The 56590-nt window shown below is 70.7% G+C and carries 48 protein-coding genes and 1 pseudogene (1 of these 49 cut by a window edge); 17 read left to right on the top strand and 32 right to left on the bottom strand.

All coding sequences use genetic code 11. The features are described from left to right. From HW578_RS00555 to HW578_RS00565, 3 genes are all read left to right on the top strand, one after another. Window positions 1-1018, top strand: a 1018-nt coding sequence (locus tag HW578_RS00555; protein WP_198368540.1) for an adenylate/guanylate cyclase domain-containing protein, incomplete at its 5' end; no start/stop codon positions are given. Window positions 1019-1025: 7 nt separating this feature from the next. After that, on the top strand, window positions 1026-2048 hold the full coding sequence (locus HW578_RS00560; RefSeq protein ID WP_198368541.1) for a patatin-like phospholipase family protein: 1023 nt from the start codon (window positions 1026-1028) through the stop codon (window positions 2046-2048). Window positions 2049-2054: 6 nt separating this feature from the next. Further along, on the top strand, window positions 2055-2504 hold the full coding sequence (locus HW578_RS00565) for an SAM-dependent methyltransferase (RefSeq protein WP_198368542.1): 450 nt from the start codon (window positions 2055-2057) through the stop codon (window positions 2502-2504). Here HW578_RS00565 and HW578_RS00570 read toward each other — a convergent pair. From HW578_RS00570 to HW578_RS00630, 13 genes and pseudogenes are all read right to left on the bottom strand, one after another. Then, window positions 2498-3742 (bottom strand): pyridoxal phosphate-dependent decarboxylase family protein, encoded by a 1245-nt coding sequence (locus tag HW578_RS00570; protein ID WP_198368543.1) that lies wholly within the window; start codon window positions 3740-3742, stop codon window positions 2498-2500. The genes HW578_RS00565 and HW578_RS00570 overlap by 7 nt on opposite strands. Then, on the bottom strand, window positions 3739-4404 hold the full coding sequence (locus tag HW578_RS00575) for a phosphoribosyltransferase (RefSeq protein WP_198368544.1): 666 nt from the start codon (window positions 4402-4404) through the stop codon (window positions 3739-3741). Before HW578_RS00575 ends, HW578_RS00570 begins: the two co-directional genes overlap by 4 nt. Before the next feature lie 10 nt (window positions 4405-4414). Beyond that, window positions 4415-5470, bottom strand: coding sequence for a 2-oxoacid:ferredoxin oxidoreductase subunit beta (locus HW578_RS00580; protein ID WP_198368545.1), 1056 nt, complete (start codon window positions 5468-5470; stop codon window positions 4415-4417). Next, complete coding sequence (locus HW578_RS00585) at window positions 5467-7308, bottom strand: 2-oxoacid:acceptor oxidoreductase subunit alpha (RefSeq protein ID WP_198368546.1); 1842 nt, start codon at window positions 7306-7308, stop codon at window positions 5467-5469. The genes HW578_RS00580 and HW578_RS00585 overlap by 4 nt, the downstream gene beginning before the upstream one ends. Then, on the bottom strand, window positions 7293-9086 hold the full coding sequence (locus HW578_RS00590) for an FAD-dependent oxidoreductase (protein WP_198368547.1): 1794 nt from the start codon (window positions 9084-9086) through the stop codon (window positions 7293-7295). The genes HW578_RS00585 and HW578_RS00590 overlap by 16 nt, the downstream gene beginning before the upstream one ends. 225 nt (window positions 9087-9311) lie before the next feature. After that, window positions 9312-10235: a 3-hydroxyacyl-CoA dehydrogenase NAD-binding domain-containing protein gene (locus HW578_RS00595; RefSeq protein WP_198368548.1), complete on the bottom strand. Its 924-nt coding sequence runs from the start codon at window positions 10233-10235 to the stop codon at window positions 9312-9314. After that, window positions 10232-10852 carry an urease accessory protein UreG gene (ureG, locus tag HW578_RS00600; RefSeq protein ID WP_198368549.1) on the bottom strand — a complete coding sequence of 207 codons (621 nt, stop codon included), beginning with the start codon at window positions 10850-10852 and terminating at the stop codon, window positions 10232-10234. The genes HW578_RS00595 and ureG overlap by 4 nt, the downstream gene beginning before the upstream one ends. After that, window positions 10849-11607, bottom strand: a complete 759-nt coding sequence (locus HW578_RS00605) for an urease accessory protein UreF (RefSeq protein ID WP_198368550.1) — start codon at window positions 11605-11607, stop codon at window positions 10849-10851. The genes ureG and HW578_RS00605 overlap by 4 nt, the downstream gene beginning before the upstream one ends. After that, window positions 11519-12046 (bottom strand): urease accessory protein UreE, encoded by a 528-nt coding sequence (locus HW578_RS00610; protein ID WP_198368551.1) that lies wholly within the window; start codon window positions 12044-12046, stop codon window positions 11519-11521. The genes HW578_RS00605 and HW578_RS00610 overlap by 89 nt, the downstream gene beginning before the upstream one ends. An 8-nt stretch (window positions 12047-12054) precedes the next feature. Then, window positions 12055-13770, bottom strand: a complete 1716-nt coding sequence (gene ureC, locus HW578_RS00615) for an urease subunit alpha (protein WP_198368552.1) — start codon at window positions 13768-13770, stop codon at window positions 12055-12057. Then, complete coding sequence (locus HW578_RS00620) at window positions 13770-14075, bottom strand: urease subunit beta (RefSeq protein ID WP_198368553.1); 306 nt, start codon at window positions 14073-14075, stop codon at window positions 13770-13772. The genes ureC and HW578_RS00620 overlap by 1 nt, the downstream gene beginning before the upstream one ends. Before the next feature lie 191 nt (window positions 14076-14266). Continuing rightward, window positions 14267-14566: pseudogene (locus HW578_RS00625) on the bottom strand (urease subunit gamma); the annotation flags it as partial. A 54-nt stretch (window positions 14567-14620) separates the two neighbouring features. After that, window positions 14621-15460: an urease accessory protein UreD gene (locus tag HW578_RS00630; RefSeq protein ID WP_232478400.1), complete on the bottom strand. Its 840-nt coding sequence runs from the start codon at window positions 15458-15460 to the stop codon at window positions 14621-14623. A 363-nt stretch (window positions 15461-15823) separates the two neighbouring features. Here HW578_RS00630 and urtA point away from each other — a divergent pair, with 363 nt between their 5' ends. From urtA to urtE, 5 genes are read left to right on the top strand one after another with little or no spacing between them, the layout of a single operon-like run. Then, window positions 15824-17074 carry an urea ABC transporter substrate-binding protein gene (urtA, locus tag HW578_RS00635; protein ID WP_198368554.1) on the top strand — a complete coding sequence of 417 codons (1251 nt, stop codon included), beginning with the start codon at window positions 15824-15826 and terminating at the stop codon, window positions 17072-17074. Window positions 17075-17119: 45 nt separating this feature from the next. Continuing rightward, entirely contained in the window at window positions 17120-18688 is a 1569-nt protein-coding gene (gene urtB / locus HW578_RS00640) for an urea ABC transporter permease subunit UrtB (protein ID WP_198368555.1), read from the top strand. A 23-nt stretch (window positions 18689-18711) separates the two neighbouring features. Then, window positions 18712-19779 (top strand): urea ABC transporter permease subunit UrtC, encoded by a 1068-nt coding sequence (urtC, locus tag HW578_RS00645; RefSeq protein WP_198368556.1) that lies wholly within the window; start codon window positions 18712-18714, stop codon window positions 19777-19779. Beyond that, window positions 19776-20513 (top strand): urea ABC transporter ATP-binding protein UrtD, encoded by a 738-nt coding sequence (urtD, locus tag HW578_RS00650; protein ID WP_198368557.1) that lies wholly within the window; start codon window positions 19776-19778, stop codon window positions 20511-20513. The genes urtC and urtD overlap by 4 nt, the downstream gene beginning before the upstream one ends. A 3-nt stretch (window positions 20514-20516) precedes the next feature. Beyond that, complete coding sequence (gene urtE / locus HW578_RS00655) at window positions 20517-21209, top strand: urea ABC transporter ATP-binding subunit UrtE (RefSeq protein WP_198368558.1); 693 nt, start codon at window positions 20517-20519, stop codon at window positions 21207-21209. Window positions 21210-21266: 57 nt separating this feature from the next. Here urtE and HW578_RS00660 read toward each other — a convergent pair whose 3' ends face one another. Both HW578_RS00660 and HW578_RS00665 read right to left on the bottom strand, forming a co-directional pair. Then, window positions 21267-22400, bottom strand: a complete 1134-nt coding sequence (locus tag HW578_RS00660) for an alcohol dehydrogenase catalytic domain-containing protein (protein ID WP_198368559.1) — start codon at window positions 22398-22400, stop codon at window positions 21267-21269. An 11-nt stretch (window positions 22401-22411) separates the two neighbouring features. Continuing rightward, window positions 22412-23068, bottom strand: coding sequence for a DUF1028 domain-containing protein (locus HW578_RS00665; protein ID WP_198368560.1), 657 nt, complete (start codon window positions 23066-23068; stop codon window positions 22412-22414). A 120-nt stretch (window positions 23069-23188) separates the two neighbouring features. On the opposite strand from HW578_RS00665, the gene HW578_RS00670 reads away from it, so the two are divergent. Together HW578_RS00670 and cnbZ are read left to right on the top strand one after the other, a co-directional pair. After that, the gene (locus HW578_RS00670; RefSeq protein ID WP_198368561.1) at window positions 23189-24778 is read left to right on the top strand and encodes an ABC transporter substrate-binding protein; all 1590 of its coding nucleotides are present in this window, start codon (window positions 23189-23191) and stop codon (window positions 24776-24778) included. Continuing rightward, complete coding sequence (gene cnbZ, locus HW578_RS00675; RefSeq protein WP_369407781.1) at window positions 24775-25527, top strand: 2-amino-5-chloromuconate deaminase CnbZ; 753 nt, start codon at window positions 24775-24777, stop codon at window positions 25525-25527. The genes HW578_RS00670 and cnbZ overlap by 4 nt, the downstream gene beginning before the upstream one ends. 135 nt (window positions 25528-25662) lie before the next feature. On the opposite strand, the gene HW578_RS00680 is transcribed toward cnbZ, so the two are convergent. Together HW578_RS00680 and HW578_RS00685 are read right to left on the bottom strand one after the other, a co-directional pair. After that, entirely contained in the window at window positions 25663-26436 is a 774-nt protein-coding gene (locus HW578_RS00680; RefSeq protein WP_198368562.1) for an SDR family NAD(P)-dependent oxidoreductase, read from the bottom strand. Window positions 26437-26499: 63 nt separating this feature from the next. Continuing rightward, a complete protein-coding gene (locus HW578_RS00685) occupies window positions 26500-27564 on the bottom strand; it encodes a ketopantoate reductase family protein (RefSeq protein WP_198368563.1) in 1065 nt (354 codons plus the stop codon). 115 nt (window positions 27565-27679) lie between these two features. Between HW578_RS00685 and HW578_RS00690 the strand changes: the two genes are divergently transcribed. After that, a complete protein-coding gene (locus HW578_RS00690; protein ID WP_198368564.1) occupies window positions 27680-28231 on the top strand; it encodes a DUF4347 domain-containing protein in 552 nt (183 codons plus the stop codon). 16 nt (window positions 28232-28247) lie between these two features. Here HW578_RS00690 and HW578_RS00695 read toward each other — a convergent pair whose 3' ends face one another. Further along, window positions 28248-29201 carry a Gfo/Idh/MocA family protein gene (locus HW578_RS00695; protein WP_198368565.1) on the bottom strand — a complete coding sequence of 318 codons (954 nt, stop codon included), beginning with the start codon at window positions 29199-29201 and terminating at the stop codon, window positions 28248-28250. 115 nt (window positions 29202-29316) lie between these two features. On the opposite strand from HW578_RS00695, the gene secD reads away from it, so the two are divergent. Beyond that, window positions 29317-31884: a protein translocase subunit SecD gene (secD, locus tag HW578_RS00700; RefSeq protein WP_198368566.1), complete on the top strand. Its 2568-nt coding sequence runs from the start codon at window positions 29317-29319 to the stop codon at window positions 31882-31884. A gap of 45 nt (window positions 31885-31929) precedes the next feature. On the opposite strand, the gene HW578_RS00705 is transcribed toward secD, so the two are convergent. The 13 genes from HW578_RS00705 to HW578_RS00765 all read right to left on the bottom strand — a co-directional run bounded on the left by HW578_RS00705 (window position 31930) and on the right by HW578_RS00765 (window position 50345). Next, window positions 31930-33099, bottom strand: coding sequence for an iron-containing alcohol dehydrogenase (locus HW578_RS00705; RefSeq protein ID WP_198368567.1), 1170 nt, complete (start codon window positions 33097-33099; stop codon window positions 31930-31932). Further along, a complete protein-coding gene (mmsB, locus tag HW578_RS00710) occupies window positions 33096-33983 on the bottom strand; it encodes a 3-hydroxyisobutyrate dehydrogenase (RefSeq protein ID WP_198368568.1) in 888 nt (295 codons plus the stop codon). Before mmsB ends, HW578_RS00705 begins: the two co-directional genes overlap by 4 nt. Before the next feature lie 200 nt (window positions 33984-34183). Further along, the gene (locus tag HW578_RS00715; RefSeq protein ID WP_198368569.1) at window positions 34184-35251 is read right to left on the bottom strand and encodes an ABC transporter ATP-binding protein; all 1068 of its coding nucleotides are present in this window, start codon (window positions 35249-35251) and stop codon (window positions 34184-34186) included. After that, a complete protein-coding gene (locus HW578_RS00720) occupies window positions 35248-36234 on the bottom strand; it encodes an ABC transporter ATP-binding protein (protein WP_198368570.1) in 987 nt (328 codons plus the stop codon). Before HW578_RS00720 ends, HW578_RS00715 begins: the two co-directional genes overlap by 4 nt. After that, window positions 36234-37667: an amidohydrolase family protein gene (locus HW578_RS00725; protein ID WP_198368571.1), complete on the bottom strand. Its 1434-nt coding sequence runs from the start codon at window positions 37665-37667 to the stop codon at window positions 36234-36236. The genes HW578_RS00720 and HW578_RS00725 overlap by 1 nt, the downstream gene beginning before the upstream one ends. 13 nt (window positions 37668-37680) lie before the next feature. Then, on the bottom strand, window positions 37681-39282 hold the full coding sequence (locus HW578_RS00730) for an ABC transporter substrate-binding protein (RefSeq protein WP_232478401.1): 1602 nt from the start codon (window positions 39280-39282) through the stop codon (window positions 37681-37683). Window positions 39283-39296: 14 nt separating this feature from the next. Continuing rightward, on the bottom strand, window positions 39297-40172 hold the full coding sequence (locus tag HW578_RS00735) for an ABC transporter permease (protein WP_198368573.1): 876 nt from the start codon (window positions 40170-40172) through the stop codon (window positions 39297-39299). Continuing rightward, on the bottom strand, window positions 40169-41110 hold the full coding sequence (locus HW578_RS00740; RefSeq protein WP_198368574.1) for an ABC transporter permease: 942 nt from the start codon (window positions 41108-41110) through the stop codon (window positions 40169-40171). Before HW578_RS00740 ends, HW578_RS00735 begins: the two co-directional genes overlap by 4 nt. Continuing rightward, complete coding sequence (locus HW578_RS00745) at window positions 41110-42720, bottom strand: amidohydrolase (RefSeq protein WP_198368575.1); 1611 nt, start codon at window positions 42718-42720, stop codon at window positions 41110-41112. Before HW578_RS00745 ends, HW578_RS00740 begins: the two co-directional genes overlap by 1 nt. Further along, window positions 42717-43490, bottom strand: a complete 774-nt coding sequence (locus tag HW578_RS00750; protein WP_198368576.1) for a class II aldolase/adducin family protein — start codon at window positions 43488-43490, stop codon at window positions 42717-42719. Before HW578_RS00750 ends, HW578_RS00745 begins: the two co-directional genes overlap by 4 nt. Window positions 43491-43628: 138 nt before the next feature. Further along, on the bottom strand, window positions 43629-44504 hold the full coding sequence (locus HW578_RS00755) for a transglutaminase family protein (protein ID WP_198368577.1): 876 nt from the start codon (window positions 44502-44504) through the stop codon (window positions 43629-43631). Further along, complete coding sequence (locus tag HW578_RS00760; RefSeq protein WP_198368578.1) at window positions 44501-46978, bottom strand: circularly permuted type 2 ATP-grasp protein; 2478 nt, start codon at window positions 46976-46978, stop codon at window positions 44501-44503. Before HW578_RS00760 ends, HW578_RS00755 begins: the two co-directional genes overlap by 4 nt. Next, a complete protein-coding gene (locus tag HW578_RS00765; protein ID WP_198368579.1) occupies window positions 46971-50345 on the bottom strand; it encodes a transglutaminase family protein in 3375 nt (1124 codons plus the stop codon). The genes HW578_RS00760 and HW578_RS00765 overlap by 8 nt, the downstream gene beginning before the upstream one ends. Window positions 50346-50501: 156 nt before the next feature. On the opposite strand from HW578_RS00765, the gene HW578_RS00770 reads away from it, so the two are divergent. From HW578_RS00770 to HW578_RS00780, 3 genes are all read left to right on the top strand, one after another. Further along, window positions 50502-51851, top strand: coding sequence for a ferredoxin reductase family protein (locus HW578_RS00770; RefSeq protein WP_198368580.1), 1350 nt, complete (start codon window positions 50502-50504; stop codon window positions 51849-51851). 54 nt (window positions 51852-51905) lie between these two features. Then, complete coding sequence (locus HW578_RS00775) at window positions 51906-53624, top strand: N-acyl-D-amino-acid deacylase family protein (RefSeq protein ID WP_198368581.1); 1719 nt, start codon at window positions 51906-51908, stop codon at window positions 53622-53624. 84 nt (window positions 53625-53708) lie between these two features. Next, window positions 53709-53936 carry a hypothetical protein gene (locus HW578_RS00780; RefSeq protein ID WP_198368582.1) on the top strand — a complete coding sequence of 76 codons (228 nt, stop codon included), beginning with the start codon at window positions 53709-53711 and terminating at the stop codon, window positions 53934-53936. Here HW578_RS00780 and HW578_RS00785 read toward each other — a convergent pair. Then, entirely contained in the window at window positions 53915-54853 is a 939-nt protein-coding gene (locus HW578_RS00785; protein ID WP_198368583.1) for a 3-hydroxyacyl-CoA dehydrogenase NAD-binding domain-containing protein, read from the bottom strand. The genes HW578_RS00780 and HW578_RS00785 overlap by 22 nt on opposite strands. 91 nt (window positions 54854-54944) lie before the next feature. Here HW578_RS00785 and HW578_RS00790 point away from each other — a divergent pair, with 91 nt between their 5' ends. Together HW578_RS00790 and HW578_RS00795 are read left to right on the top strand one after the other, a co-directional pair. Next, the gene (locus HW578_RS00790; protein ID WP_198368584.1) at window positions 54945-55787 is read left to right on the top strand and encodes a serine hydrolase; all 843 of its coding nucleotides are present in this window, start codon (window positions 54945-54947) and stop codon (window positions 55785-55787) included. A 1-nt stretch (window position 55788) separates the two neighbouring features. Then, window positions 55789-56590, top strand: the 5' portion of a protein-coding gene (locus HW578_RS00795; RefSeq protein ID WP_198368585.1) for a hypothetical protein. Its footprint extends 68 nt past the window's final position; only the first 802 of its 870 coding nucleotides appear in the window; its start codon is at window positions 55789-55791; its stop codon lies beyond the right edge, outside the window.

A 56590-nucleotide genomic window follows, 5' to 3' on the forward strand; every position in this document is an offset into this window, starting at 1 on the left:
GCTGCGTCGGCTGGGCCGCGAGGCCGAGGCGATCCGCCGGCTCGACCTCGCGGCGCCGCTCGCGCCCCCGGGCGGCACGGCCGAGGTGGCGGCGCTGGGCGAGACGATGGGCGCGATGAAGTCCGCGCTGCGGCTGTTCAGCGTCTATGTGCCGCGCGACTTGGTGCGCAAGCTGATGGCCGAGGGCGCGGAGGCGGAACTCGGTGGCGAGCGCCGGCGCCTGACGGTGATGTTCTCCGACGTGCAGGGCTTCACCAGCATCGCCGAGCACATGGACCCGGAGGAGCTGATGCGCATCACCTCCGCCTATTTCCAGTCGCTGACCGACGACCTGCTGGAGCACCACGCGACCATCGACAAGTATATCGGCGATGCGGTGATGGCGATCTGGAACGCGCCGAAGCGCGACCTCGCCCACGCGCTGCACGGCTGCCGCGCGGCCCTTCACGCGCGCGCGCTGACGCTGCGCCTCGAGGAGGAATTCGCCGCGCGCGGCTGGCCACGGCTGCACACGCGCTTCGGCATCCACACCGGCGATGCGGTGGTGGGCAATGTCGGGTCCTCCGACCGCATGGCCTACACGGCGATCGGGTCGATGGTGAACCTCGCCTCGCGGCTCGAGGGCATGAACAAGATGTACGGCACGCAGATCCTGGTGAGCGAGGCGACGCGCATCGGCGCGGGCAGCGGCTTCGTGTTCCGCCCGGTGGACCTGGTGCTCGCGAAGGGCACGCAGGATCCGGTCGAAGTGCATGAGCTGGTGGGCCTGTCGGTCGCCGCCGACGCGAAGGACGCGCCGCTGGTCGCCGACCGCGGGCTGGTCGTGCGCCTGCCGGCCTGGGGCGAGGCGATCCGTCGCTTCCGTGCCGGGCAGTTCGCCGCCGCGCGCGCTGCCCTGCGCGAGGCCGGCGACCCGGCGCAGGACCCGCTGGTGGCGGCCTATGCCGCGCGCCTCACGCGCTTCCCCGAGGAACCGCCGACCGGCTGGTCACCGGTGACGCGGCTCGACAGCAAGTAGGACGGCGATGGCGCAGGCGAACCGCAAGCGGATCAAGCTGGCGCTGCAGGGCGGCGGATCGCATGGCGCCTTCACCTGGGGCGTGCTGGAGCGCCTGCTGGCGGATGAGCGCATCGAGATCGAGGCCGTGGTGGGCACCAGCGCGGGGGCGATGAATGCCGCCGTGCTGGTCGACGGGCTGATCGCCGGCGGCCCGGCCGAGGCGCAGCGGCGCCTCGACGTGTTCTGGGAGGGCATCGGCAACATCGCCGCCTTCTCGCCTGTGCAGCCCACGCCGCTCGACCTGATGTTCAGCCCGGGGAACATGGATTTCTCGCCGGCCTGGCGGATCGCCGACGTGCTGCAGCGGCAGTTCTCTCCCTACGAGTTCAACCCGGCGAACGTGAACCCGCTGCACGAGCACATCGAGGCGGTGGTGGATTTCGCGCGCCTGCGCGCCGCCGCCGGCCCCGCGATGTTCGTCTGCGCGACCAACGTGCTGACCGGGCGGCTGCGCGTCTTCGACCGCGCGGAGATGAGCGCGGCGGCGGTGATGGCCTCTGCCTGCGTGCCGCTGCTGCACCAGGCGGTCGAGGTCGGCGGCGAGCACTACTGGGACGGCGGCTATTGCGGCAACCCGCCGATCTTCCCGCTGATCTACATGGGCGGCGCGCCGGACATCCTGATCGTACAGCTCAACCCGGTGAACATCCCCGAGGTGCCGCGCGACATCCGCGCCATCGTGGACCGGATGAACACGCTCGCCTTCAATTCATCCCTGATGCGCGAGATGCGGATGATCCGCTTCGTGACCGACCTGATCGACCAGGGGCAGTTGCCGAAGGAGAAGCACCTGCGCTGCTTCATCCACACCATCGACGCCGAGGCGGAGCTGGCGGCGCTGAACGCATCGTCGAAGCTGAACGCCAGCATGGGCTTCCTTCGCCACCTACGCGCGCTGGGCGCGGCGAAGGCGGAGGAGTTCCTCGATGCGCATTTCGATGCGATCGGAGCTCGTTCCTCCACCGATGTCGTCGACAAGTTCCTCTGACGCGAGATGCCGGGCGTGATCTCGAAGCGGATCGCGGATTTCGTCGAAAGGCTGCCGCTCCGGCCTGGCCTGCATGTGCTCGAGATCGGCTGCGGGCCGGGTGTCGCCGCGCGCGCCGTGGCTGATCGGATCGGCCATGGCCGCGTCCTTGCCATCGACCGTTCGGCGCGCGCGATCAGCATCGCCATGGCAGGGTCTGCGCGCGAGATCGCCAGCGGCCGGCTCGCCTTCCGTCACTGCGCCATCGAGGATTTCCGGCCCGACCCGGGCGATGCGCCCTTCGACCTCGCCTTCGCGATGCGCGTCGGCGCACTCGATGGCCGATACCCGGATGCGGGCCGGCGGGCGCTGGCGCGGCTGAAGGCCGTCCTGAAGCCGGAAGGGCTTCTGGTGATCGACGATGCCGAGCCGCTGCGCGGCGACGCAATTCCCGATGCCGGGGCGAGCGGTCAGTAGGTTCGTTCGTTGGCGCCGATACGCCCGGTCTGTCCGCCGCGCGCGGCCGACACGGCTCGCGCCACAGCCTCCACGTATTCGCCCGCCACCTCGCGATGGATCGGGTTGAGGTGCAGGTGGATGCCGTCCGGTTCCTGCTGGCGGCCGACCAGCCAGCCCTCGGCGTCCAGTGCGGCGGCGACCTTGGCGATGTCGAGCGCCGGGTCTGTCGCACGCCAGACGAAGATGCCGAGGTCGCTCGGCGCCAGGATCCCGAGGCCCGGTATGGCGGCGATGCCGGCGGTCATGATGGCCTTGGCCTCCATGATCAGACGCGCGCAGCGCAGGTAGCCCTCCTCGCCGAGGTGGTTCATCGCCGCCCAGGCCGCGGCCACCGCGCCGCCCGGGCGCGTGCCCTGCGTCGTGTAGGCGGCATAGGGCCCGCGCTGCCAGGCGCAGCTTTCGAACTTGTGCCATTCGCGATCGGCGGCATCCGCCACCAGCAGTAGCGAAGCCCCCTTTGGCGCCATGCCGTGCTTGTGGATGTCGGCCGACATCGACGTGACACCCGGCACATTCAGCTCGAAGGGCGGGATGTCGTGGCCCAGGCGGCGCACATAGGGGGCGAGGAACGCGCCCACGCAGGCATCGACATGCATCCAGGCGCCGCTTCGCGCCGCCAGCGCGGCGATGTCGGCGATCGGGTCGAAGGTGCCGAAGGGATAGTTCGGCGCGGAGCCGACCAGCGCGACGGTCTCCGCATCCATCCGCGCTTCCATCGCCGCGACATCGGCGCGCAGGTCGGCGCCGATCGGCACGCGCCGCGCCTCCATGCCGAGGGCTTCCGCCGCGCGGTCGAAGGTGAGATGCGCGGAGTTCGGCAGCACGATGTTGGGCCGCGCCACGCCGCGCTGCGTGCGCGCGCGGTTCCGCGCCGCCATCATGGCGAGGAAGATGCTCTCCGACCCGCCCGAGGTGAAGGTGCCCCCTGCCCGCTCCCCGCCGCCGAGCAGCGAGAGCGCCATGGCGATGACCTCGTCCTCAAGCGACTTCAGGCTGGGGAAGGCGCGCTGACCGAGGTTGTTCTCGGTCCAGTAGGCCAGGTAGGCCTGCTGCTGGACGCGCTCCAGCTCCTCGTCGAGCCAGTAGAAATACACGGCGAGCCGGCCGCGCCGCCAGTCGCGGTCGCCCTGCTTGCGGTCAAGCAGCGCGGCGAGGACGGCATCGGCCGGCATGCCGGTGGCGGGGATGCCGGTCATGGCGTCGCTTCCCCTCGGCCGGCTTGCAGCAGCGCCAGCACCTCGTCGTCGTCGAGTTGGTGGAAATCCTCGTAGCAGCCGCCGATGCCGCGCGGGATCGGACAGATCTCGGCGCAGACGATCCGGTCGGCCTCGGGTGCCAGTTCGTCGATGCTGTCCTGCGGGGCGACGGGGATGGCCAGCACCAGTGGCGCGGCCCCCTGCCGGCGCAGCGCGCGCAGCGCGGCGCGGGCCGAGGCGCCGGTGGCGAGCCCATCATCGACCAGGATCGCCGCGCGCCCGCGCGGATCGGGGCGCGACCGTCCGCGCAGATAGACCGCCTGGCGGCGCGCCAGCTCCTGCGCCTGTTCGGCCTGCACGCGGGTGATCGCCTCGGCGTCGAGCCCGAAGGCGCGCACGATGCCGTGGTTCAGCACGGGCTGGTCCTCGCCCTCGGCCAGCGCGCCGAAGGCGAGCTCCGGTTGCCACGGCACGCCGAGCTTGCGCACCAGGAAGGGCTGCAGCGGTGCGCGCAGCGCCTCTGCGACCGGCGCGGCCACCGCCGCCCCGCCGCGCAGCAAACCATAGACGATGGGTGCGTTCAGGCCGAGCGACCGCAGCAGGGGGACGAGGCGCTCCCCCGCCGCCCGCCGGTCGCGGAACAGGGCGATGCGCCGGGCCATGGCGCCAGGATCAGCGCAGGGAGGCGTTGATCGCCTCGAGCGCCGGTACGCCGGGACAGAGATCGGCATCGCCGAGCGCGTTCAGCGGCCCAGCCATGGTCCCCAGGTGCTCGTGCAGCGCCGAGGGCTCGGGGTCCACGTAGATCAGGCCGGTGACGATCTCTCCCGCTGCCTTGCGCTCCAGGATGTGGTGCATGGCGGAGGCGCGGTTGGTCGGGTCGTGCCCCTCGTGCAGCTTGCGCAGGCGCAGCGTGGTGCCGTCGTGCTGCGTCACCTCCGTCACCTCGCCGGGCGCGTATTGCACGGTGATCTCGTCGCGGCGGAGCATGATGTCGAGCTTGTTCAGCGCCTCGTTGTGCTCGCGCACGTAGTCGTAGGACTTCGTGCTGCCCGGGTGGTTGTTGAAGGCCACGCAGGGGCTGAGCACGTCGATGAAGGCGGCGCCGTCATGGACCAGCGCGGCCTCGATCAGCGGCACGAGCTGTTCCTTGTCGCCCGAGAAGGACCGCGCGACGAACGTCGCGCCGAGCTGCACCGCAATGGCCGCGAGGTCGATCGGCTGGTCGGTGTTGATCGCCCCCTTCTTCGCCACCGACCCCCAGTCGGAGGTGGCGGAGAACTGGCCCTTGGTGAGGCCGTACACGCCGTTGTTCTCGACGATGTAGCACATGTTCACGCCGCGCCGGATGGAATGCGCGAACTGCCCGAAGCCGATCGACGCACTGTCGCCATCGCCCGATACGCCCAGGTAGACCAGGTCGCGGTTTGCGAGATACGCCCCGGTCAACACCGATGGCATGCGCCCATGCACGGAATTGAACCCGTGCGCATTGCCGAGGAAATAGGTCGGCGTCTTGGACGAGCATCCGATGCCCGACAGCTTGGCGATGCGGTGCGGCGGCAGTGAAAGGTTGAAGCAGGCCTGGATGATAGCAGCGCTGATCGAATCATGCCCGCAGCCGGCGCAGAGCGTGCTGATCGCGCCCTCGTAGTCGCGGCGCGTCAGGCCGATCGCGTTGGTCGGCAGCTTCGGGTGATGCAGCTTGGGCTTCGGCAGGTAGCTCATGGCGTGGCCTTGCGGAAGGGCAGGATGTTGGCCGCCGCGGCGCGATTGGCGATGGCGGCGTGGATGAAGCGCGCGGTGATCGGCGTGCCGTCGAAATGCAGCACGGGAACCAGCCGCGCCGGGTCGATCTGTTCCTCGTTCACCAGCAGGGTGCGCAGCTGCGCGTCGCGGTTCTGCTCGACGACGAAGACGCGCTCATGCGCCGCGACGAAGTCGGCCACGTCCTGGTGGAAGGGGAAGGCGCGGATGCGCATCGCGTCGAGCTGGATGCCATCCGCCTCGAGCGCCGCCAGCGCCTCGCGCATCGCGGCCGAGGAGGATCCGTAGAAGATGACGCCATCGCGCGCCGGCTGCCTCGCCGGGATCATGACCGGACGCGGCACGATCGACTTCGCGGTGCCGAACTTCTTCAGCAGGCGTTCCATGTTGTCGACGTATGGCGCGCCTTCCTCGGTATAGCGCGCGTAGCGGTCGCGCGAGGTGCCGCGCGTGAAGAAGGCGCCCTTCTCCGGATGCGTGCCGGGCCAGGTGCGATACGGGATGCCGTCGCCATCCACGTCGAGATAGCGGCCGAAGGTCTTGGCTTCGTCCAGGGCCGCGGCATCGAGCACCTTGCCGCGATCCATGCGGCGGTTCGGGTCCCACTTGAACGGCTCACAGAGCCAGTCGTTCATGCCGATGTCGAGGTCGAGCATGACGAAGATCGGCGTCTGCAGCCGGTCCGCCAGGTCGAAGGCCGTGGCGCCGAACTCGAAGCACTCGGTCGGGTCCTCGGGCAGCAGCAGCACGTGCTTGGTGTCGCCGTGGCTGGCATAGGCGGCGCTGAGCAGGTCGGATTGCTGCGTGCGCGTCGGCATGCCGGTCGACGGCCCGGCGCGCTGCACGTCGAAGATCACCGCGGGGATCTCGGCGAAATAGGCGAGGCCCACGAATTCCTGCATCAGGGAGATCCCGGGGCCAGAGGTGGCGGTGAAGGCGCGCGCGCCGTTCCAGGAGGCGCCGATCACCATGCCGATGGAGGCGAGTTCATCTTCGGCCTGGACGATGGCGTAGCGCTTGGCCCCCGTCGCCGGGTCCTTGCGCAGCTTACCGCAGTATTTCTCGAAGGCCTCGGCGAGCGAAGTCGAGGGCGTAATGGGATACCAGGCGCAGACCGTCGCCCCGCCATAGACCGCGCCCAATGCCGCCGCGGCATTGCCCTCGACGAAGATCCGGTCGCCCACCGCATCCGCGCGCTTCAGCGTCAGGCCGATCGGGCAGGCGAGGTTCTCCTGTGCCCAGGCGCGGCCCTTCTCGAGTGCCGCGAAATTCGCCGGCACCAGCTTCTCCTTGCCCTTGAACTGCGCGGCGATGGCCTGCTGCACCGCCTCCACCTCCATGTCGAGCAGCGCCGACAGCGCGCCGAGATAGACGATGTTCTTGAACAGCTGCCGCTGCCGCGGGTCGGAATAGGCGGCATTGGTGATCTCGGTGAGCGGCACGCCGATGACCGTGATGTCGTCGCGGAAGCGCGACTTCGGCATGGGGCGCGTCGAATCGTAGAACAGGTAGCCGCCGGGCTCGATCTCGGCCACGTCGCGGTCCCAGGTCTGCGGGTTCATCGCGACCATCATGTCCACGCCGCCGCGCCGGCCCATTTGGCCGGCCTCGCTCACCCGCACCTCGAACCAGGTGGGCAGGCCCTGGATGTTCGAGGGGAAGATGTTGCGCGACGCGATGGGGATGCCCATCCGCAGGATGGATCTGGCGAAGAGCCCGTTGGCGGAGGCAGAACCGGACCCGTTGACGTTGGCAAACTTGACGACGAAGTCGTTCGTCGCGGTTATCGGCTGTGGCATGCGTGCGCCTTCGGCTTCGCGGTCTCGAGCAGGAACTTCTGCATGTCCCAGGCACCGGTCGGGCAGCGCTCGGCGCACATGCCGCAGTGCAGGCAGACATCCTCGTCCTTCACCATGACGCGCCCGGTCTTGAGACCGTCCTGCACGTACAGGTCCTGGTAGAGGTTGACGGCCGGCGCCTTGAGGCGCGTGCGCAGCTCGTCCTCGTCGCCATTCTCGGTGAAGGTGATGCAGTCGGTCGGGCAGATGTCCACGCAGGCGTCGCATTCGATGCAGGCCTTGGCGCTGAACACGGTCTGCACGTCGCAGTTCAGGCAGCGCTGCGTCTCGAGATAGGCCATCTCCCGGTCGAAGCCGAGCTCGACCTCCACGGTGATGTCGCGCAGCGCCTTCTCGGGCGGGATATGCGGCACCTTGTAGCGCAGGTCGGGCGAGACCGCGTTGTCATAGGCCCATTCGTGGATGCCCATCTTCTGGCTGGCGATGCGCACCTCGGGCGAGGGCCGCGTCGCCACATCGCCGCCCTGGCAGAAGATGTCGATCGACACCGCCGCCTCATGCCCATGCGCGACCGCCCAGATGATGTTCTTCGGCCCGAAGGCCGCATCGCCGCCGAAGAAGACGCGCGGATTGGTCGATTGCAGCGTGGCCTGGTCGAGCTTCGGCAGCCCCCAGCGGTCGAACTCGACGCCGGCGTCGCGCTCGATCCAGGGAAAGGCGTTCTCCTGCCCGATCGCGACCAGAACCTCGTCGCATTCGATCGTCACGTCCGGCTCGCCGGTCGGGAGCAGCTGGCGGCGACCCTTGTCGTCGAATTGCGCGGCGACCTTCTCGAAGACCATGCCGGTCAGTCGGCCATTGTCGTGCAGCACCTGCTTGGGCACGAGGAAGTTGAGGATCGGGATGCCCTCGTTCATCGCGTCCTCCTTCTCCCAGGGGGACGCCTTCATTTCCTCGAAGCCGGAGCGGACAATGACCTTCACCTCCTCGCCGCCGAGGCGACGGGCGGAGCGGCAGCAATCCATCGCGGTATTGCCGCCGCCCAGCACGATCACGCGCTTGGCGACCTCCTTCACATGGCCAAAGGAGACCGAGGCCAGCCAGTCGATGCCGAGATGGATATGCGCCGCCGCCTCCGCGCGGCCGGGCACGTCGAGCTCTCGCCCGCGCGGCGCGCCGGAGCCGACGAAGACCGCGTCGTAGCCCTCGGCCAGCAGCGCCTTCAGGCTGTCCACGCGGCGGTTCAGGTGGCTGACCACGCCGCCGCGGTCGAGGATGTAGCCGCATTCCTCGTCGATCACTTCCTCCGGCAGGCGGAAGCGCGGGATCTGCTGGCGGATGAAGCCGCCGGCCTTGGCCTGGCTGTCGAAGACATGCACCTCGTAGCCAAGCGGCGCGAGGTCGCGCGCCACCGTCAGGCTCGCAGGGCCGGCGCCCACGCAGGCGATGCGCTTGCCATTCCCCTGCGCCGGGATTGCCGGCATGCGGTGCGACACGTCGCCCTTGTTGTCGGCCGCGACGCGCTTCAGGCGGCAGATCGCGACGGGTTCTTCCTCGACGCGGCCGCGCCGGCAGGCGGGCTCGCAGGGCCGGTCGCAGGTGCGCCCGAGGATCCCCGGAAAGACGTTGGACTGCCAGTTCACCATATAGGCGTCGGCGTAGCGCCCGGCCGCGATCATGCGGATGTATTCCGGCACCGGCGTATGCGCCGGGCAGGCCCATTGGCAATCGACCACCTTGTGGAAGTAGTCCGGGGACGAGATGTCCGTCGGCTTCACGCGTGCGACCTCCCTGGGGCTGGATGCCGCAACACGGGGAGCGCGCCATCGGTCACGCGACCGAAGCCTTCTTGCATTCAGGGGACGGCGGCTGTGCCAGCGCCGGTGTCATTCCTGTTCGTCACTCCCCGCCGTCGAACGGCTTGGGAGGAAGCCTGCACCAAGGTGGCGATGGCGGCAATGCGGAGATTCGCGCCGTAACGCGGCGCAACCTTTGGTTGCGCGTCAGCCATGCTCCCGCATCATGCGCACCGTCGCGAGAAGCGCGCGCTCGTAGCGCTCGCGTTCGCGCGCGGTCACCTCGGGCGGCCAGTCGCGGAAGCCGCGGCCGGTCTTGGGGCCGAGGCGGTTCTCCGCCACCAGCCGCGCAAGAGTCGGGCTCGGATCGGGGCTGTTGCACAGCGAGGGGTAGATGGTGCGCCCGGCCTCGAGCTGCGTCTCGAGCCCCGCCAGTTCCTTCTGCAGGATCGGTCCGGCCGCGAGGTAGCGGAAGCCGAAGCAGTAGCGCACCGCGTTGTCGACATCCTCGGCGGTCGCGAGTCCCTGGTCGATCACTGCGAAGGCCTCGCGCATCAGCGCGTGCTGGATGCGGTTCGCGAGGAAGCCCGGCACGTCGCGCGCGACACGGATCACCTTGCGGCCAAGCCCGTCCATGATGGCAGCGACGGCGTCGCATACGGCGGGGTCGGTGTATTCGCCCTGCACCACCTCGACGCCGGGGACCAGGTGGGCGGGCAGGAAGAAGTGCAGGTTGGCGCAGCGCGCACGCGTGGCGATCCCGCCGGCAATGTCGGTGATGCGATAGCCCGAGGCGTTCGACACCACCGGGACATGCGCCGGCACCAGCGTATCGAGCCGCGCGAAGACCTCCTGCTTCAGCGCGAGCCTCTCGGGCACGGCCTCCACGACGATCTCGGCCGAGTCGTAGTCCGGCGCCTCCATCGCATCGAGCATTGCAAGGCGCGCGACATCGTCGGGATTGCCATCGAGCTGCCCGATCGAGGCGCGGACCCGTGCCTCGGCCTCCGGCCATCGCGCCCGGTTCGTCTCGACCGCACTGACGCGCCATCCGCCGGCGAGGAAGATCGCCGCGATGTCGCAGCCCATCAGCCCCATGCCGAGGATGACGGCATGCCGGGGCGTGCTCATGCCGCGATGCCGCCCTGGCGCAGCACGAACTCCGCGATCTCCGCCACGCCCTTGTTCTCCTTGAGGTTGGTGAAGACGAAGGGGCGCTGCCCGCGCATGCGGCGCGAATCACGGTCCATCACCGACAGGTCCGCACCCACCAGCGGCGCGAGGTCGATCTTGTTGATCACCAGCAGGTCCGACCGCGTGATGCCCGGCCCGCCCTTGCGCGGGATCTTGTCTCCCGCGCTCACGTCGATGACGTAGATCGTCAGGTCCGCGAGCTCGGGGCTGAAGGTGGCGGCCAGGTTGTCACCGCCGCTCTCGATGAACAGCACCTCGAGCCCCGGGAACTTCTCCGTCATGTCGTGCACGGCGGCGAGGTTGATCGAGGCATCCTCGCGGATCGCGGTGTGCGGGCAGCCACCGGTCTCGACACCGGCGATGCGCTCGGGCGAGAGCGCGCCAGCGCGCGTGAGGAACTCCGCATCCTCCTTGGTATAGATGTCGTTGGTGATGACGGCGATGTCGTGGCTCTCTCGCAGATGCTTGCAGAGCCGTTCGGTCAGCGCCGTCTTGCCCGAGCCGACCGGCCCGCCGATGCCCACGCGGAAAGGGCCGTTGCGCGATGTGCTCATGATCTGAACAGCCTCGTGTATTGCGTCTCATGACGCAGGGAGAACAGGTCGAGCGCGGGGCTGGAGGTGCCCAGCGTGTCGAGATCCGCGGCCAGCGCCGCCTGCGCCGCGGCCGAGACCACCGGCAGCAGCGCCGCCGTCGCCATCTGCCCATCGGTCTGCCCAAGCGGCACCAGCCGCACGCCGGCCGAGACCAGGTTCGCCGCGAAGGCGGACAGATACCCGAAGGCCGCATCGGGCAAGGCCACGCCATGCGCCGCCGCCGCCGCACCGAAAGCGACGGCATGCGCGATGCGTCGCGGATGCCGCGCGGCGAAGGCGGCGAGGCGCGGCTCCGGCCAGGCGGCGAGCGTGACATTCACGAAGGCGGTGCCCTGTGCCTCCGCTTCCAGCGCGGTCTCCGCCGTGCCGCGCCAGGCGGCGCCCAGCACCGCAACCTCGTCCAGCACCTTCGCGCGCCCCTTCGCCATGGCGCGATGCGCGGCCGCCAGCAGCGCGCCATCGACGCGCCCCGCGCCGTCACGCAAGGCTGCGGTTACGTAGGCGACCAGTTCCTCGCGGTTGCGCACCGCGCCGTCCTCGACCGCCGTCTCGAGCCCGTGGCTGTAGGTATAGGCGCCCACCGGATAGGCCGGCGAGAGCCAGGCCAGCAGCCGGTACAGCGCCTCAGTGCTGGTGGTGGTCGTGGTCGTGGTGATGGTCGTGGTCGCCGTGATGGTGGTGGTGATGGCCAGGGTGGCGATTGTGCTCGCCATAGGCGCCGCCCTCCGGGTCGAAGGGCGCGTCCACCTTGCGCAGCGTGGCACCCAGCCCTTCCAGCATGTGCACGATCACATGATCGTCGCGGATCAGCAGGCGCTCGCCCTCAATCTGCGTCGGCAAATGCCGGTTGCCGAGATGCCAGGCGAGGCGCGCCAGGTGTTCGCGCGTGGACGCCGTGATCTCCACCAGCGGTTCCGGCGCGGCGCGCACGCGCACATAGCCGCCGGTCGCCAGCGCCAGCCCGTCGCCATCGCGCAATACCGTCGCCTCCGGCAGGTCGAGCAGGAAGGCGAGCCCCCCCTGCCCCGTGTAGAGCCTGCGGCGCCGGTGCCGGTCGTCGAAATCCACCAGCACGCTGTCGCGCGCCTCCGCCTCGGGCCAGGTGCCGGCGCGCAGGACCTCGGTGGCGCGTGGGGTGCTTTCGTTGTCCATCGAGATCCTCAGAACAGGAAGTACCGCTGCGCCATGGGCAGCACCTTCGCCGGTTCGCACACCAGCAGGATACCATCGGCGCGCACCTCGTAGGTCTCGGGATCGACCTCGATGCGCGGCAGTGCGCCGTTGTGCAGCATCGCGTGCTTGCCGATCCCGCCGCGGCAGTTGCGCACGGCCGCCAGCGGGCGCGTCAGGCCGAGCCGCCCCGCGATATCCTCCTCCATCGCCGCCTGGGAGACGAAGGTGATGGCGCTGGCCCGGCGCGCCGCACCGAAGGCCCCGAACATCGGCCGGTAATGCACCGGCTGCGGCGTGGGGATGGACGCGTTCGGGTCGCCCATAAGCGACATGGCGATCGACCCGCCCTTCACCACCATGTCCGGCTTCACGCCGAAGAAGGCCGGCGTCCAGAGCACCAGGTCGGCGAGCTTGCCGACCTCGACGCTGCCGACATGCTGCGCGACACCCTGCGAGATCGCCGGGTTGATCGTGTACTTCGCGATGTAGCGCTTCGCCCGGACATTGTCGTTGTCCCCGCGCTCCTCCGGCAGCCGCCCGCGCTGCGCCTTCATCTTGTGGGCGGTCTGCCAGGTGCGGATGATCACCTCGCCCACGCGCCCCATCGCCTGGCTGTCGGAGGACATCATGCTGATGGCGCCGATGTCGTGCAGGATATCCTCGGCCGCGATGGTCTCCTTGCGGATGCGGCTCTCGGCGAAGGCCACGTCCTCGGCGATGCGCGGGTCGAGGTGATGGCAGACCATGAGCATGTCGAGATGCTCGTCCACCGTGTTCACCGTGTAGGGCATGGTGGGGTTGGTCGAGGACGGGAGGATGTTGCCCTCGCCCACCAGGCGCAGGATGTCCGGCGCGTGGCCGCCACCCGCGCCTTCCGTGTGGAAGGCCTGCAGCACGCGGCCGCGGATCGCCTTGATGGTCTCCTCGACGAAGCCGGATTCGTTCAGCGTGTCGGTGTGGATCGCGACCTGGATGTCCATGGCATCCGCCACCGACAGGCAGGTGTCGATGGCCTTGGGCGTGGTGCCCCAGTCCTCGTGCAGCTTGAGGCCGCAGGCGCCGGCGCGGATCTGTTCCTCCAGCGCGGCAGGCAGCGCGGCATTGCCCTTACCGAGGAAGCCGAGATTCATCGGGAAGGATTCGGCCGCCTGCAGCATGCGCATCATGTGCCAGGGGCCGGGCGTGCAGGTGGTTGCGAGCGTGCCATGCGCCGGCCCGGTGCCGCCGCCGAACATCGAGGTCACGCCCGAGGCCAGCGCCTCCTCGATCTGCTGCGGGCAGATGAAGTGGATATGCGGGTCGATGCCGCCGGCAGTCAGGATGCGCCCCTCGCCGGCGATGATCTCAGTGCCCGGACCGATGACGATGGTCACACCGGGCTGTGTGTCCGGGTTGCCGGCCTTGCCGATCGCGGCGATTCGCCCGTCGCGCAGCCCGACATCCGCCTTCAGCACGCCCTGCACCGCATCGAGGATCAGCGCATTGGTGATGACGGTGTCCATCGCGCCATCGGCGCGCGTCACCTGCGACTGGCCCATGCCGTCGCGGATCACCTTGCCGCCGCCGAACTTCACCTCCTCGCCATAGGTGGTGAGGTCGCGCTCCACCTCGATGACGATGTCGGTGTCCGCGAGGCGCACGCGGTCGCCCGTGGTCGGGCCGTACATGCCGGCATAGGCGGCGCGGGAGATGCGGGTGGCCATTACAGCGCTCCTTCCGTCTCGCCGCGGAAGCCGTGCACGATCCGCGCGCCGGAGAACTCCACCAGGCGCACGCGGCGCGTCTGCCCGGGTTCGAAGCGCACCGCCGTGCCGGCGGCGATGTCGAGCCGGCGCCCGCGCGCGACGGCGCGGTCGAAGCGCAGCAGCGGGTTGGTCTCGGCGAAGTGGTAGTGGCTGCCGACCTGCACGGGGCGATCGCCTGTGTTCGCGACCTCGAGCTCGATCGCGGCGCGCCCGGCGTTGAGCTCGATCTCGCCGGCGGCGGGCAGGATCTCTCCCGGGATCATCGGCGGGCTCCCTTGGCGCGGGTGGCGGGCTTGCGCTTGGCGGCCGGCTTGGGCTTCGTCCTGGCAGGTGGCTTGGCCTTGGCCGATGTCTTGGCCTTCGCGGCGGCCTTGGGTTTCGCCTTCGGCGCGGCCTTCGCCCTCGTGGCCGGCTTCGCGCGCGTCGCGCGCGCCTTCGCCACCGGATCCGCATCGCGGATCGGCTCGTGCACCGTCACGAGCTTCGTGCCGTCCGGGAAGGTCGCCTCGACCTGGATCTCGTGGATCATCTCGGCGATGCCGTCCATCACGTGGTCGCGGCTGATCACCTTGGCGCCGTCGCGCATCAGTTCGGCGACCGAGCGCCCGTCGCGCGCGCCCTCCACCACGAAGTCGGTGATCAGCGCCACCGCCTCCGGATGGTTCAGCCGCAACCCGCGCTCGAGCCGGCGGCGCGCGACGATCGCCGCCATCGCCACCAACAGCTTGTCCTTCTCCCGAGGCGTCAGGTTCATCTCGTCACGCTCCACACCCCTGCATGGCTTCCGCGCATCATGGCCGCCTCGCGCTCAACTCGTCCACAGCCGCGGCAGCCGCGCCGGCTGGCCCAGCGCCCGCGCCCGCAGCAGGCAGATCGCCGCGCCGAGCGCGTCGCGCAGCGCCACCGCATCGCCCAGCCAGCGCGCGAGCAGCAGGCCAGGGCGGATCAGGCTTGCGGCAGCGCCCGCCTCGCGCAGCGCGTCGCGCAGCGGCGTGAGCGGTTCCGGCGCGGCCAGCACCAGGCTCGCCATCGCCTCGGCCCCGCCGAAGCCGAAGCGGTCGGCGCGCCGTTCCGCCAGGTCCTCCGCCAGCGCCAGCCCATCCGCCCAGACCAGAGCGCCGCCGCGGCTGAGCCGCCAGGCGTCGCGCAGCAGGCCACCCTGCATCACCTCCCCGCGCGCGCGCCGCCCGAACACCAGCATCTCGGCGAACAGGAGCCGCGCATCGGGCGCGAGCGAGACGGCGATGCGCCGTTCCAGCCGCGCGCCGTCGAACAGGATCGTCTCCTGCGGCAGCCATTCGAGCGTGGCACCGGCGCCGACCTCCATCTCCACGTCGATGCGCGTGGCCGGGCCGAGGCTGCGATAGACCTTCTCCGCCGCCGGCGTGGACAGCGTCGCGACCGCACCGGGCCCGAGCCGCAGGTCGAAGCGCAGCGAATCCCCGCCGGCCAGACCACCCGCGGTATTGACCAGCGCCGCGAGCGGCGCCTCGCCCGGATCGGGCGTGGGAAACAGGATGCGCGCCGGCGAGGCCTGGAACAGATGCGCGATGCGGGTCGCGGCGCCGCTGCGCCGGAAATGCAGTTCGGCCCCGCCGCGGGCGCGCTGGTGTGCCGGGGCGGCTGGTCGTGAGGCGGTCATCGCCATGAGCGTCGCATGGGGCGGCGGCATTGCAAATCTGCGCAGCGACAGGGCGGGAAGAGCAGGAAGCATGCACCACCTGCACAGTGGCTGGGCGCCCCGCTCGCACGGATGACAGGCGATCCATCTCCGACCAGCACGCGCCATGCGGTTCGTGCCGTCACCCGCGCGGCCCGGGCGCTCGCAAATTGCCCCCGCGTGCGCGGCGGGCCGTGAGAGCGGCTGCCTGATCGCGTGTTGCGCCGCATGCAGCCTGCCCTTGGCACGCTTCTCGCTCACCCCCGAGGCGGATCGACCCCGGGATGGGCGTCGGCGGAGGGTCCGCCCGATGTTCCTGCCCGGGGTGCCGATCCGGTCAGGAGGATCTGCATGAGCAACACCCCCATCACCCGGATCGGCCGGCGCGTCGCCCTGCTCGGCGCCGGCGCCGCCCTCGCCGCCCCCGCGCTGCGACCGGCCTTCGGCCAGGGCGCACCGATCAAGGTGGGCGTGCTGCACTCGCTGTCGGGCACCATGGCGATCAGCGAGACCGCGCTGCGCGACACCGTGCTGATGATGGTCGAATGGATCAACGGCCGCGGCGGCCTGCTCGGCCGGCGTGTTGAAGCCGTGGTGGTCGATCCCGCCTCCAACTGGCCGCTGTTCGCCGAGAAGGCGCGCGAGCTGCTGCAGGTGCACCGCGTCGATGTGACCTTCGGCTGCTGGACCTCGGTCTCGCGCAAGTCGGTGCTGCCGGTCTTCGAGGAACTGAACGGCCTCCTGTTCTACCCCGTGCAGTACGAGGGTGAGGAACAGTCGCGCAACGTGTTCTACACGGGCGCGGCGCCGAACCAGCAGGCGATCCCGGCGGTCGAGTACCTGATGAGCGCCGATGGCGGCGAGGCCAAGCGCATCGCGCTGCTGGGCACCGACTACGTCTATCCGCGCACCACCAACCGCATCCTGCGCGCCTTCCTCAACTCCAAGGGCATCCCCGATGCCGACATCATGGAGGAATACACGCCCTTCGGCCATTCCGACTGGCAGGGGATCGTGGCGCGCGTGAAGCGCTTCGCCGGCGAAGGCAAGAAGACCGCCATCGTCTCGACCATCAACGGCGACGCCAACGTTCCCTTCTACCGCGAACTGGGCAATCAGGGCATCAAGGCGGAGGACATCCCCTCGGTCGCCTTCTCGGTCGGCGAGGAGGAACTGGCGGGCATCGACACGCGCCCACTGGTCGGCCACCTGGCGGCCTGGAACTACTTCATGTCGGTGCAGTCGCCGGCGAACACCGAGTTCCTGAACATGTGGCGCGCCTTCATCCGCAATCCGCGCCGGGTCACCAACGACCCGATGGAAGCCACCTATACGGGCTTCAAGATGTGGACCCAGGCCGTGGCCCAGGCCGGCTCCACCGCGGTCGATGCGGTGCGCGAGGCGATGTACGGCCAGAAGGTGGAAGCCCCCGCCGGCTACACCGAGGAGATGCACCGCAACCACCACCTGTCCAAGCCGGTGATGATCGGCGAGATCCAGGCGGACGGGCAGTTCAACATCGTCTGGAAGACGCCGACGGCGATCGTGGCCGAGAACTGGTCGCCCTTCATTCCCGAGAACGCCGCGCGTCGCCGCGGCTGATGGAACGCGCGGCGTCCGGGGCCCCCGGCGCCGCGCCTCCCGCCCATGAAGGTTCTTCTCGCCCTGCTCCTGGTGCTTGCCGCGGCGCTGCCGGCGCGTGCTCAGGATGCTTTCCTGGCGAACCTGCCGCGCCTCGGTGCGGGCTTCGGCGAACAGGCCGCTGCAGCCGAGGAACTGGGCGCCGCGGGGGATCCGCGTGCGCTGCCGGTGCTCCAGGCCCTTTCGGATGGGCGCCTTCTGCGTCGCGCCGACGGATCCCTGCTGATCCAGTCCGTGCCGGGCCAGGCGGTCGAGGCCGTGAGCGGCACCGCCGCCGATCCTGCCGGGGCCGAGACGGTGCGCATCAACAACCGTGTCCGCGCGGCCCTGCGGGTGGCGCTGGGGCGGCTGCAGATCGTCGCGAACGACCCCGAGGCGCGCCTCACCGCCGTGCAGGGCGTGCTGCGCAGCCGCAGCGCGTCCGACATCCCGATCCTCGAGACCGCCCTGGCGCGCGAGACGGTGCCGCGCATCCGCGCACAGATCGAACTGGCGCTGGCTGCCTCGCGCCTGGCCGCGGACAATCCGGACGTGAAGCGCGCGGCGATCGCGGGGCTGGCGGCCAATGGCAGCGACACCGCGCGCAGCATCCTGCTGGAATCGCGCGCTGCGAACCCGGCGCTCTCGGACGAGATCGCCGCCGCCGTCGCGTCCATCGACCGCACCCTGGCACTGCGCCGCGCGGCTGAAACCCTGTTCCAGGGCCTCTCGCTCGGCTCCGTGCTGCTGCTGGCGGCACTGGGCCTGGCGGTGACCTTCGGCGTCATGGGCGTGATCAACATGGCGCATGGCGAGTTCGTCATGCTCGGGGCCTACACCACCTTCCTGGTTCAGCAGGCGTGTCGTGACATCCCGTGGCTGCTGCCGTGGTCGCTGCCGCTCTCGGTGCCCGCCGCCTTCCTGGTGGCAGCCGCGGTCGGCGCCATCATGGAGCGCGGGTTGATCCGGCACCTGTATGGCCGCCCGCTCGAGACGCTGCTGATGACCTTCGGCGTCGGCATGATGATCCAGCAGGCGGTGCGCATCGCCTTCGGCGCGCAGAACCGCGAAGTGCTGAGCCCGTCCTGGATGCAGGGCACGCTGACCCTGCCGGGCGGCGTGATGGTCACCCAGAACCGGCTATGGATCATCGTCTTCGGCATCGCCGTGCTCCTGCTGGTGATGGCTGCCATCCGCTTCACCCGCTTCGGGCTCGAGATGCGCGCGGTGGTGCAGAACCGGCGCATCGCCGCCACCATGGGTATCCGCACCGGGCGCGTGGATGCGCTGACCTTTGCCTTCGGATCAGGCATTGCCGGCATGGCCGGGGTGGCGCTGTCGCAGATCGACAATGTGTCGCCCAACCTCGGCACCGGCTACATCGTGGACAGCTTCATGGTGGTGGTGTTCGGCGGCGTGGGCTCGCTGGCGGGCACGCTCGTCGGCGCCTTCACGCTCGGCATCGTCAACAAGGTGCTGGAACCCTACGCCGGGGCGGTGCTGGCGAAGGTCGCGGTGCTGGTCGGCATCATGCTGTTCATCCAGCGGCGTCCGAAGGGGCTCTTCGCCCTCAAGGGCCGGGCGGCGGATTCGTGAGCGCGGTGGCTGAGACGGCGCCCATGGCGCCACGCCGCCGGCCCTACACGACGGCGGCGCTGGGTGCGGCGCTACTGCTGCTGGCGCTGGTGCCCGTGCTCAACGGACTGCCGGATACACATGCGCTGCACGTGTCCGACTTCATCGTCTCGATCGTCGGCAAGTGGATCTGCTACGCGATCCTCGCACTCGCCATCGACATCGCCTGGGGATACGCCGGCATCCTCAGCCTCGGCCACGGCGCCTTCTTCGCGCTGGGCGGCTATGCCATGGGCATGCACCTGATGCGTCGCATCGGCGACCGCGGCGTCTATGGTCACCCCGTGCTCCCGGACTTCATGGTGTTCCTCGGCTATCCGGAACTGCCCTGGTACTGGCTCGGCTTCGACAACTTCCCCTTCGCCATGGCGATGGCGCTGCTGGTGCCTGGTGCGCTGGCGGGGTTGGTCGGCTGGCTCGCTTTCCGCAGCCGCATCACCGGCGTCTATTTCTCGATCATCACGCAGGCCATGACCTATGCGCTGATGCTGGCCTTCTTCCGCAATGACATGGGCTTCGGGGGCAACAACGGCTTCACCGACTTCAAGGACCTGCTGGGCGTGCCGCTCAACACACGCGCGGCGCGGGCGGGGCTGTTCTATGCGGCGCTGGTGTCGCTCGCGCTGTGTCTTCTCATCTGCGCCTATGTGGTGAAGTCGAAGCTCGGGCGCGTGCTGGTGGCGGTGCGCGATGCCGAGAGCCGGGTGAGATTCCTCGGCTACAACGTGACCTCCTACAAGCTGTTCGTCTTTGTTCTTTCCGCCATGATCTCCGGCCTGGCGGGCGCGCTCTACGTGCCGCTGGTCGGCATCATCAATCCGGGCGAGTTCAGCCCGGGCAATTCGATCGAGGCCGTGATCTGGGTCGCCGTCGGCGGGCGCGGCACGCTGGGCGGCGCGCTGCTCGGCGCCTTCTCGGTCAATGCCGTCAAGACCTGGCTGACCTCCTTCGCGCCGGATTTCTGGCCCTTCGTGCTGGGCGGATTGTTCGTCGCGGTCACGCTGTTCCTGCCCAAGGGCCTGGTCGGGCTGCTGCGGAGGCGCGGCGGATGAAGGGCAACAGCCTCTACCTCGATGGCGTGTCGGTGGTCTTCGATGGCTTCCGCGCGCTGAACAACCTCTCGCTGATCGTCGAGCCGGGCGAGATGCGCGCCGTCATCGGCCCGAACGGCGCGGGCAAGACCACCATGATGGACGTGATCACCGGCAAGACGCGCCCCACCGCCGGCACGGTGCGCTTCGGCGATCACGACCTCACGCGCATGGACGAGGCGTCCATCGCCAATCTCGGCATCGGGCGGAAGTTCCAGAAGCCCACGGTCTTCGATGCGCTGACGGTGTTCGAGAACCTGGAGCTCGCGCTGAAGGCCCCGCGCGGCACGCTCGCCGCGCTGCATTGGCGCCTGGGCACGGAAGCGCATGAGAAGATCGACGAGACGCTGTCCGAGATCGGCCTGACCGCCGGCGCGCAGGACCTCGCCGGCATCCTCTCCCACGGCCAGCGCCAGTGGCTCGAGATCGGCATGCTGCTGATGCAGGACCCGCAACTGCTGCTGGTGGACGAACCCGTCGCCGGCATGACGGACCAGGAGACCGAGCACACCGCCGCCCTGCTGCGCCGCATCGCCGGCACGCGATCCGTCGTGGTGGTGGAGCACGACCTGGAATTCGTCCGCGCGCTCGGCCGCAAGGTCACGGTGCTGCACGAGGGCACGGTGCTGTCGGAAGGCCCGATCGACCAGGTGCAGGGCGACCCGCGCGTCATCGAAGTCTATCTGGGGCGCTGAGGGATGCTGCAGGCCACCGGCATCGAGCTCTACTATGGCGCATCTCTGTGCCTGCGTGGCGTGGACCTGGTGGCGGAACCCGGCACCATCACCTGCGTCCTCGGGCGCAACGGTGTGGGCAAGTCATCGCTCATGCGCTCGATCATGGGGCTCGAACGCATCCGTGCGGGGTCCATCGTCTGGGAAGGCCGCGACATTTCCGCCGCATCGCCCGCCGAGCGCGCGCGCGCCGGAATCGGCTACGTGCCGCAGGGGCGCGAGATCTTCCCCTTCCTGACCGTGCAGGAGAACCTCGAGACCGCGCTCGCCGCCGCTCCGCGCGGGTCGCGCGTGTCGGACGAAGTCTTCGAGATGTTCCCCATCCTGAAGCAGTTCCTGCGCCGACGCGGCGGCGACCTCTCGGGCGGGCAGCAGCAGCAGCTGGCGATCGCGCGCGCGCTGACCGCACGCCCGCGCCTGCTGATCCTGGATGAACCGACCGAGGGCATCCAGCCCAACATCATCAAGGACATCGCCCGGGTGATCTCGCTGCTCGCGAAGGACCGCGGCATGGCGGTGGTGCTGGTCGAGCAGTACTACGAATTCGCCCGCAGCCTGGGCGACCGCCTGGCGATCATGGTGCGCGGCGAGGTCGCCCTCTCCGGCCGCGCCGGCGAGTTGGACGAGGAAGCCGTGCGCGCCCTGCTGACCGTCTGAGGTCGCCTTCGCCGCATTCTCCGGTTCGCCGGGCGTGCCGACCGGCTCGCTGATACGTCAGGCGTTCGGCCGCAGCATCTGCCGCAGCACGGTGCCGTCGCTCAAAAGGTCGAAGCCTTCGTTGATCTGATCGAGCGTGATGTGGCTCGTCTTCAGTCTGTCCACCGGCAGCTTGCCGCGGCGATAAAGGCCGAGCAGCCGCGGCAGGTCGCGCTCCGGAACGCAGGAACCCATGTAGGACCCGCGGATGCTGCGCTCCTCGCTGACCATGTTGGCATGCAGGTAGGAGACCTGCGCGTTGATGTTGGGCAGCCCGGCGCTGATCGTCTGCCCGCCGCGCGCGGTGATGGCGATGGCCAGTTGCATCGCCGGGATCGACCCCGCCGTCTCGACGACCGTATCGAGGCCGCCATCCGTCGCCTCGCGCACCTGTGCGGCGCAATCCTCGTTGCCCGCCAGGAACACGTCAGTGGCGCCCCATTGCGTCGCGAGCTCGAGCTTCGCCGGATTGGTGTCGATCGCGACGATCCGCTCCGCCCCCGCCGCCACCGCGGCGAACAGCGCGTTCATGCCCACGCCGCCCAGCCCGACCACGGCCACGCCCTCGCCCGCGTCCAGCCGCGCCGTGTTCAGCACCGCGCCGGCGCCGGTCATCACTGCGCAGCCGAAGATCGCGGCATCGTCCAGCGGCACGTCCTTGCCGATCTTCACCGCCGAGCGGCGCGCCACCACCGCATACTGCGCGAACAGCGACAGGCCGGAATTGTGGTTGATCGGCGTGCCGTCGAGCCGTCGCAGTCGCCGCCCCCCGGTGGGCAACTGCCCGGTCGCGCGGAAGGCGTTCCCGGTCGGGCAGATGTTCGGCCGCCCGCGTACGCAATAGCGGCAATTCCCGCAGGAGGGCGCGAACACCGTCACCACATGGTCGCCCGGCGTTATGTCGGTGATGCCCGGCCCCACCTCCCGCACGATGCCCGCGCCCTCGTGCCCGATCACGATCGGCAACGGGCGCGGCCGCTGGTTCTCGATGGTGGACAGGTCCGAATGGCACAGCCCCGCGGCGGCGACCTCGATCAGCATCTCGCCCGGTCCGGGGCCGTCGAGTTCCACCTCCTCCACCACCATCGGGCGCGAGGTTGCATAGGGGCGCGGCTTGCCCTGCTCGAACAGGATGGCGGCCTTCATGCGCATGGGGCGTGTCCTCAGATGATCGGCGCGTCGTCGGGATCGACCGCACGTCGCACGAAGCCGTCGGCGAGCGGTGCGTATTCCTCCCACAGCCGCCGCAGCGCGGGCAGCGGCGCGGGGTCCTTGTCGATGCGCAGGTCGACATAGGGGAAGCATTCCCGGTCCACCACGACCAGGCAGGCGGAGGTTACGTCGCCATGCTCGCCGCCCGCCGCCTCGCCCGCCTCCAGGGCACGCATCAGACGTTCGGCCAATGGCTGGCCGGACGCAGCGAGGAAGGCCGCCGCCATCGCCGGCGCCACATCCTCGTTCGCCAGGATGTTCCCCAGCGCGACGACATCGACGCCATGCGCCACGCTGCGCGCCGGCTTCACATTGGCACCGTCGAAATGCGCGGTCGCGCCGGTTCGGTCCATCACCGCCACCTGGCGCCAGCGATGATGCGGCGTGGAGGCCACCAGCGCGTCGATCGCCTCGCGCGCCGAACAGCCTGACCGCAGCAGGTCGAGCCCGCGCGGCCCCAGCCGCGGATCGGTACGGTGCTGCGTCAGCACGCCGCCCACCCCCGCCGCGAGGAAGGGCACGCGCGTGCCCACCGCGATGGAGGATGTCGTCACCGCCGCGCCGAACTGCCCCGTCCGCGCGCATCGCCCGAGAAGCGAGAAGGTCATGCCGACCCTTTCCAGGAACCGGCCGCATTGAAGGCCGCCGCGCCGCACCCGTCCAGCCACCCGCGATGGACAAGCCGCGCGCCGCTGCCATGATGCCGCCACCGCACCAGGGAGGACGCCATGTCCAGGCGCAGCTTCACCCTCATCGCGGCCGCCGCGGCGCTGTTCGCGACGGCCACGCCCGCACCCGCGCAGCAGCCCGCGCCCCAGGGCACGCTGCGCATCGTGCTCGTGAACATGCTGGCGAGCCTCGACCCTGTGCTCTCGACCGCCGCCTTCGTGCGCAACCATGGCTTCATGGTCTACGACCAGCTCTACGCCTTCGACAGCCAGGGCGAGGCGCGCCCGCAGATGGTTGAGCGCCACGAGGTCTCGGCCGATGGCATGACCTATCGGTTCACCCTGCGCGAGGGCCTGGCCTTCCACGACGGCCAGCCGGTGCGCGCTGCCGATGCGGTCGCCTCGATCCGCCGCTGGGGCCAGCGCGACATCGCCGGGCGTGCGCTGCTCGCCGCCACCGCGGCGCTGGAGGTCGTGGACGACCGCACCTTCACGCTCCGCCTGTCGCGCCCCTTCGGCCTGGTGATCGAGGCCCTGGCGCGCCCGACGGCTAGCGCGCTGTTCGTGATGCCGGAACGCATCGCCGCGACGCCGGCCACCACCGCGATCACGGACGCTACCGGCTCCGGCCCCTTCATCTTCCGCGCGCAGGACTTCCTGCCGGGCGAGCGTGCCGTCTACACGCGCAACCCCGCCTACCGCCCGCGCAGCGAGCCGGCGGACGGGCTGGCGGGCGGCAAGGTCGTGCAGCTCGAGCGCGTCGAATGGCTCGGCATCGCCGACCCCGCCACCGCGGCGGCTGCACTGCAATCGGGCGAGATCGACTTCATCGAGCAGCCCAGCCCGGACGTGCTGCCGGTGCTAGCGCGCAACCGCAACATCCGCACCTTCGCGCTGAACCCAATCGGCTCCGTGGTCTGGCTGCGGCCGAACCACCAGATCCCGCCCTTCAACAACCCGCAGGCGCGCCGCGCCCTGCTCTACCTGGTGAACCAGCAGGAGAACCTGCAGGCGATCGGCGTGCCACCCTCCGAGCAGGTGCCTTATTGCCCGGCCTACTTCCTCTGCGGCACGCCGCTCGAAAGCAGCGCCGGCGCCGAGGGGCTGCGCGAGATCGATGTCGAGCGCGCCCGCGCCCTGCTGCGCGAGGCCGGCTACAATGGCGAGCGCGTGGTCTTCCTCAACGCCACCGACTCGCCCATCAACAATGCTGTCACCCTCACCATGGCGGCCAACATGCGCCGCGCCGGCCTCAACATGGACGTGGTGGCAATGGACTGGGCGACGCTGACGCAGCGGCGCAACCGGCGCGAACCGATCGAGCAGGGCGGCTGGAACCTGTTCGTGACGGTGGCGAACGTGCTCGATGCGCAGAACCCGCTGGTGAACCTCTATCTCGGCTCGCCCTGCGAGGGCGGTCTCGCCGGCTGGCCCTGCGATGCCGAGCTCGAACGCCTTCGCGCCGCCTGGTGGGAGGAACCCGACCCCGCGAAGCGACGCCAGGTGCTGGAACAGGTGCATGCCCGCGCCTATGCGGTACTGCCCTACATCAATGGCGGGCAGTTCCGCGTACTGGCGGCGCATCGGGCCAATGTCGAGGGCCTGCGCCCGACCACCATCCCGGTCTTCTGGGGTGTGACCAAGCGGTGACCACCATCGCCATCCCCGAGGCCGGCTACCGCTTCATCCCGGCGGTCATGCAGTATTCCGGCGGCGTCGCCGCGCTGCCCGGCTTCCGGCTGGAACGCGCCCGTTTCGCCGAACCCGTGCCGATGGCGGAGGGCTGGCGGCGCATCGCGGCGCATCTCTCGGCCCTCGGTCGCCCGTTGACCGCCTTCGCGGCGTGCGAACTGCGCTCGCCCGCACCCTTCACCGAGGCCGGCTTCGCGACCTTCAACGCCGGCTATGCGAAGGTGCTCGGCGAATGGGGCGTGCTGCGAGACGGCGCGAATCCCGTCGCGCGCAGCAATGTCTGCCCGCGCCACGCACCGCCTGCCGAGCCCTGCTTCCATGCCTTCGTCTACACCCTGCGCGACGCTGGCGCCGCGCCGTCCTTCGCGGTCGCCGGCAGCGGGGAATCCGTCGAGGGCAAGGGCAGCTATCGCGACAACACCGTCGCCTATGGCGACACCTCGCCCGCCGGCATGCTGCAGAAGGGCCTGTGGGTGCTGGGCGAGATGGAACGCCGTATGGGCCTGCTCGGCCATGGCTGGGCCGACACCACCGGCGTGCAGGCCTACACCATCCACCCGCTGCCGTCGGTGCTGACCGAGGCCATCGTCACGCGCGGCGCCGCGCGCCACGGCCTCACCTGGCAGGATTGCCGCCCGCCGGTCGAGGGCCTGGAGTTCGAGATGGATTGCCGCGGCATCGGGCGGGAGATCGTCCTGCCCGGGTGATGCCTTTGCGTGCCCTCAGGCGACGAGCGCAGCCCAACCGAGGCGCCTGGCTACGCCCGACGAGCGGCGGCGGCCAGTCGGGCGATCCGCCCGCCGGGCGGCCGGCGGGAGGTTCCAACCCGGCCTCGGCATCCCCTACGGCTGCATGTGGCTGCCGCCATCCTCCAGCCAGTTCTGCCCGGTGATGAAGGACGCGCCCTCCGACAGCAGGAAGCAGATCAGCGGCGCCACTTCCGCCGGCGCGGCGATACGCCCGAGCGGAATGCGCGACATGGTCTGCTCGCGGAAGCGCTCGGAACGGATCACCTCGGTCATCGGCGTCTCCACCGTGCCGAAGCCCACGGAGTTCACGCGGATGCCGTAGCGCGCCCATTCGCGCGCCGCCGTCATCGTGATGCCATACAGCCCCGCCTTCGCGGCCGAATAGTTCACCTGCCCGATCGACCCGCGCTTGCCCGCGGTGGAGGAGATGTTGACGATCGCCCCCGGCCGCGCGTCGCCGGCCTTGGCGCGCGCGATCATGTGCCGCCCCACCGCCTGCTGCATCAGGTGGCAGGCGGTCAGGTTCACGTCGATCACCGCCTGCCACTGCGGCAGCGTCATCTTCTCGATCATCGCCGGGCGCGTGATGCCGGCATTGTTGACCAGACCGTGCACCGCGCCGAAGCGCGCGACCGCGTCATCGACGATGCGCGCGCAGACCGCCTCGTCCGTCACGTCGCCCTGGATCGCCAGCGTGCGCTCGCCGGCGAGTGCCGACGACACCGCGGCGAAGGTCTCCGGGTTGCGCTCCACCATCACCAGGTTACCGCCGAGTTCCAGCACCAGTTCGGAGATGGCGCGGCCGATCCCCTGCCCCGTGCCGGTCACGACAATCGTGCGACCGGTCAATTCCATCGGATTGCGCATGGCGTTCCCTTCCCCTGATCTCGTTGCCGGGAAGGGTCGCGCGGGGAGCGCCGCCCGGCAAGGTCAGTTCAGCCGGAGGCCCCGGATCAGATCGGGCGAGGCCGTGACCTCGCCGCGCTCGACACGCTTCACGATCTCCGTCAGCGCGGCGTTGGCGCGGGCCGCGAGGCCGATCTCGGCGCCGCGCGCCACCACGAAGCCGTTGAGAAACTCGATCTCCGTCCGCCGCCCCTTCACCATGTCCTGGCCCATCGAGGCGCGATGCGCGCCGCCACCGGGCTTCTGCGTGTCCGCCATGCGCTGCGCGTCATAGGCGCGGCGCGCCGCGTCATCGCCCTCGCCGGCGCGGGCGATGATCTCGGGGTCGAGGTGCAGGATCTCCTCGAGGTCGTAGCCCAGCGCCTGGCCGACGCGGATCGCCTCGGACCCCAGCCGCGCGGCGAAGGCGCGGATCGCGTCATCCGCCGTCGCCTCCTTCGCCACCAGCCCGGTCGCGGCGGCGATGCCGTTGCCCATCACGTTCGCCACCAGCTTCGACCAGCGCTCGCCCCACAGGTTCGTCGTGGTCAGGGCGGAATCCGACAGCGCCAGCAGCGACGTGATGTATTCGGCGCGCGGCGAGATCCGCCCATGCGGCTCGCCCACCCGGTAGACGGTGTGCGACGCACCGGACTTGCCGGCCGCGCGCTTCACCAGCCCCGGGCCCGACAGCTCCACCGTGATCAGCGAAGCGATGGCGCCGAGCACGCGGCCCCAGCCGACGATTCCCGCGATCACTTCCTCATTGATGCAGTTCTGCAGCGAGACGACATAGCCGGAGGGCGCGAGGTACTGCGCGATCATGGTCGTCGCCCAGGCGGTGTCGTAGGACTTCATGCAGACGAAGGCGACATCGACCGGGCGTTCCTTCGCGAAGGACTGCAACTCGGTGATATGGATCGCGCGCACCGGCACGGTGAAGGCCGGCACGTCCTTCAGGTGCTCGATGGTCAGCCCGCGGCTGCGCATCGCCTCGACGTGCTCGGGCCAGGGATCGACGAAGGTCACGTCGTGGCCGGCCTGCGCCATGTAGGCGCCGGCATAGCCGCCGACGGCGCCGGCTCCGATGATGGCGATGCGTGGCTTCATTGGCGTTCCGTCCCGTCATTCGATCCACGTCAAGGCGCCCGCGCCCCGCATGTGGGAGGCATGTTCCGGTGAAGCCCGCCTCCCGGCAAGGGCACACGAGGACAGGACCACGCCGATGAAGACGACGGCCGCCACGCTCTATGTCTACGATCCGCAGTTCGAGGCGAACGCGAAGGCCTTCCAGGAGGAGATCGGCGGCGATTGCGCGATCCGCCCGGTGACCGGCTTCGACGACCTGGTCAAGGCGCTCGACTCCTACACCCAGGTCGGCTTCCTGGTGTTCGACACCCATGGCGAACCTGGCAAGGTCGCGCTGGCGGATGGCAGCCGGGTGGAAGGCTTCGACTTCCGGCTGCTGCGGCTGCTGCCGAAGGAGTTGCTGCGCAAGGACGCGCGCGTCCTGTTCTACGGCTGCAACATCGGCGAAGGCGCGGCCGGGGATACCTTCCTCGACGATTTCGGCCTGGCGGCCTTCCGCGGCAAGGGCGGCACCGCCGGCGCCAGCACCGTGACCAACTTCTCCCTCTCGCTCGGTCCGCTCGGCTCGGTCGAGACATGGATGGAACTCGAGAGCCCCTTCGCTGCCCGGCTCAAGGTGGCGCGCTTCAACGAGGCCGGCACGCGCGAGGCGAGCATGAGCGTCGATCGCTGGGGCAACCGGGACTGACGCGCGCCGCCCAGCCTCAGCCGGCGGCGATCGCCGCCTCCACCGCCAGCGCCACGGCCAGCGCGCGCCGCCCCGCCGCGCCGTCCACCGCCACCGGCGCGCCATCGAGGCAGGCGGCGACGAAGGCCGCCTGCTCGGCCTCCAGGCTGTCATGGTCGGTCCAGGTGGCGCGGTCGATGCCATGGCCCGGCATGTTCGCGACCGCCTCCGCCCCGCCGCGGCGCAGCACCGCGAGCGAGCGGTCGAGGAAGTCCACGCTCATCTCGCCCTCGGTGCCGAGCACGCGCAAGCGGCGCTCCATCGCGAGCGACACCCGCGATGCCGTGATCACCGCCGCCCGCCCGCCCGGGAAGCGCAGCCGCGCCACCGCGAAATCCGGCCGTTCCGAGGCCACCGCCGCGCCGACCGCCTCGATGCCCTCGGGCTCCGCCCCGGCCAGGGTCAGCACCAGGTCGATGTCGTGGATCATCAGGTCCAGAACGACCGACACATCCAGGCTGCGCGGCCGGAAGGGCGCGGCGCGCACCGCCTCGAAGGACAGGGCGCGGCCGCCCGAGGGTGCGCCAACAACGGCGCGGAAGGCGGCCGAGAAGCGCTCGATATGGCCGACCTGGAGCACCCGCCCGGCCGCGGCAGCCTGCGCGACCAGCGCATCGGCCTGCGCCAGCGTGGCCGCGATCGGCTTCTCGATGAAGACATGCCGACCGGCCGCCAGCGCCGCCTCCGCCAGGTCGAAGTGAAAACGCGTCGGCACCGCAACGATCACCGCGTCGGCGGCGGCGATCAGCGCGCCGGCCTCCATCGGCGCCGCCCCGACCTCGGCCGCCACCGCGGCGGCGCGGGCGGGGTCGGCGTCGTGCAGCCCGACCAGGCGGATGCGCGGGTTGGCGGCGGCCTTGAGGGCGTGGAAGCGGCCGAAATGGCCGACCCCCAGGATGCCGAGGGCGAGTCGAGGGTCCGGGGCGTTCATGCCCCGCTCCTACCCCCTTCGCGGGGGCATGGAAATCCGCCCCCCGCGCGGGGTTGCATCGCCCCTCCCCCCTCGCCATTGTCCGCCCGCTTCGAACCTGGGGTGCCGTCTGCCGATGCTGAATTTCGCGCGCTGGAAGACCGCCGCGATCCTGCTGGTCTGCCTGGCCGGGGTGCTCGTCAGCATCCCCAACCTGCTGCCGCGCGCCGCCTTCCCGGACTGGTTCCCGGTGCGCCAGGTGAACCTCGGGCTCGACCTGCGCGGCGGGTCCTACCTCCTGCTGGAGGTAGACCTCAACACCGTGGTCCGGGAGCGGCTCGACAGCATGGTCGATGCCGCCCGCATGCGGCTGCGCACGGCCAATGTGCGCTACGTGAACCTCGCCTCCGACACGGCGAACCGGCGCATGGGGCTGCGCGTGACCGACCCCGCGCAGATCCCCGCCGCCGTCGCCGTGCTGCGCGAACTGGCCAACCCGATCCAGGCCAGCACCGGCCAGTCGGTGCCCGACCTCGACGTGACCAGCCAGCCGGACGGGCAGGTCTGGGCCGCGCTGACCGAGGCCGGGCTGCGCGCCAAGGCGTCCTCCGCCGTCGAGCAATCCATCGAGATCGTCCGCCGCCGCGTCGACGAGACCGGCGTGGCCGAGGCGCTGATCGCCCGCCAGGGCCAGAGCCGCATCCTGGTCACGCTGCCCGGCATCGAGGACCCGGACCGCATCAAGACCCTGCTCGGGCGCACCGCCCGCATGACCTTCCACCTGGTGGACGAGGCCGCCTCGCTTGCGGCAACGCCGCCCCCCGGCGTGATGTTCCTCCCCGGCGAGCGCGAGGGCGAGCGCTTCGCCGTGCGCCGCCGCGTCGAGGTGGACGGCGCCAACCTGACGAACGCCCGCGCCGGGCAGGACGGGCGCACCGGCGAATGGGTGGTGAACTTCACCTTCGATTCGGTCGGCACGCGCCGCTTCGCGCAGATCACGCGCGAGAATGTCGGGCGCCCCTTCGCGGTGGTGCTGGACGAGAAGGTCATCACCGCCCCGGTGATCCGCGAGCCGATCGTGGGCGGCCAGGGCCAGATCAGCGGGTCCTTCAACGCGCGCAGCGCCAACGACCTGGCGGTACTGCTGCGCGCCGGGGCCCTGCCCGCGCCCCTCACGGTGGTGGAGGAACGCACCGTCGGGCCCGAGCTGGGGGCGGATGCGATCCGGGCGGGCATGATCTCGCTGGCCGCGGGCACGATCTTCGTCTTCCTCTACATGGGCTTCGCCTACGGCATCCTCGGCTGGTTCGCCAACATCGCGCTCGCCATCAACATCATCCTGCTGGTCGCCTTCATGTCGCTGATCGAGGCGACGCTGACCCTGCCCGGCATCGCCGGCATCGTGCTGACGCTCGGCACCGCGCTCGACGCGAACATCCTGATCAACGAGCGTATCCGCGAGGAGGTGCGCAACGGACGAACGCCGATCAGCGCGCTCGAGGCCGGCTACACCAAGGCCTCGGGCACCATCCTCGATTCGAACCTGACCAATCTCATCGCCATGGCCTGCCTCTATGGCTTCGGCTCCGGCCCGGTGAAGGGCTTCGCCGTCACGGTCGCGGTGGGCACGGTGGTGCAGATGTGGACCGCGACCGTGCTGACGCGGCTGTTCGTCTCATGGTGGTACAAGCGCACGCGGCCCAAGGAACTGCCGGTCTTCCAGCGGCCCGGCCTGTCGCTCTACGAAAGGCTGCGTCGCCCGCTCTTCCGCATCTTCCCCGACAACACGCGCATCCCCTTCATGAAGGGCGCGCGGATCGGGCTGGTGGTGTCCGCGCTGCTGTCCTCCGCCTCGGTCGCGATCGCCTTCCATCCGGGGCTCGAGAAGGGCATCGACTTCAAGGGTGGCATCGAGATGGAGGTGCGCACGCCCACGCCGGGTGACATCGGCATGCTTCGCGCCGCGGTGGGCGGGCTCAACCTCGGCGACGTCACGCTGCTGCAGTTCGGCGATGCATCGACCTATGCGCTACGCCTGCCCGCCCAGGGCGACGAGGGCGCGGTGCAGCGCTCCGTCAACGCGGTGCGCAGCGCGCTCGAGCAGGTCGCGCCGGGCACGCGGATCCTGCGGGTCGAGGCGGTGGGCAACCGCGTCTCGAACGAACTGTTCATCGGCGGCCTGCTCGCGCTCGGGCTCTCCTTCCTGGCGATGCTCGTCTACATCTGGGCGCGCTTCGAATGGCAGTTCGGCATCGCCGCCATCACCACCCTGATCCTGGACGCCACCAAGACCATCGGCTTCATGGTGCTGTTCCAGATCGAGTTCAACCTGACCACCATCGCCGGCATCTTGACCGTGATCGGCTTCAGCGCGAACGACAAGGTGGTGGTGTTCGACCGCATGCGAGAGAACCTGCGCAAGTTCAAGCAGATGCCGCTCGAACAGTTGGTCGATCAGTCGATCAACGAGACGATGAACCGATCGCTCGGCACGTCCATGACGTTGCTGCTCTCGGCATTGCCCCTGGCGCTGTTCGGCGGCGATACCCTGTCGGGCTTCGCCTGGGTGATGGTGGTGGGGATCGTGATCTCGGCTGGGTCGTCGGTGTTCATCGCGGCACCGATCGTGCTCTTCACCGGGCGGACCCGGCTGCGGCGCGGCGAGGCCGAGGCGCCCGCAGGAGCGAACCCCGCAAAGCCGTGATGCCCGCGGCGTGGCCCACGTCAGTGAGCCACGCCGCCTGACGGATCAGCCCGCCCAGGCGCGCCGGTAGAGCGCGACGATCTCCTCGGCGCCGGGCACCGCCGGGTTGTTCGCGGGCGAGCCCGAGGCCAGCGCCTGCGCCGCCATGGTCGGCAGCAGCCCGTCCCACTTCGCGGCATCAATGCCGAAGGCGGCGGGCGTGGGCACCGCCAGGTCTCGGTTCAGGTCGCGCAGTTCCTGCAGCAGCCTCGCCGCCGCCGACTGGTCGCCCTCGGCCGCCGTCGCGACGCCCATGGCGCGCGCCGCCTCCGCATAGCGCGGCAGCGCGGCGTTCAGGCTGTATTCCGTCACCGCCGGCAGCAGCATGGCGTTGGACAGCCCATGCGGGACATGGAAATGCGCCCCGATCGGGCGCGACATGCCATGCACCAGCGCGACCGAGGAATTGCTGAAGGCGATGCCCGCCAGCGTCGCCCCCTTCATCATCGCCGCGCGCGCGATGGCGTTGGACGGTTCGCGATAGACCGTGCGCAGGTTGGGCGCGATCAGCCGCATGGCACGCAGCGCGTATTCATCGGCCTCGTCATTCGCGCGCTTGCTCACGAAGGCTTCGAGCGCATGCGTCAGGCTGTCGATTCCGGTATCCGCCGTGATGCGCGGCGGCAGCGAGTAGGTCAGCTCGAAATCCACCACCGCCGCCAGGGGCAGAGCCCCCAGGCCGGCGATCAGCATCTTCTCGTCGCGCTCGGTGTCGGTGATGACGGTGAAGCGCGTCGCCTCGCTGCCCGTGCCCGCCGTGGTCGGGATGCAGATCACCGGCAGCGCGGCGCGGTTGGCCTGCGCGGGCACCTTGAAGTCGCGCATCTTGGCACCCGGCGGCGCGGCGCCCAGGATCGCCATGGCCTTCGCGGTGTCCATCGGCGATCCGCCGCCGAAGCCGACCAGGCAGTCGTAGTCGCCACCCTTCATCGCGGCGACGCCGGCCTCGATCACCGCATCGGTCGGGTCGGGCACGGTGTCGCTGAACACGCCCGGCGCGATACCCGCGGCGCGCAGGGGTGCCAGCGCCTTCTCCACCGTGCCGGAGGAGACCATCCAGGGATCCGTCACCAGCAGCGGGCGCGACAGACCGAACTGCGCCAGCACTTCGGCCAGCTTCGCGACGGAGCCGCCGCCGATCATCATCAGCCGCGGCGAGACGAAGGTGGTGGTCATGCCCGCTGCCCCGCCCGGATCATGGTGATGATGCCGGAGAAATCCTTGCCCCCGCCGCCGCCTTCGACGAAGCGGTCGAAAAGCGCCAGCGCCAGCGCGCCGACCGGCGCATCGACCCCCGCGTCCTTCGCCGCCTGCTGCGCGAGGCCGAGATCCTTGCGCATCAGCGCCGCGGTGAAGCCCGGCGCGTAGTCACGGTTGGCCGGGCTCGCCGGTACCGGCCCGGGCACCGGGCAGTAGGAATTGAGCGCCCAGGACATCGCGGTGGATTTCGAGCAGACGTCATACAACGCCTGCGCCGGCAGTCCGAGCCGCTCGGCCATCACGAAGGCCTCGCTGGTCACGGCCATGGTCGCCGCCAGCATCATGTTGTTGCACAGCTTCGCGACCTGGCCCGCGCCGGCCTCGCCGCAATGCACGATGGTCTTGCCCATGGCTTCGAGGACGGGGCGCGCACGTTCCACAGCCGCGGCGTCGCCGCCGACCATGAAGGTCAGCGTGCCGGCCTCGGCCCCCATCACGCCGCCCGAGACCGGCGCATCGAGGAAGGGGCGGCCGGTCGCCGCCGCGACCTCGCGCGCCGTCGCGACATCGATGGTCGAGCAATCCATCAGCAGCGCATCCGCGCGGGAGGCCTTGGACAGGCCGCCCTGCCCCAGCCAGGCGTCGCGCACCTGCTCGCCCGCCGGCAGCATCGTGATGACCACATCGGCGTCCTTCGCCGCGGCCGCGGCCGAGAAGCCCGCCACGGCGCCCGCCGCGACCAGCGCATCGACGGCCGGCTGGACGATGTCGAAGACCACGACCTGATGCCCGGCCTTGAGCAGGTTGCGCGCCATCGGCCCGCCCATCCTGCCGAGGCCGATGAAGCCGATCCGTGCCATGGCGCCTTCCCTCCGTGTTCAGCGCCCGGGAGGGTAGGCGCGGGCGGGTGCGGCGTCACCTCCTCGGCGCGGTGGTCACGGCTCCGAGGCGTGGCGGACGGCCTCGATGTCCTGGCCATTCGGAGCGAAGACGAAGGCGGCGGCGAGGCCAACATGGTCGATGACCATGCGGCACCTTGGCGTCGTGGAAGCGACGCGGCCTATAGCGAGGCGGCGCGCGCCCTCGCATAAAGCGCGAGCCGCATCGCCGCGGCCGGCGCCAGCCCGCCGCTGAGGTCGAGCCCCGCCGGGGGCAGCGTCTCGGCGAAGTGGCAGGCTGCGGCGTGCCCGTCCGACAGCGTGCGCAGCGCCGGTTCCTCCTGGCGGCAGCGCTCCTGCGCGAAGGCGCAGCGCGTGTGGAATCGGCAGCCGGGCGGGATGTTCATCGGGCTCGGCACGTCGCCGCCGAGCGGCTTCACCTGGCCGCGGCGCTGCGGGTCGGGATGCGGGATCGCCGCCAGCAGCGCGCGCGTATAGGGGTGGCGCGGGGTGGCAAACAGGTCGCGCTTGCGCGCCGTCTCGACGATGCGCCCGAGATACATGACCGCCACGCGGTCCGCGACATGCTTCACCACCGCAAGGTCATGCGCGATGAACAGGTAGGCGAGGCCGAAGCGCCGCTGCAGGTCCTTGAGCAGGTTCACCACCTGCGCCTGGATCGAGACGTCCAGCGCGCTGACCGGCTCGTCGCAAACGATCAACTCGGGCTGCACCGAAAGCGCGCGCGCGATGCCGATGCGCTGGCGCTGGCCGCCGCTGAACTCGTGCGGATAGCGTTCCGCGTGGAAGCCGCGCAGCCCGACCAGGGAGAGCAGCTCCGCCACCCGCGCGCGGCGCGATGCGGCATCGCCGATGCCGTGCACCTGCATCGGCTCGGCGATGGTGTCCGCCACCGTCAGACGCGGGTTGAGGCTCGCATAGGGGTCCTGGAAGACGATCTGCATCCGCCGCCGCATCGCGCGCAGCGCGCCGCCCGAAATGCCGGTGATGTCGCGCCCCTCGAAGCGCAGCGTCCCGGCGGAGGGCTCGATCAGGCGCAGCACGAGGCGCGCCGTGGTGGACTTCCCGCAGCCGGATTCGCCCACCAGCGCCAGCGTCTCGCCACGGTCGAGGGTGAAGGAGACGCCATCCACCGCGCGCACCGTGCCGACCTGCTTCGCCAGCAGCAGGCCGCGGCGCACGGGGTAGTGCTTGGCGAGGTCGGTGACCTCCAGCAGCGGCGCGCTCATGCGGCGAAGGCCTCGACGGGCGCACGCAGGCAGGCGGCCTGGTGGCCTGGGGCGATGTCGCGCAGCGGCGGCGGTTCGGCCTTGCAGGCCTCGGCGGCGAAGGGGCAGCGCGGGTGGAACCGGCAGCCCTTCGGCAGGGCGAAGGGCGGCGGCACCGAGCCGTCGATGGCGAGCAGGGTCTCGCGGTCCTCATCCAGCCGCGGCACCGATCCCAGCAGGCCGAGGGTGTAGGGATGCATCGGGTCGCCGAACAGCGCGCCGGCCGGGGCGCGTTCCACCACGCGGCCGGCATACATCACCGCGACCTCGTCCGCCATTTCAGCCACCACGCCGAGGTCGTGGGTGATCAGGATGATGGACATGCCGGTCTCGGCCTGCAGGTCGCGCAGCAGGTCCAGGATCTGTGCCTGCACGGTCACGTCGAGCGCGGTGGTGGGCTCGTCCGCGATCAGCAGCTTCGGCCGGCAGGCCAGCGCCATCGCGATCATCACGCGCTGGCGCATCCCGCCCGATAGCTGGTGCGGGTATTCCTCGAAGCGCCGCGCGGGCGCGGGGATGCGCACGCGCGTCAGCGCCTCGATCGCGCGGTCGCGCAGCTCGGCGCCGGTAGCGCGCGTGTCGTGCGCGCGCATCGCCTCGGTGATCTGGAAACCGACCGTATGGACCGGGTTCAGGCTGGTCATCGGCTCCTGGAAGATCATGGCGACCTGGCTGCCACGCACATCGCGCATCTGCGCGCCGGACAGCGCCAGCAGATCGCGCCCGTCCAGCACCACGCGCCCGGCCGCGACGCGGCCCGGATGCGCCACCAGGCGCATCACCGACAGCGAGAGCACCGACTTCCCGCAGCCAGATTCCCCCACGATGCCGAGCGTGCGTCCGCGCGGCACGGAGAGATCAACGCCGTCCACCGCGGCGATCTCCCCGCCATGGGTGCGGAAGACCGTGCGCAGGCCCTCGATGCGCAGCAGCGGTTCCGACATCACGACCAATGGAAGGTCGGCGGAGCGATCTTCTCCGGGCTGCGATGCGCCCAGTCACGCTGCGTGACACCCGCGGCGACTCGCTTCTGCGCCTCGTGCAGGTGCTCGGCCGCCTGGCGGTAGTCCATGGTCAGGACCTCGCCATCCTCGACGACCTTGTTGCCGTCCACATAGACCGCCTTCAGCGCGCGGTCGCCGGCGGAGTAGATCAGGCTGCGGATCGGATCATAGGCCGGGCGGATCATCGGATGCGTGATGTCCACCAGTGAGAAATCCGCCTTGCAGCCCACCGCGATGCGCCCGATGTCGTCCCGCCCGAGCGCCTTCGCACCACCAATGGTGGCCGCATTGAACAGGTCGGTGGTCTGCAGCGTGCGCGGATTGCCCGCCTGCGTGCGTGCGATATGCGCGGCGAGGCGCATCTCATCCAGCATGTTGTGCGGATAGGTGTCGGTGCCGATGCCCATGTTCACGCCGCGGCGGATGTAGCGCCCCAGGTCCTTCATCGCGATGCCGCGCCGCGCAAACACGGTCGGGCAATGCGCGACGGTGGTGCCGGTGTCGGCCAGGCGGTCGAGGTCGGTCTCGGTGTGCCAGCGCGTGGAGGGATGGTCGTCGAGGAAGATGCCATGCCCGATGATGCTGCGTTCGCCCAGCAGCCCCATCGAATCCAGCCAGCCGATCGGGGTCACACCATGCCGGCGCGTGATCTCGTGGAACTCCACCACCGACTGCGCGGCGTGGATCTGCCAGGACAGGCCACGCTTGGCCGCTTCCGCGTGACTGTCCTTCAGCAGCCCGGCCGAGCAGGTGTCGATCTGCGCGGGCACCACCATGCCGAAGAGACGGCCGCATTCGTGCTGCTCGGCGCGCTCGACCAGGCGCAGCGCCTCCTCCATCGCCTTCTCGCCGGCCTTCTCGTCCCATTCGTATTCGACGACATGGCCGTTCTTGGTGAACCACCGCGCCGAGCGGAACATCGGCGCGATGCACACGCGCATCCCCGCCTCGGCCAGCAGGTCGAGCCAGCCCGGATGCGCCATCGACAGGTCGGCGAGCGTGGTCACACCCGACAGCAGCAGTTCCGACAGCGCGACCCGCACGCAATGCGGTACGGCGTCCGCATCGGCGCGGAAGATCGGCATGAACTCGTAGAGCGAGGAGTTATACAGGCCCGGCGAGCCGATCTCGTCGAGGAAGCCCTTGTTCAGCGGCTCGCTCGATGGGTGCGAATGGATGTTCACGAGCCCCGGCATGACCATCAGCCCGCGCCCGTCGATCACCGTCTCGGCCGCGCCCTCGTAGCCGCGGCCCATAAAGGTGATGGTGCCGCCCTCGAAGGCGACATCCGTGTCGGGCATGTAGCTGTGCGACCTCGCCGTGGAGTCCCACCCCACGACGAGTTCCGCGTTCCTGATGAGCGTGATGGCCATGCCAGTGGTCTCCTTACCGCGTCAGCCGGATGTCGAGGCCCTTGTAGAGCGCCACGCCGTAGATGCCGTGCGCGCGCACGCCCTCAACGCGCTGGGCCGAGGCCACCCAGAGCTGCTCCCGCGCCACCGGCATCCAGACGTTGTTCTCGGCGATGATGCGCTGCGCGCGCGCGATCGCCGCGGCCCGCACCGCCGGATCGATGGCGGTCTGGGCCTCGCGCAGCGCCGCATCCGTCGCCGGGTCCGACCAGTTCATGCGGTTCGGCGTCGGACGGTTCGCGCTGTTGAAATACAGCGAGAAGGCATCGGTCGCCGTGACATAGGGGTACGACATCACGAAGGCATCGAATTCCTGCGTCGCGAGCCGGCCCCAGCCCACGGTCGCGTCCCACATCTGGATGCGCATCTCGATGCCCACACGCCGCAGGTCCGCCTGCACCGCCTGGAGGTACTGCTGTGCCGCCTGGGTCTGGATGGAATAGACAAGGAAGGAAGCGCGCTGGCCGTCCTTCATGCGCACCCCGTCGCTGCCCATGCGCCAGCCAGCCTCATCCAGCACGCGCCGCGCCCCGTCCGGGTCGAACCCAGGCACCAGGCGACCCGCCTCGGCATCGAAGCCGGCCGTGGCCGGGTTCAGATAGGCATCCGCCACGGTCGCCGCGCCGAACCAAGTGGCGCGCACCAGCGCCTCGCGGTTCACCGCCATGTTGATGGCGCGGCGCACGGCGGGGTCGCCCACCACGGGCTTGTCGACCTTGAAGCCCATGAAGTGGTCCCAGAAGTAGTTGGGCTGTTGGGACATGCGCACATTCGGCGTGCGCTGCAGCTGCGCGATCGCGATGTACGGGATGTACTGCGTCACGTCGCCCTGCCCCGTCTGCAGCGCGGCAAGCCGCGTCTGGCTCTCGGGCGAGACGCGCCACACCACGCGCTCCACCTGCGGCGCGGGGTTCTGGTACATCCCCGGCGGCCCCCAGCGGTAGTTCGGGTGGCGCTGCAGTACCAGTTCCTGCCGCGGCGTCCAGGACACCCAGCAATACGGCCCCGTGCCATTGAAGCCCTGCACGCCGAAGTTCTGCCCCAGCCGCTCCACCGTGTTGCGATCGACGATCGAGGCGAAGAACAGCGACAGCTGGTACAGCAGCTCGCCGAAGGGCTCGTTCAGCTCGTATTCGACGGTGTGCGCGTCGCGCGCGCGGATCTCCTTCACCGGGCCGGCGCGCCAGCGCACCGGGCTGCGCGTCGCGGGGTCGATCCAGCGGTTGATGGAATAGACCACGTCATCGGCCGTGAAGGGCCGCCCGTCGCAGAAGGTCACGTCGCGGCGAAGGTGGAAGGTGTAGGTGCGCCCGTCCGGGCTGACCTCCCAGCGTTCCGCCAGCAACGGGCGGATCGTCTGCATGTCGAAGTCGAGCGCCACCAGCGTGTCGCTCATCATGTAGATGACCTCGCCGGCCGAACGTGCGGTCGATCGCGGCGGGTCGTAGTTGTCGGAATCGATCTCCCGCAGCACCACCAGCGTGTTGCGCGGATTGGCCGCCTGCGCGAGGGCATCGCCCACCGGCAGTGCGGCCGCCATCGCGACCAGCGCGGCGCCGAGCGTCTTCCTCATCATTCCACCTCTCCCGTTCAAATGCGTAGCCTGGGGTCGAGCGCGTCCCGCAAGGCGTCCCCGAGGACGTTGAAGGCGAGCACGACGATGAAGATCGCGATGCACGGCACCACCGCGATATGCGGCGCGAAGAACAGGAAGTTGCGCCCCTCGCTCGCCATGGCACCGAGTTCCGGCGTGGGCGGCTGCGCGCCGAGGCCGAGGAAGGACAGCGCCGAGCCCAGCAGGATCACCTGCCCGAAGCGCAGCGTGGCAAACACGAAAATGGACGACAGGCAGTTCGGCGCCAGGTGCCGCCAGATCAGCCGCGCATCTGTCATGCCGGTGGCGCGTGCCGCCTCGATGAAGTCGAGCCGCATCACGACCATGGCGGATCCGCGCACGATGCGCGCCATCAGCGGCACCGTTGCGACCGAAAGTGCGAGCACCACCGAGAAGATGCCCGGCCCGAAGATCGCGGCGATGGCGAGCCCCACCAGGATCGCCGGAAAGGACAGCATCATGTCCACCAGGCGCATGATCGGTCCGTCCAGCCAGCGATGGTAGAAAGCGGCCAGGAAGCCGAGCAGCGCGCCGAAGGACCCGCCCAGCGCCACCGCCGCGAAGCCCATCAGCAGCGACACCCGCAGCCCGTAGAGCAGCCGTGTGACCATGTCCCGCCCCTGCGCATCGGCGCCGAGCGGCAGGCCCGGGCTGCCCGGCGGCTGCATCGCGAGAGAGAGATCGTTGTCGTAGGGATCGGTCGGCGCCAGCACCGGGGCCAGCACCGCCGCCGCGATGATCAGCACCACCAGCACCAGTGAGACCGCCGCCGCGGGTTCGCGCAGCAGCCGCGACAGAATGCCCGGGCGCGGCGGGGCAATGGGCTCGGCGGTGTCGGTGCTCGCACTCATGCCGCGCGGATCCGCGGGTCGAGCGCGGCGTAGAGCACGTCCACCGCCAGGTTCACCAGGATGAAGCCCATCGACAGCACGATGATGGTGCCCTGCGCCATCGGCACGTCCGTCTGCAATATGGCGCTGACGGCGAGCCGGCCGATGCCCGGCCAGGCGAAGACCGTCTCGGTCACCACCGCGCCGCCCAGCAGGAAGCCGATCTGCAGGCCGATCAGCGTCACCACCGGCACCAGGGCGTTGCGCAGCGCGTGGCGCAGCACCACCAGGCGCTCGGTCAGCCCCTTGGCGCGCGCGGTGCGCACATGGTCGGCCGAGAGCACGTCCAGCACCGCCGTGCGCGTCATGCGCGCCACCGGCCCGATGAACACGCCGCCGAGCGTGATGGCCGGCAGGATCAAGGACCGGATGCCATCCATCGTCCAGATCGGCCCGCCGCGCCCGGTGAAGGGCAGCCACTGCCACTGGAAGCCGACGAACCAGATCAGCACGAGGCCGAGGAAGAACACCGGCACCGACACGCCCGCGACGGACACTGCCATGATCACGCGGTCGATCACCGAGCCCCGCCAATACCCCGCCAGCGTGCCGAGCAGGATGCCGAGCGGGATGGACCAGAACAGGCTCGCGACCATGAGTTCCAGCGTCGGCCCTATGGTGGCGGCCAGTTCCTGCGTGACCGGCACGTTGTTGATGATGGAGGCGCCGAGATCGCCCTGCACCAGCCGCCACAGATACAGGCCGAACTGCACGTAGAGCGGCCGGTCGAGGCCGAGATCGCTGCGGATCGCCGCGATCACGTCCGGTGTCGCGGTCGGCCCGGCACGCACGGTGGCCGGGTCGGTCGGCACCACCTGCATCAGCAGGAAGCCGATCAGCAGCACGCCGAACATCACCGGCACGGCCTGCAGCAGGCGATGGAGCGCGTGGCGCAGCATCAGGCGAAGGCACCGTGGCGGTCGAAGATGGGCGCGCCGTCGCGCAGGGTCAGGTCCGCCTGCACGGAGCGCATCTCCTCCGCGTCGATGGCGAAGACGTCGCGCGAGAGCACCGCGATGTCGGCCTGCATCCCCGGTTCGAGCGTGCCACGGCGGTCCTCGGTGAACTGCGTGTAGGCGCCGCACCAGGTGTAGCAGTGCACCGCCTCCTCGGCGGTCAGCCGCTCCTCCGGCCCCATCACCGTGCCGCGGTTGGTCTTGCGCGTCAGCATGGTGAACAGGTTCACGAAGGGATCGACGGTCGAGACCGGACAATCCGAGGACGCCGCCGGATGCGCGCCCTCATCCAGCCAGGTCTTCATCGGATAGGCGTGCATCGACCGCGCGGGGCCGAGATTCTTCACGTACAGGTCGCCGAACTCGTACATGAAGATCGGCTGGGGCACGGGCAGGATGCCGCGCGCCTTCATCCGACGCCGCTGGTCGCGCGTGACGAAGCCGCAGTGTTCGATGCGATGGCGCCGCCCGGCGAAGGGATGCGCGGCGCTGTCGGCAGCCTCCATGCCCAGCAGCACCTGCTCGATCGCCGCGTCGCCGATGGCGTGGATGTCGAGCTGCCAGCCCTGCTCATGGTACTGCTTCAGCAGCGCGTGGATGGTCTCGTCGGGGAAGGTGAACACACCCGTCCCCCCTTGCAGGTAGGGCTCGAAGAAGGCCGCGGTCAGCCCGCCGGCGGAGCCATCGGCGAAGACCTTCACCGCGCCCCAGCGCAGGCTGTCGTCGCCATCCATCGGCCGCATGCCGGCCGCCCAGGCCTCCGCGGCGATGCCTTCCGGATTGCCCGCCAGCACCTGCCACATGCGCAGCGTCAGCCGGCCGGCGGCCTTCGCCGCCTCATAGGCCGCGACTTCCGCGAAGCCCGCCGTCATGCCGACATTCATGTCGGTGGCTGAGGCGAAGCCGAGCGAGGCCAGGTGGTCGCAGGCGGCGCCGATCGCGCCCACCATGGTCGCCTGGTCGGGCGGCGGGATCACGTCGCGCACCAGGCGCATCGCGCGTTCCTGGAACAGCCCGGTCAGCGCGCCGCCCTTGCGTTCGATGACGCCGCCTTCGGGGTCTGGCGTGTTGTGCCCGACGCCCGCCAGCTTCATCGCCAGCGTGTTCGCGACCGCCATGTGCCCGCAGGTGCGCACGATCGCGACGGGATTGTCCGGTGCGGCGCGGTCCAGCTCGCTCGCCAGCGGGTGCCGCCCGACATCGAGCTCCGCATGGTCGTAGCCGCGCCCGAGCACCCAGGCCCCCTTGGGCGCCGCCTTCGCGGCATCGCCGATGCGCCGCAGCACCTCGTCGAGCGTCCGCACCTCCTCGGCGCGCAGGTTCACCTGCGCGAGGCCGAGGCCGTAGGGCAGCAGGTGCATATGCGCCTCGTTGAAGGCAGGGATCGCCACGCGCCCGGCGAGGTCGACGCGCCGCGTGCCCGCACCCGCCGCCCCGCGCGCGTCATCGCCCAGTGCGAACACACGCCCGTCCTTCAGCGCGACCGCATCGGAGAACCCGCCGGCGAGGCCGCGAAAGACGCGCCCGCCCTCGATCAGCGTGTCGGCCGTCACGAACGGTAGTCCGGCTTCCCGTCCTCGATGAGCCGCAGCGCCGAGGCCCAGGCCATGTCGAAATGCTTGCCGTCGCCGCCGCGGTTGAACTGCGCGGCGGTGTGCAGCCGCACCTGTTCCGGCGGCAGCACCAGCTCCGCTCCGCCCGCCAGCGCCGAGATCTGCGCCTGGCAGGCGCGTTCCAGGTAGTAGATGTTGAGAAAGGCCTCCGCCGCATGCCGCCCGCAGACCAGCAGCCCGTGGTTGCGCAGGATCATGGCGCTGTGCGGCCCCAGGTCGCGCACCAGCCGCTCGCGTTCCTCAAGCTCGAGCGCGATGCCCTCGTAGTCGTGATAGGCGAGATGCCCGTAGAACTTCAGCGCGTGCTGGCTGATCGGCAGCAGCCCCTGCCGCTGCGCCGAGACGGCGATGCCGGCCTCGGTATGCGTGTGGATCACCACCGCCGCATCCTCGCGCGCCGCATGGATGGCGGAATGGATCACGAAGCCCGCCGCGTTCACCGGCTTCGACCCGGCGCCGTCCTCGACCACGTTGCCGTCCAGATCGATCTTCACGAGGTCGGAGGCCCGCATCTCGTGGAACAGCACGCCGTAGCGGTTGATCAGGAAGTGGTGCTGGGGCCCCGGTACGCGCGCGCTGATGTGCGTGTAGATGAAGTCGGTCATGCGGAAATGCGCAACAAGCCGGTACAACGCCGCGAGGTCGCAGCGGATCCGCCATTCCTCCTCGGTGATGCCGCGAAGCGCGGCCGGCGGGCTGACGACATTCATGAAGCGGTCTCCGCGAGAGCTTGCGAAACTGTCATCTCGCGCGCCCGCCGCGTCAACCGGCCGCACGCCTGCGTAACGCAGCGTCGCGCCGCGCCTGCGTGCCGGCCAGGCAGGCCTGGCGCGACGGCGGGCAGCGCCTCAGGCCGGCACCGGGCCTTCCGCTTCCTCGAGATCGACGCCCACCCACAGCCCGTGCTCGCCCCCGCCCAGGATGACGCCGCGCAGCGGGCTGACATCGCCGAAATCGCGCCCCCAGGCGAGCACCACATGCTCGTCGCGCACCACGATGTCGTTGGTCGGGTCGAGGCCCACCCAGCCATGCTCCGGCCCCAGCCAGGCCTCGACCCAGGCATGCGACTGGTCGGCGCCACGCCGCGCCGTCCCGCCCGGCGGCGGACGCGTGCGCACATAGCCCGAGACATAGCGCGCCGGCAGGCCGAGCCCACGCAGGCCGCTCACCATCACGTGCGCATAGTCCTGGCACACCCCGACCCGGCTCTCGAGCACCTCCGCCACCTGCGTGTTCGGACCCGTCGCGCCGGGCTTGTAGGTGAAGTCGCGCCGGATGCGCGCCATCAGCTCGAGCAGCCCGGCCAGCACCGGACGGCGCGCCGGAAACGACGCCGCCGCATAGCCCCGCGCCGCCGGCACCAGCGGCGCGAGCGGGCTGCCGAAGGTGAATTCCACAGCCTCGGAGCCGCGCGCGATGTCGCGCACCACCTCCCAGGGCAGCGTGGTCGCGGGCGCAGGTGGCTCGGGGAAGCGCACCTCGACCAGAGCCTCGGCCACCACCTCGAAGCGCGCATGGGGAACGTCGATGAAGACGCGGGTCGCGAGATTGCCGAAATGGTCCGGCGCCTCGCTCACATGGGACGGCGCGGGCGTCACCTCCAGCGTCGCGCGCGCCACCTGCTGATGCGCGAGGCTCCGCGGCGTCAGCAGCAGCAGGTGCGCCGCGAGGTCCACCGGATGCGCATAGGCATAGGTGGTAACATGCCGCAGCCGATAGATCACGCCGCCCCCCGGAAGGCGGGCGTCGCACCTTCGATGCCGACCATCTGCGTCAGCGGCAGCAGCGCGAAATAGCGCCGCGTCACCGCATCCGACAGCGCGGCAATGCGGTTCGCCATCGCCTCCAGCCGCGGCGGCAGGCCGGCCGCCGCCACCGCCTGGTCCGGCGCGCGGATCACATCGGCCACGATCGCCTCCGCCTCCGCGAGCAGCAGCGCCGCCTCGCCCGGCAGGGCGGGGTCGTCCTCGCGCGCCACCTCCGACAGGCTGCGGCTGATCGCTTCCAGCTGGAAGGCGAGCGCGCGCGGATTGGACGGGTCCGCCAGCACCAGGTCGAGCGCCGGCGCCGGCTGCAATATGGTGAGGTAGCGGCTGCGATAGGTGATGACGCTGTCGCACAGTTCGAGCATCAGCCGCAGCCCGCCCTCGATGCGCGCCGGCGGCTGGTCGAGCGCGAACTGCACTTCCGAGGCGATCGCCTGTGCGCGCTCCACCCGCCGCCCGAGGTCGAGGAACAGCCAGGCGCCGCCGCGCACCATGCTCTCCGCCGCAACCCCCGCCACCGCGGTGGCGAAGCGCAGCACCGAGATCATCGCGCGGCCGATCGTCTCGAGCCCGTCGCCGGCGGCCAGCATCTCGGCCCGCGCGGTGCGCAGCGTGAGCGTGAAGGTCGCATGCATGTCGGCGGTCAACCGGTCGCGCACCATGGCGGTCAACGCCGCGATGCGTTCCGCCAGCGCCGGCAGCGCGCCGCCTTCGCGCAGCGCCGCGGCGATGATCCCCGGCAGCGCCTGCGCGGCGGAGGACCCCGCGACCTCCTCCGCGCCGGTGAAGCCGGCCTGGCCCAGGCAGCGCGCAAGTGCTGCGACCTCCGCCTGCTCACGCGGCAGCACCACCCCGCGCGAGATGCGCGCCTGCGTCGCGCGCACCAGCCGTGCGGCGCGCTCCAGCCGTTCCGTATACCGCCCGAGCCAGAACAGATTGTCCGCGACGCGCGAGGGCAGCGCGCCGGGCTGCCGGCGGATCGGCAGCGGCGGCAGTTGCAGCGCCGCGGGGCCGATGATGTCGGCCCCTTCATCGGCCAGCACCCAGACATCCTTCGACAGCCCCTGCACCGGCAGCGCGCCGCCGATCGACGCCGCCTCGCCGATGCGCGCGAGGCCACCCGGCATGACGCGCCACGCCGCGCCGTCGAACACGGCGAACATGCGCAGCATCAGCGGGCGCGGCTCCAGCCCCTCGCCAACCACGCAGGGCACGACGGAGGCGACCGGCAGGCGCGTCGCGGCATAGGCGGCGGGCCGTGCCTCCGCCCCGATGGCATTGGCCCAGGCATCGAGCGGCACGGGGGTGGGTGCGGCGCCATCGGTCGCACCGCGCACCAGCCAGCCGGGCTCGTTCGCCAGGCGCGCGCGCGCCGCGGCATCGCCGAGCCAGAGCGTCTCGACCGAGGGAAGCAGCAGCGCCTGCCCCAGCAGCCGCGGCGCCAGCGCCTCGAGGAAGCCGGCCAGCGCCGGCGCCTCGGCCAGTCCAGCCCCCGGCGCGTTCAGGATGCGCACCGCCCCCTGCCGCGCGGCATCGAGCAGCCCCGGCACGCCGGAGACGCCCGCCTGCGCGCATTCCAGCGGGTCAAGCGCCGCGCCCTCGATGCGCGAGAGCAGCACATCCACCCGCTGCAGGCCCTGCAGCGTCTTGAGGTACAGCGCGCCGCCGCGAACGGTCAGGTCGCCGCATTCCACGAGCGCGCAGGAAAGCTCGCGCGAGAGCAGCATGTCCTCGAACCAGCGCGGATGCTGCGTGCCGCGCGTGAGCAGCGCCACCGCCGGATCGCCGCGCTCGGGCGGGGCAAGGCGCTGCAGCGCATCCTGCCACAGGTCGAAGAAGGGCCGCATGGACCGGACCTGCGTGCCGCGGAAGGCTTCCGGCATGACGCGCGCGAGCAGCCGGCGGTTCTCCCGCGCCAGGCCCGGCCCGGCCGGCGCCGTGGTGCGGTCCGCCAGCACGCGCCAGGCGCCATCGGGGCCGCGCAGCAGGTCCGCCGCGTACAGGTGCAGCATCGGCCGTGCCGGCGCTTCGCCCGCGTGCCGGCACGCGCGCAGGAAGGCGGGATTGGCGAAGACCACCTCAGGCGGGATCGCGCCCTCGGCCAGCAGGCGCTGCGGGCCATAGAGGTCGGCCAGCAGCGCCTCCAGCAGCGCCGCGCGCTGCGCGATGCCGGCCTCGAGCTGCGCGAACTCGGCCGCCGGGAGCACCATGGGCAGCGGGTCGCAGCGCCAGGCGGCCTCGCGCTTCGAGCCCGGCAGCACGCCGGCCATGCCCTCGTCCTCGAAGGCGCGGTCGAGCCGCCGGGCGCGCTCGCCCAGCACCCCCTCGCCCATGCCGCCCAGGATGCCGAGCAGGGTGCGCCAATGCGGGCGCACGCCGCCCCTGCCATCGACCATCTCGTCGAGCGGCGGGACGGCCTCGGGCTCAGCCATGACGTCGCAGGTCGAGGGTGAAGGGCAGTTCGAGGCCGGGCGGCGGCTCGGGCGGCGCCAGGCGGCCGGGCGTATGCCCGAAGGGCTGCACGCGGGCACGCCGGCGCGCCTCGGCCTCGTTGGCATTGACCGGATAGCGGTCGTAGCTCCGCCCGCCCGGATGCGCGACGTGATAGGTCATGCCCCCCAGGCTGCGCCCGTTCCACCGGTCGAAGACATCGAGCACCAGCGGCGTCTGCGGCCGGATGGTGGGGTGCAGCGACGAAGGCGGGTTCCACGCCTTGAAGCGGATGCCCGCCACGTATTCGCCGGCACGCTCCGTCGCGCGCAGCGGCACCGCGACGCCATTCACCGCCAGCGCGTGGCGATCCGGCACCCAGTTGGTCACGCGCGCCTGCACGCGCTCCACGCTGCTGTCGACGTAGCGGGCGGTGCCGCCGGCCACCTGTTCCTCGGCCAGCACGTGCCAGGGCTCGAGCGCGTGGCGCAGTTCGAGGCCGATGTCGCGCACGCTCGCCTCCCCGATCAGCGGGAAGCGGAAGGCCATGTGCGGGGCGAACCAGTCGGGGTCGATCGGCGCGCCCAGGTTACGCAGCTCGTCGATCGCGTCCTGAAAATCCTGCCCGCAATAGTGCGGCAGCATGAACTGGTCGTTCAGCCGCGTGCCCCAGCGCACCAGCCGGCGCTCATAGGGGCGCTCCCAGAAGGCGGCGAGGGCCGCGCGCATCAGCAGCATCTGCACCGCCGACATCTCGGCGTGCGGCGGCATCTCGAAGCCGCGGAACTCCACCAGCCCGCGCCGGCCGCCGCTCGTCGCCGGATCGTACATCTTGTCGATGCAGAATTCCGTGCGGTGGGTGTTGCCGGTCATGTCCGCGAGGATGTTGCGGAACAGCCGGTCGGTCATCCAGGGCGGCACCTCCTGCCAGGCATGCACCTTGGAGAAGGCGATCTCGAGCTCATGGATCGCATCCATGCGCGCCTCGTCGATGCGCGGATGCTGGCTGGTCGGGCCGATGAACAGGCCGCTGAACAGGTAGGACAGCGAGGGATGGTTGTGCCAGAAGCCGACCAGCGACTTCAGCAGGTCGGGCCGGCGCAGGAAGGGGCTTTCCGCGACCGTCTCGCCGCCCATCACGACATGGTTGCCGCCCCCGGTGCCGACATGGCGGCCATCGGTCATGAACTTCTCGGCGGCGAGGCCGACCTGGCGGGCTTCCTCGTAGAGCGCGACGGTGCGCCCGACCACCTCGTCCCAGCTGCCCGCCGGGTGGATGTTCACCTCGATCACGCCCGGATCCGGCGTGACCGAGAAATGCAGCAGCCGCGGATCCGACGGCGGCAGGTAGCCTTCCAGCACCACCTTGCGGCCCAGCTCGGCCGCCGTCGCCTCGACCGCCGCCACCATGTCGAGCCAGTCCTCCGCGGCGAAGAGCGGCGGGAAGAAGACGTGCAGCATCCCCTCCCGCGCCTCGATGGTGAGCGCCGTGCGCACCACGCCGGCGTCGGACTCGCCCACCACCGGGATGGGCTGCGGCTGCGGGCGGAAATCCTCGATGCCCGAGGCGGTGCCCTCGCCCGCCAGCGGCGCGCGGAGCGCGCGCTGCACCAGGCTCTCGGGCATCTGCTGCGCGCGCAGCGCCCGCTGCGCCATCAGCGCCGAATGGGGCGGCAGGTCGGCGCGCCAGGCGAAGGGGTCGGCCTCGTGCTGCTGCACGCGCGCCGCATCCTCCGGCGACATCCAGGGCAGCGCGGCGAGCGGCAGGCGCAGCCCGATCGGGCTGTCACCCGGGATGAGGAACAGGTGCTCACCGCGGAAGAACCAGCGGCCCGACTGCCAGCGGCGCACGCCGTCCTGCATGACGCGGCGGATCGGCAGCACCGATCCGACCTCGGCCGAGAGGCCCTGGCCGAACACCTGCGCGAGGCGCTTGCGCTCCAGCGCATCGGCGAGCCTCGCGTCCTCGACCACGACATTGGCGGGCAGGCGCTGTTCCTTCCACAGGTAGTAGTGGATGTCCTCGTGCGCGCCCTGCACCAGGGCGGGGTCCACCTGCAGGCGCTCGGCCAGCAGCCGGGCGAAGCGCGCCGCGTCCGCTGCGGTGGCGGTGTCACGGTCGTCGTCGGAGGCGAGCAGCGTGGGGTCGGTCCAGACCGGCTCGCCATCGGCGCGCCAGTGGGAATGGAGCGCCCAGCGCGGCAACTGCTCGCCCGGGTAGTGCTTGCCCATGTTGGTGGTCAGCGCGGCACCCGGCGACCACAGCTTCACCAGCCGGCGCAGCAGCCGCCCGGCATAGGCGCGCTTGGTGGGTCCCAGCGCATCGGTGTTCCATTCCGCGGCGTCGCGGTCGGAGGCGGCGACGAAGGTCGGCTCGCCACCCATGGTCAGGCGCATGCCCAGCGCCTTCAGCTTGCGGTCCACCGCCTCGCCGGCGGCGCGGATCGCGTCCCACTGGCCGGGCGCGTAGGGCTTGGTGACGCGCGGCGTCTCGCGGATTCGGCGGACGCTCATCTCGAATCCGAATTCGGTCTCGACCTTCTCGAGCCCGCCCGAGATCGGCGCCGCGGATTGCGGCTCGGGTGTCGCCGCCAGCGGGATGTGCCCTTCGCCCGTCATCAGGCCGGAGGTCGCATCGAGGCCGATCCACCCCGCGCCGGGCAGGTAGACCTCGGCCCAGGCATGCAGGTCGGTGAAGTCGCTGGTCGGTCCCTCGGGCCCTTCGAGCGGCTTCTGGTCGGCCACCAGCTGGATCAGGTAGCCCGAGACGAAGCGGGCCGCGAAGCCGAGCCGGCGCAGCAGCTGCACCAGCAGCCAGGCGCTGTCCCGGCACGATCCCCTGCCCTGCTCGAGCGTGGTGTCGGGTGACCAGACGCCGGGCTCCATGCGCACGACATAGGCGATGCGCGACTGCACCAGGGCATTCAGCGCCACCAACATGTCGACCGTGCGCTGCTCGGTGCGCGGCACTTCGGCCAGCAGGGCCTCCAGCAGCGGGCCGGAGGGGTCGATCCGGCGGAACGGTGCCAGTTCCTGCTCGAGCCCCGGATCGTAGGCGAAGGGCCAGGTCTCGGCCTCGGGCTCGAGGAAGAAGTCGAAGGGGTTGATCGTCGCCATGTCGGCAACGAGGTCCACGGTCACGTCGAAATGCGTCACGCGCTCGGGAAACACTACGCGGGCCAGGAAATTTCCCTGCGGGTCCTGCTGCCAGTTCAGGAAGTGGGGCTTGGGTTCGACCTTCAGCGCATAGGAGAGCACAGGCGTCCGGCTGTGCGGCGCCGGTCGCAGTCGGATGGTCTGCGGGCCGAGGCTGGCAGGCCGGGCATAGCGGTAGCTGGTGCGGTGCGTCAGCGCGACGTGGATGGACATGTCCGGGCCTGGATCGGTTGGGTCCGTTTCACACGGATGCGACAGGCGATGCAATCCGCGGTCCAACCGAGCGCCCGTCGTCCGGTCTTGCGCTGCGTCAAGACTTCGGCCGCGGCGATCGCCTAGGCAGGCGGGACAGGATCGAAAGGACCAGGCATGCCGGCTGCCCTGCTTCTGGCCGCATATGCGGTGCTGGTCATCCTGCCCGTGGCCCTCGGCTGGGCGCGCGTCGGGCCGGCGCGGCCCTGGATGGACGAGCTGTCCTCCGCCCTCGCCATGGCGGGCTTCGCCGCGCTGCTGCTGGAATTCCTGCTCTCGGGCCGCTTTAGTGCCATCAGCGGGGGCATCGGCATCGACCGGACCATGCGCTGGCACCAGGCCTTCGCCCGGGTGCTGACGGTGGCGCTGCTGGCCCACCCCTTTCTGTACGACTACGCCGCCTTCCGCTTCGCCCCGCCGATCCCGGCGCAGGACCTGGCGGCGGCGGACCCGGCGCGCGCGGCGGTGCTCGGCCTCACCGGCGGGTCCGCCGCGACGGGGTGGATCGCCTGGCTGATGCTGTTCTGCCTCACCGGCCTCGCGATCTTCCGACGCGCCACGCCCTATACCTACGAGGGCTGGCGGGTGATGCACGGGCTGACGGCGGCTGCGGTTGCCCTCACCGGGCTGCTCCATGCGCTGGAGGCCGGGCGCTACAGCGCCGACGCTCCGCTCGCCGCCTATTGGGGCGTGCTGACGGCGGTGGCGCTGTTCACGCTGGTCGAGGTCTACATCCTCCGCCCGCGCCGGCTCGCCCGCCGCCCCTGGCGCATCGCCGCCGTCACGCCCGCGGCCGAGCGCAGCTGGGAGGTGACGCTGACCCCCGCCGGCCATGACGGGCTTGCCTTCACGCCCGGGCAATTCGCCTGGCTGCGCCTCGCCTGCTCGCCGCATGCGGTGCGGGAGCATCCCTTCTCGATCGCCTCCGCCCCCGGCGAGCCGGAAGGCCGGCTGCGCTTCCTGATCAAGGAGGCCGGCGACTTCACCAGCACCATCGGCAGCCTGCCCGTGGGCGCCCCGGCCTATGTCGACGGCCCGCACGGCGTGCTGGTCACCGAGGGGCGCGCCGCGCCCGGCATCGCCATGCTGGCGGGCGGGATCGGCCTCGCGCCGATGCTCTCCATGCTGCGCGCCGCGCGGACGGCGCGGGACAGCCGGCCGATGCTGCTGCTCTACGGCAACCGCCATGCCGGGCAGATCCTGGCCCGCGAGGAACTGGCGGAGCTGGCGCGCGCCCTGCCGCTCGAGGTGGTGCATGTGCTGAGCGAACCGCCCCCCGGCTGGGCGGGTGCCACGGGGATGCTCTCGCGCGACCTGGTCCGCGCGCGCTGTGCCGAAGCCGCCAGGGCCGGCTGGATCTTCGTCCTGTGCGGCCCGCCCGCCATGCTGCGCGAGGCGCGGGTGGGCCTCGCCGCGCTCGGCGTCCCGGGCTCGCGCATCCTCGAGGAACGCTTCGTCTACGATTGAGCCCCCGCCCCGCTGCGCCTAGGCTGCCCGCGAACGGGACAGGAAGCGCAGGCCATGGCCGATCTGGTGATCCGCGGCGGGACGGTGGTGGACGGCACGGGAAGCGCGCCCATCGAGGCCGATATTGCCATCGAGGGCGGCCGCATCACGCAGGTCGGCCGCGTGGCCGAGCGCGGGCGCGAGGAGATCGACGCGCGCGGCCACCTGGTCACCCCCGGCTTCGTCGATATCCACACCCATTACGACGGCCAGGCGGTGTGGGATTCGCACCTCGCCCCTTCGGCCTGGCATGGCGTGACCACGGCGGTGATGGGCAATTGCGGCGTCGGCTTCGCCCCCTGCCGCGCGGCCGACCGCGACAAGCTGATCGAACTTATGGAGGGCGTGGAGGACATCCCCGGCCCCATCCTGCACGAGGGCCTCGACTGGCGCTGGGAGAGCTTCCCCGAATACCTCGATGCGCTGGACGCCAGGCCGCGCGACATCGACATCTGCGCCCTGCTGCCGCATGGCGCGCTGCGCGTGCATGTGATGGGCGAACGCGGCCTGGCGCTCGAGAACGCCAACCAGGCCGATATCGCACGGATGCGTGAGATCACCGCGGAAGCCGTGCGCGCCGGCGCGTTTGGCGTCTCCACCTCGCGCACCATCAGCCACAAGACCCTGAAGGGCGACCCCACGCCCACGCTTCGTGCCCAGGAGGAAGAACTCCACGGCCTGGCGCTCGGCCTGCGCGACGGCGGCGGCGGGCTGCTGGAACTGGTGTCGGACTGGAACACGCCCGACCCCGCCACCGAATTCGCCATCGTGCGCCGCGTGGTCGAGGCGACCGGGCAGCCGGTGGTCTTCTCGCTCACCGCGCGCCACGACCGGACCGAGGCATGGAAGGAACTGCTCGCCCTGTCCGACGATGCGGCGGCGCGCGGCCTGCCGATCCGACCGGTGTTCCCGCCGCGGCCGATCGGCATCCTGCTCGGGCTGAACGGCAGCCAGAATCCCTTCGCCGGCTGCGCGTCGTACAAGGAGATCGCGCACCTGCCCGCGCCGGCGCGCGCCGCGGCCATGCGCGACCCGGCGCTGCGCGCGCGCATCCTCTCGGAGGACCGCATCAGCGGATCGACCTTCCCGCTCATCACGCGCCTCGGCTTCGAGCGCATGTTCCCCTTCGGCGATCCGCCGGACTACGCCCCGCCGCGCGACGCCTCGATCGCCGCCATGGCCGCGCGCGAGGGCCGGACCGCCGAGGAGGTCGCCTATGACCTGCTGGTCGCCGATGACGGCGCGGGCTTCATCTTCGCCCCGCTCACCAACTTCGCCGACTACACGCTCGCGGCCAGCGCCGAGTGCCTGCGCCACCCCAATGCCATCGCCGGCCTGTCGGATGGCGGGGCGCATGTGGGCTTCATCTCGGACGGGTCCTTCCCGACCTTCCTGCTCGCCTACTGGGCGCGCGACGGGAAGGAGGCCGTATTCCCGGTGCAGGAGATCGTCCGCCGCCTGACCTCCGACACCGCGCGCGCGGCGGGGCTGCACGACCGCGGCGTGCTGCGCCCGGGGCTGCGCGCCGATGTGAACGTGATCGACCTGACGGCGCTGGCGCTCGAGGCGCCGCGGATGGTCGCCGACCTGCCCGCCGGCGGGCGGCGGCTGCTGCAGCGTGCGCGCGGCTATGCCGCGACGGTGGTGGCCGGCGCCGTCACCTATCGCGACGGCGTGGCCACCGGTGCCCTGCCCGGCCGCCTGGTGCGCGCCGGACGGCACGCCGCGCTGTGATGCAGGCCACGGACAGGCCGCACAGGCGCGCCGCAGGCTAGCCCCGCCGTCCCCATCAAGGGGCGGCGGGAGCAGGAGGCGCCCATGCCCGGCCCGCGGCTGCACATCCTTGTCGGCCTCGTCATCGCCTGCGCCGTCACCGCCGGCGCGGCGCGCGCCTCGCTGGTGCTGCCCGCGCGGGACCGCTGCCAGCTCGCCGGCCCCTACGCGAGCCTGAGCGACGCGATCGAGGCGGCGCAGGCCGCGCGCGAGCGCGGCGCCAACCCCACCACCTTCCGCACCGAGGACGGCTACTTCGTGCGTGCCTGCTGACGCGCTTCCAGCAGCCGCACCAGCGCGGCGTCGCGCCGTGCCGCCAGCTCCGCGGTGGTGGCGCCGCCGGTGCCCTCGGCGACACCTTCCACCAGCATCCGCTGCACCGCCGCATCCACCTTCGGATCGCCGAGATCCATCCACCAGGATTCAAGCGCCGGCAGCAGGTGGTGCAGGAAGTGGTCGATGCCGCCCTCCCCACCGGCCAGGTGGAAAGTGGTGTGCGGGCCCATCAGCGCCCAGCGCAGCCCGGGGCCCTCGCTGATCGCGGCATCCACGTCGGCGACGCTCGCCACACCTTCCGCGACCAGGTGCACCGCCTCCCGCCACAGCGCCGCCTGCAGGCGGTTCGCGAGGTGGCCCGGCACCTCCTTGCGGATCTCGATCGGGTGCTTGCCGATGGCGCGGTAGAATTCCATCGCCGCGGCCACCGCCTCGGGGCTGGCCTTGGCGCCGCCCACCACCTCGACCAGCGGGATCAGGTGCGGCGGGTTGAAGGGATGGCCGATCACCACGCGTTCGGGATGCGCGCAGCGTTCCGACAGCCGGCTCGCGAGCAGTCCCGAGGTCGATGACGCGATCACCACGTCGGGCGGCACGGCAGCATCGATCCGCGCCAGCAGGTCCTGCTTGATGTCGAGCCGCTCCGGCGCGCTCTCCTGCACGAAGTCGCAGCCCGCGCAGGCTGCCGCGGGATCAGCGTCGAAGGTCCAGGCATCCGGATCGGCATCCGCCTTGCCGCCGAGCCGCATCAGGGTCGGCCAGGCGCCGGCGATCATCCGCCGCAGCAGGTCGGGCGCACCCGGCGAGGGATCGCTCGCGCTGACGCTCAGCCCGCGGCTGAGGAAATACGCTGCCCAGGAGGCGCCGATGGTGCCCGCGCCGATCACCGCGACGCGCTTGATCTCGGTCCGCATGTCGTTCCCTCGCCTTGCCGCGCGCAGGCTAGCCCGCCCTGGCCACGCGCAGGAAGCGGGGCTAGCCTCCGCGCCGGCAGGAGGAACGCCCATGCAGGATCTCGTCGCGCGGATGAACGCCATCTGCGACGCGCAGCCCTTCGACACGACCTGGTACGTGAAGGACCTCGCGACCGGCTGGGAGGCCGATCGCGGCGGCGACGTCGTCACGCCCTCCGCCAGCACGCGCAAGACCTCGATCCTGATGCACGCGCTCTCGAAGGTGCATGAGGGCAGGCTGCGGCTCGACGAGCCCTGCACGATCGAGGCGCGGCTGCAGGAAGGTGTCGACAGCGGCACCTACCAGTACATGACGCCGGGCTGCGTCATTCCGCTGCGCGACGCCTTCGTGAACATGATCATCACCTCGGACAATGTCTGCACGCAGATCGTCCTGGAACGGCTGGATCGCGACGAGCTCAACGCCTGGTGCCGGGGCATCGGCATGACCGGCACGACGCATCGCGTGAACTTCCCCCCGCCCGGCCTGGCCTGGGACCACCAGATCGACGCGGTGGCGAGCACCACGGCGCGCGACCAGGGGCTGCTGCTCGACCGCATGGTGAAGGGCGCGACCGACGCCGCGGAACCGGCCGCGATCGGTGCCACGCCGGAGCTCTGCAGGCTCGGCCTCGACATCCTGTCCTGGCAGCGGCTGCGCAACCTGATCCCATCCCTCCTGCCGGCCAAGACGAAGGTCGCGAACAAGACCGGGCGCGGGCCGCGCGGGCGGATGGATGCGGGCGTGGTGTATCGCGGCGAGGTGCCGCGCTTCATCATCTCGGTCTATTGCGACCGCGTGCCGGACACGCTGCCCGACGGGCTGCCGGGCTATACCGCCGCCTACGCCACCGCCGGGCGGCTGACCCGGCTTTGCTGGGACACGATGAACTGACATGACCGACGCGGAATTCGAGGCGGCGATCGCCGCCCTGCAGGACTGGGTGGGGCGCGAGCGGATCGTCGAGGACGAGATCGGCCTGTCCTCCGCGCGCCGCATCGCCGGCATGCTCGACATCGACCCGGCCTCGCTGAAGCAGGGCGACGCGCTGCCGCCGCACTGGTTCACCATGTTCTTCCCCGACATCGCGAAGCAGTCCGACATCGGTCCCGACGGCCACCCCAACAAGGGCGTGTTCCTGCCGCCGATCCCGCTGCCGCGGCGCATGGGCGCGGGCCGGCGCGTGACGATCAACGAAGCCCTGCGCATCGGCACGCCGGCCATCAAGCGCGCCATCGTGGCACAGGTGCTGCCCAAGATCGGCCGCACCGGTCGCATGGCGATCCTGACCATGCGCCACGTCATCGAATGCGAGGGCCGCACCGTCGCGGTGGACGAGTTCGACGCCATGTACCGGGAGGCGCCGCCGCCCGGCCAGCCGAGCCCGCAGACGCCGCCCAACCCGGCGCCGACGAACGGCATCTATGCCGACCGGGTGCTGCTCTCCTCGGCGCTGGTGTTCCGCTATTCCTCGGTGACCTGGAACGCGCATCGCATCCACTACGACGCGGATTATGCGCGCAGCGAGGAAGGCTATCCCGCGACCGTGCAGAATGGCGGGCTGACCATGCAATTGCTGCTCGATGCCGCGCTGAAGCGTGCGCCGGGGCGGCTCGCCGGGTTCACCGCGCGGCTCGCGCGCCCGCTCTGGGTGGGTGATACGGTCACGCTGTGCGGTGCGGCGCCGGTCGATGGGA

Origin of the sequence: Roseomonas rosulenta (assembly GCF_016106005.1) — a bacterium.
Lineage (GTDB): Bacteria > Pseudomonadota > Alphaproteobacteria > Acetobacterales > Acetobacteraceae > Neoroseomonas > Neoroseomonas rosulenta.

What these genes read in the sequence shown, in the direction of transcription:
- HW578_RS00560 (WP_198368541.1), top strand. Translation starts at nt 1,026, where the DNA reads ATGGCGCAGGCGAACCGCAAGCGGATCAAGCTGGCGCTGCAGGGCGGC.
- HW578_RS00565 (WP_198368542.1), top strand. Translation starts at nt 2,055, where the DNA reads ATGCCGGGCGTGATCTCGAAGCGGATCGCGGATTTCGTCGAAAGGCTG.
- HW578_RS00570 (WP_198368543.1), bottom strand. Translation starts at nt 3,742, where the DNA reads ATGACCGGCATCCCCGCCACCGGCATGCCGGCCGATGCCGTCCTCGCC.
- HW578_RS00575 (WP_198368544.1), bottom strand. Translation starts at nt 4,404, where the DNA reads ATGGCCCGGCGCATCGCCCTGTTCCGCGACCGGCGGGCGGCGGGGGAG.
- HW578_RS00580 (WP_198368545.1), bottom strand. Translation starts at nt 5,470, where the DNA reads ATGAGCTACCTGCCGAAGCCCAAGCTGCATCACCCGAAGCTGCCGACC.
- HW578_RS00585 (WP_198368546.1), bottom strand. Translation starts at nt 7,308, where the DNA reads ATGCCACAGCCGATAACCGCGACGAACGACTTCGTCGTCAAGTTTGCC.
- HW578_RS00595 (WP_198368548.1), bottom strand. Translation starts at nt 10,235, where the DNA reads ATGAGCACGCCCCGGCATGCCGTCATCCTCGGCATGGGGCTGATGGGC.
- ureG (WP_198368549.1), bottom strand. Translation starts at nt 10,852, where the DNA reads ATGAGCACATCGCGCAACGGCCCTTTCCGCGTGGGCATCGGCGGGCCG.
- HW578_RS00605 (WP_198368550.1), bottom strand. Translation starts at nt 11,607, where the DNA reads ATGGCGAGCACAATCGCCACCCTGGCCATCACCACCACCATCACGGCG.
- HW578_RS00610 (WP_198368551.1), bottom strand. Translation starts at nt 12,046, where the DNA reads ATGGACAACGAAAGCACCCCACGCGCCACCGAGGTCCTGCGCGCCGGC.
- ureC (WP_198368552.1), bottom strand. Translation starts at nt 13,770, where the DNA reads ATGGCCACCCGCATCTCCCGCGCCGCCTATGCCGGCATGTACGGCCCG.
- HW578_RS00620 (WP_198368553.1), bottom strand. Translation starts at nt 14,075, where the DNA reads ATGATCCCGGGAGAGATCCTGCCCGCCGCCGGCGAGATCGAGCTCAAC.
- HW578_RS00630 (WP_232478400.1), bottom strand. Translation starts at nt 15,460, where the DNA reads ATGGCGATGACCGCCTCACGACCAGCCGCCCCGGCACACCAGCGCGCC.
- urtA (WP_198368554.1), top strand. Translation starts at nt 15,824, where the DNA reads ATGAGCAACACCCCCATCACCCGGATCGGCCGGCGCGTCGCCCTGCTC.
- urtB (WP_198368555.1), top strand. Translation starts at nt 17,120, where the DNA reads ATGAAGGTTCTTCTCGCCCTGCTCCTGGTGCTTGCCGCGGCGCTGCCG.
- urtC (WP_198368556.1), top strand. Translation starts at nt 18,712, where the DNA reads ATGGCGCCACGCCGCCGGCCCTACACGACGGCGGCGCTGGGTGCGGCG.
- urtD (WP_198368557.1), top strand. Translation starts at nt 19,776, where the DNA reads ATGAAGGGCAACAGCCTCTACCTCGATGGCGTGTCGGTGGTCTTCGAT.
- urtE (WP_198368558.1), top strand. Translation starts at nt 20,517, where the DNA reads ATGCTGCAGGCCACCGGCATCGAGCTCTACTATGGCGCATCTCTGTGC.
- HW578_RS00660 (WP_198368559.1), bottom strand. Translation starts at nt 22,400, where the DNA reads ATGCGCATGAAGGCCGCCATCCTGTTCGAGCAGGGCAAGCCGCGCCCC.
- HW578_RS00665 (WP_198368560.1), bottom strand. Translation starts at nt 23,068, where the DNA reads ATGACCTTCTCGCTTCTCGGGCGATGCGCGCGGACGGGGCAGTTCGGC.
- HW578_RS00670 (WP_198368561.1), top strand. Translation starts at nt 23,189, where the DNA reads ATGTCCAGGCGCAGCTTCACCCTCATCGCGGCCGCCGCGGCGCTGTTC.
- HW578_RS00680 (WP_198368562.1), bottom strand. Translation starts at nt 26,436, where the DNA reads ATGCGCAATCCGATGGAATTGACCGGTCGCACGATTGTCGTGACCGGC.
- HW578_RS00685 (WP_198368563.1), bottom strand. Translation starts at nt 27,564, where the DNA reads ATGAAGCCACGCATCGCCATCATCGGAGCCGGCGCCGTCGGCGGCTAT.
- HW578_RS00690 (WP_198368564.1), top strand. Translation starts at nt 27,680, where the DNA reads ATGAAGACGACGGCCGCCACGCTCTATGTCTACGATCCGCAGTTCGAG.
- HW578_RS00695 (WP_198368565.1), bottom strand. Translation starts at nt 29,201, where the DNA reads ATGAACGCCCCGGACCCTCGACTCGCCCTCGGCATCCTGGGGGTCGGC.
- secD (WP_198368566.1), top strand. Translation starts at nt 29,317, where the DNA reads ATGCTGAATTTCGCGCGCTGGAAGACCGCCGCGATCCTGCTGGTCTGC.
- HW578_RS00705 (WP_198368567.1), bottom strand. Translation starts at nt 33,099, where the DNA reads ATGACCACCACCTTCGTCTCGCCGCGGCTGATGATGATCGGCGGCGGC.
- mmsB (WP_198368568.1), bottom strand. Translation starts at nt 33,983, where the DNA reads ATGGCACGGATCGGCTTCATCGGCCTCGGCAGGATGGGCGGGCCGATG.
- HW578_RS00715 (WP_198368569.1), bottom strand. Translation starts at nt 35,251, where the DNA reads ATGAGCGCGCCGCTGCTGGAGGTCACCGACCTCGCCAAGCACTACCCC.
- HW578_RS00720 (WP_198368570.1), bottom strand. Translation starts at nt 36,234, where the DNA reads ATGTCGGAACCGCTGCTGCGCATCGAGGGCCTGCGCACGGTCTTCCGC.
- HW578_RS00725 (WP_198368571.1), bottom strand. Translation starts at nt 37,667, where the DNA reads ATGGCCATCACGCTCATCAGGAACGCGGAACTCGTCGTGGGGTGGGAC.
- HW578_RS00730 (WP_232478401.1), bottom strand. Translation starts at nt 39,282, where the DNA reads ATGATGAGGAAGACGCTCGGCGCCGCGCTGGTCGCGATGGCGGCCGCA.
- HW578_RS00735 (WP_198368573.1), bottom strand. Translation starts at nt 40,172, where the DNA reads ATGAGTGCGAGCACCGACACCGCCGAGCCCATTGCCCCGCCGCGCCCG.
- HW578_RS00740 (WP_198368574.1), bottom strand. Translation starts at nt 41,110, where the DNA reads ATGCTGCGCCACGCGCTCCATCGCCTGCTGCAGGCCGTGCCGGTGATG.
- HW578_RS00750 (WP_198368576.1), bottom strand. Translation starts at nt 43,490, where the DNA reads ATGAATGTCGTCAGCCCGCCGGCCGCGCTTCGCGGCATCACCGAGGAG.
- HW578_RS00760 (WP_198368578.1), bottom strand. Translation starts at nt 46,978, where the DNA reads ATGGCTGAGCCCGAGGCCGTCCCGCCGCTCGACGAGATGGTCGATGGC.
- HW578_RS00765 (WP_198368579.1), bottom strand. Translation starts at nt 50,345, where the DNA reads ATGTCCATCCACGTCGCGCTGACGCACCGCACCAGCTACCGCTATGCC.
- HW578_RS00770 (WP_198368580.1), top strand. Translation starts at nt 50,502, where the DNA reads ATGCCGGCTGCCCTGCTTCTGGCCGCATATGCGGTGCTGGTCATCCTG.
- HW578_RS00775 (WP_198368581.1), top strand. Translation starts at nt 51,906, where the DNA reads ATGGCCGATCTGGTGATCCGCGGCGGGACGGTGGTGGACGGCACGGGA.
- HW578_RS00780 (WP_198368582.1), top strand. Translation starts at nt 53,709, where the DNA reads ATGCCCGGCCCGCGGCTGCACATCCTTGTCGGCCTCGTCATCGCCTGC.
- HW578_RS00785 (WP_198368583.1), bottom strand. Translation starts at nt 54,853, where the DNA reads ATGCGGACCGAGATCAAGCGCGTCGCGGTGATCGGCGCGGGCACCATC.
- HW578_RS00790 (WP_198368584.1), top strand. Translation starts at nt 54,945, where the DNA reads ATGCAGGATCTCGTCGCGCGGATGAACGCCATCTGCGACGCGCAGCCC.